This window comes from Candidatus Eisenbacteria bacterium (assembly GCA_005893275.1).
GTDB lineage: Bacteria > Eisenbacteria > RBG-16-71-46 > SZUA-252 > SZUA-252 > WS-7.
The window spans coordinates 1-57671 of the sequence record VBOW01000018.1 but is presented as its reverse complement, the minus strand read 5'-3'; the positions used below and the strand labels follow the sequence as shown (position 1 = coordinate 57671).

Below are 57671 nucleotides of genomic sequence, written 5' to 3'. Positions count from 1 at the left end.
CCGATGATCCGCGTGCACGGTGACCGTGAGTCGGTTGAGTGGCGCGACGATCGTATTGGCGGTCGTGAGGTACGACCGGCTCTGCACGACGTTCGAGTTCGGGGCACGATAGATCGACGGGTTGAACTTCTGTGTGAAGCCGGTCAGGTAGGCGAAACCGGGGCTCCCGACCACGCGCGAGACCGCGGCGGCGCGGTTGAAGGCGAACGTAGTCTGGATGTCCTGGAACCGGCTGAAGATGAAACGGAACGGCGCGGTCAGCGGGCTCGCTTCGCTCGTGTCGCGCCTCGAGCCTGCCGGCTTGAACTGGTTGGCGAACCGCGAGAAAGGAATCGTGGTCGTCGCCCGGAGCGAGCCGGTATTGCCGATGTTCTTGAGCCCCAGCGGATCGGACGAATTCACGCGAACCCCCGAGCCCGCGTCCTCTCGGTAGGTCCCCGTGAGGGAGATGTTCGGGTTCAAGAAAAGGACCCGCCGGGGCACCCAGGCCATGGTCATCGTCTGGTTGCGGCCCACCTCGGTTCCCACGTTTCCGATAAAGCCCTCGCGATGGATCAACATGTCGCGCCTCGACTCGAGGTGGTAGCTCGTCGTGAGGCTGTTCCCGATCGGGAGGTACGAGGCATCGGTCCGGAGCGTCAGGAGCCGGGTCAATGCATTCGAGCGAAGGGCGGAGGAGTCCTGGTTGCCCTGGAGGTAGCGGGTGTAGTACGCGTGCCGCGAGGAGTTCCAGTCCGCGCCGAAGGAGACGACGTCGGGGAGATATTTGAACCGCACGTTCTTCGAGAAGGGAATCCCCTTGCCGCCGCCGATCGGGATGCTGTAATTCCCCCCCGTCGTGAAGGTCCAGGTCGAATCGTTGAACTGGGGATCCACGTTCGCCTCTCGCTGGTAGCGCATCGAGCCGCTGACCGCATCGATGGTCCAGCGCGTCCAGCCTTTCCTGGGGCCGGTCCGCCTGTACCGGAAATCGACCGATTGCCGGTCGGTGCTCCTTGTTTCGATGTCGGAGCGTGCCCGGTCGAGCACCACGTCCGATCCGGTCCTGTACTTCGGCACATCGGTCGCGTGGGCGACGGTCACGGTCACGGGCAGCTCGAGCCCCGTCAGGGGAAGCATTCGGTCAAGCTGGAGGGTGCTCGAGAATCCGAGCGCCGTGTGGTTTAGGCCGCTCCCCCGATTCACGCCCGTGCCTACCCGGAAGAAGTCCTGATCCTGCTTTTGATAGTTTCCGCTCACCGAGAGCACATCGCCGAAATTTCCTTGGACGACGAAATTCCCGCTCTTGCCCACGTCCTTGCGCACGCCGTCGAGCCTCAGCTCGTCGATCCAAACTTCGCCCGGCGCTCCGATCGCCGTGGTATCGACCACCGTCACCCCGAACGTGATCCGGTTCACCCGGGTGAAGCTGGGGTTTCCGACCACGGTGTAGCGCGCGCCGATGTCGGCGCCGGTCAGGGAGTCGATCTTCACCCGCTCGTTGCTCGCTTCCTTGAGACGGGAGAGGATCTCCATGGGGATCCGGGCGTCCTGCCAGCCCGTGCGCACCGGGAGGCTGTATTCGTAGTAGTTGACCGTGTCGGGGCCGAAGCGCGCCACCACACTCAGTTTCTGGGCGTCGACCCCGGCGTCCCCGTGCACGTAGAAGCGGATGTCTCGGTACTGCGTGTACCCGGCGCCGTTTCCGGCATCCGAGAAGGTCTTGAACGCGAAGACGGAATCGCGCGGGCTGAGATTGGCGTAGGCCAGCGCGAGCGATTGCTCGCGGCGCGTGGCGTTCCCGCCCACGGCGTTGGGGACGTCGAAGGGCGCGTTGTAGAACACGGGCCCCCCCGCGTCGTCCTTGTTGTTCCGCACCTTGACGTCGAGGACCACCTGCCGGGTTCTTTGATCGTCGGAGAGAGGCCTCGGGAGCCACCGGCTTCCCACCAGCTCGATGCCGGCGATCTGGAGATTGGTCGGAGCCGTCATTCCGTCCAGCCAGAGCCTCGCGTGCTTGATGTTGTCCCAGCTCGGGCGGCCGACGGTATGGAATGCGGGGCCGTCGAGCGGGATCCGGAAGAGCCGCCAGCCGTTGTTGGGATTCTTGGTCACCACGGGATGCCCTGGGTAATCCCGCGCGACATCCACCGCCACGTAGGTGGTGTCCGACAGGTCGACCGTCGCCTCGAAGTAGTCATTGTCCTTGTCCAGGTGCCCATCGAGGTTCAGGTCTTCCGTGTCCGGTCGGCCGTTTGGATCGTCCTTGCTGTTGTTCTCCGTGCCATTGATCCCCGAGTAGTCTGGGGAGCCGGTGGTGTAGTGGTAGTCGTCGCCGTTCGGGTCGTTCGCTCCGGTGAACCCGGGCTCCTGCTCGTTGTGGAGCCCATCCAAGCCTGTGTCCTCGTCTTTGTCGAGCTTCGTATCGCCGTTCTTGTCTTCCGTATCGAGGCGGTCGTTGGGCAAGGCGTTCCGCTCCCAGAGGGCGTCCTCGCTCACGCGGCCAAAGTCGATATGGAGCTTCGCGTGGGTCTGCGCGTGGTCGAGTTGTCTCCTGTCGTTGACCCAGATCTCGACGAACCGCGTCCTCGAGAGGTCCTGCCCGGTCCTCGAGAGCGCCTGGGTCAGCCCGGTCCAGGTCACGGAGGTGAACGTGTTGGCGCTGTCGGTGGGGCTCAGCATGTTTATCTCGAGCACGCTCCGCTCGTTGTCCCCGCCCTCCTCCTTGGTGAGGACGGGCTTCAAGTCCTGCTCGTGGACGATCGATCCCGAGTTGTGCGGGTTGTACCACTGGATGGGGGCATGGTCGGACACGAGGAGCGAAATCGGCTGGCCCGTGGCGGTGTCCACGGGGATACTGCTCCACATCCAGGTCGTCCGGCCCAACGCCAGGGTGTTCGACTCGCGATTCCCTTCCATGTCGTCCACGTAGGCCTCCCCCTTGGTGTTGGGGTTGGGCATGCTCACCGCCAGGTTGCCCTGCAAGTTGAGCGTGGAGGGAGCGCTCGTGTGCACCCCCGGAAGGAGGTTCGCGAACTGGGTCATCCAGGAAGGGCGGAACGTCATGACCGAAGCCAGGTCCCCCACCATGGAGCGCGCCGGCTCCTCGCCCAGCTTCGGATTCAGCTCCTGGGCGCCCCGGCTCTCGTAGAGCATGCTCGAGGTCACGCTCAGGTCCGCGCTCGGGCTATATGATGTGGAGAATCCCAAGAGGGTCCGCTGGACCTGGCCGACCCCCGGAGCGAACGAGTAGTCGACCGAAATGACGTCGTCCGGCCCGGGCGGCGCGGTGAACGTGAGCTGTCCCGTGTCGTAGTCGATGGTGTACTGGGAACCCTTGGTTTGCGGGATGCCGTTCACCTTCACCTGCTCGGAATTTTCCAGGATGTTGAACCGACCCAGGAAGTAGCCCTGCTGGCTGCTCTTGAACTCGGCCTCGATGTAATAACGGGACTGGGTGGTGAAGTCGGTATTCTTCGTGTAGTAGACATTCGGGTTGGCGGAGTCGCCCCGGAGCGTGTTCCGGTTCATATTGTCGAAGCACACCGGGAATGTCGTGTCGCATCCAGGGGCAAAGGGATGAAGGTCGGGGAAAAAGAGCACCCCCTCCTCCGGGAACACGTACCGGTCGTCGAGTCTTCCGTCCGGGCGCGTGTCGACCGTGATTCCTTGCTGATCCAGACCCAGGACCTCCAGGAGCGGTCTGCCGCCGATCGCGTCCGGGTCCACCGAAAGGCCGTTGTCCCGGCGTCGCACCTTGAGCGTCAAGGTCTCCTTGGCGATGTTCCGCGCGGTCAGGTCGTAAAAGTTCTTCAGCTCATAGTGGATGGTCGGGTACCAGGAATCGCTGGGGTCGTATGCGCCCCCGGCAAGCGTTGCCGGCTCGTCAGAGGTCGGCTTGATCGCCTTGAGTAGGAACTTGTTGGGGTCTCCGACGGGTATGTCCTGTCCGGTCGGTGACTTGTCGACGTAGGTTACCGCAAGAACGTCGGTCACGTTCAGTGGGAACCGCATCTTGAGGATCGGGATCTCGGTCCCAGACGATCCCGTGTCATAGGGGAGAATGAGGTCGAAATCGGTACCCTGCGTCAGGACCTTGAAGAATCCGGGGATTTCCGGGTTCGACGAGTCGGCCGGCGCTCCCGGATTGAGACGCGCGACCCCCTCGGTCTTTCCCGTGTGGTCGGCGCTGCGATCGTCCCGGTACACCTGGAGGGTCTCCCGCTTCCACCCAGTAACCCCAGAAACCATCGGCGTGCTACTGATGAGGAAGTACTGCCTCTTGATGTAGTCGAGGTCGGCGATCCTGACCTGGCGCTTCTCGCCCGACGGCGTGAACCGCGCGGTCTCGGTCTTCCCTTCCTGTTTGCTCGCGATCGTGACCACGTCGACGTTGCCGAGCTTGGCCACGGTCTTCACACCGAAGAGCCCTTCCTGGCGGATCGAGGCGCCCTGGAGCGAAAGGTTCGTGTTCCCGAGGTCGATCGACTTGATCATGTCGTCCTCGTCCCCCTCGTAGCGAAGCTTGACCTTGTTGTCGAGCGAGGTCTGGACGTTGCTCGACTGGTCCACGTCGACCTTGATCTTGTCGCCGATCGATCCGGTGAGGTTTACTTGCAAGTCCTGTTTCATCTCGAGCGAGGGGAACGCGCTCTGGCGCCTGCGTTCCGACTGGGCCGCGTCCTGGCGTCGCACGGTCCAATCGCTCACGCCGCTCAGCGTGATCGTCTCGCTCCCGGAAACGTCGATGCTGGGGGCGCCGTTCCCCAGGATCCCTCGAAGCTGCTTCGGTATCGCGATGGGAAGCTCGGCGTGGAAAAGGCCCTTGGGCCTGGTGGTGCCGCGGGCCACCGAGCGGCTGGTCTTCGACTGATCGCGCCAAAGGCGGCGATAGGTTCGGGCGGTGAGAAGCCCCGAGTATTCGTCCAAGTCCGTGACCATGGGCGGGCGCGTCTCGATACCCCCTTCGCGATAGATCTCGCGGATGTGGCCGTTGGAGGGATCGATGCTGACGGATGGATCAGGGGAAGGCGGCTCCATCTGCCCCGCGGGGTCGAGGCGCCGCATCAGCCACCCGGGCGGCATCTCGCTGTGCCCGCCGCCGAGGGGGCCTTCGCCGAACGCGGGATCGGTGCGCGCATAGCCCCAGAGGCTGCCCTCCGCAAGACCGCAGAGCAGGGCCCCGCCCCCGAGGGTGAGGCAGATGCAGAGAATGGCGCCCAGCTTGGGGTTTTGTGTCATGAAGGCGACGGCCGCTCTGGGATCAAAGGGGTTAGACCGGGTCCGGGGCCCCGTCACGTAACAAAGTGAACACCTGGAACCCGCGGCGGTTCGGCCTGAAATGTGTTAAAAGGTAGGCCCATATGAGAATACTCGAACGGTACGTGCTTCGCGAGCACGTCTTCCCGTTTCTGATCGGCTTCAGCGTCGTCATCTTCCTGCTCACGCTGGATTTCATGTTCGACCTCGTGGACCTGGCGATCGGCAAGGGAATCCCCGCGGGGATCGTGCTCGAGCTGTTCGCCCTGTCGATGGGCTGGATGCTTGCCCTCGCGGTACCATGCGCGGTCTTGATCGCCACCCTCGCCACCTTCGGACGCCTCGCCCAGGATAACGAGATCGCCGCGATGCGGGCCAACGGCATCAACCTGGCGCGGATCGTGGGGGCGCCGCTCGCGGCCGCGGCCCTGCTCGCGGGGGGACTCGTGCTCTTCAACAACCACATCCTCCCAGAGACGAACCATGCCCTAGCAAACCTCATGGTGGACGTGAGCCGGAAGCGACCCACGACGCAGATCAGCGAAGGGGTATTTATCGACGGGTTCGAGGGATACAACATCTTCGTTGAGAAGGTGAACAACCGCACGAATGAGATCCGCGGGGTCAAGATCTACCAGCTCAACTCGAGCGCCCGCCCCACCACGATTCTCGCGGACTGGGGTGTCTTCCACAGCTCCCCGGACGGCCGCGTCGTCACCCTCGAGCTCCACGACGGCGAAATTCACGAAATGCCGCCCAACGACCAGGAACGGATCTACCGGCGGCTCATGTTCAAGACCCACATTATCAATATTCGGAACGCGGGGGCGGATCTGGAGAGGTCGGATTCGAACGCGCGGGGGGACCGAGAAATGAGCCTCGGGATGATGCGGGGCCAGATCATGAAACTTGGGAAGGAGTTAGCGGCTTCCACGGCCGCCCGCGACACCCTCATCCACCAGGCGGGTTTCAAGAATTACGACGCGTTCGTGAAGGCCGCCATTCCGCGGCAGCCTCCCCGCGGCGTCTTGGGGTTCCTTCGCAGCGTCCTCCGGACCGTTTCTCCGATCCGGCCGCCCGAAGCGCTGCCGCCCGGGAAACCTCCCAAGCTCTTCATCAACCCGCTCACGATGGACATGATCCAGATGCGCCAGATCGAAGTGGACGCCCTGGACCGGCGGATGAACAGCCTCGAGGTCGAGGTCCAGAAGAAGTTTTCGATCCCGGCCGCATGCATTGTCTTCGTTCTCGTCGGGGCGCCGCTGGGGATCAGGGCACGCAAGAGCGGAATCGGGGTGGCCTTTATCTCGATCCTCTTCTTCGTTTTCTATTACCTCTGCCTTGCCGGAGGGGAGGAGCTTGCGGACCGGCGCTTCTTGGACCCCGCGGTCGCGATGTGGACACCCAACATCGTCATCGGAGCGATCGGACTCTTCCTCACGCTCCAAGCCGCCGAGATCATCCGACGGCCCAGACGCCGCACGCGCCGAGTCCCCGCGGCGTGAAGCTCCTCGACCGCTACCTCGTCCGAGAGCAGCTCGCATCCCTCATCACGGGCCTTCTCTTCTTTGTCGCCATCTTCATCGTGGTCGACATATTCGAGAAGCTGGATTCCTTCCTCGACAACAAGGTCTCGCTCGCGGTCGTGGCGCATTTCTACCTCGTCTCGATTCCCGGGATCGTGACGATGGTGCTCCCGATGTCGATGCTCCTCTCCTGCCTCCTCGCCCTGGGGCAAGTCGGCCGACACAACGAGCTGACCGCGATGCAGGCTGCAGGGATCGGGCTCACCCGGATCGTTGCGCCGCTGTACCTATTCGCATTGCTGGTCTGCATCGCCGTGTTCACTGCGAACGAGACCGTGATGCCGCACCTGAACGCCGTGCGAAACAAGATCTATCGGGGCGACATCAAGAAGGAAAACCTCGAAGGCGCCGTCGTGCGCGCGAACCTAGCCTATCTCGGCAGCGACGGACGCACGTTCCTGATCCGCAGCTACAGCATCCCCGAGAGGACGATGCGCGAGGTCGTGATCCAGGAAATCAAGCAACACACGCTGAGCGGCCGCATCGACGCCGAGTCGGCGAAATGGGAGAACGGCCACTGGGTCTTCCGGCAGGGCTTCGTCAGGCGTTTCGACCGCGAAGGGGAGCACGCGGCCCACTTCAACGAGCTCGTGATCCCCGGCCTGAAGGAGCGGCCTGAGAGCTTCGAAAAAGCCGAGGAGGATCCCGCGGCGCTCTCCTACTGGGAGCTCGAGAAATACATCGGAAGGCTGAAGCAAAGCGGAAGCCGCGTGCAGAAGTATCTCGTCGAGCTCTACCTCAAGATCTCGTTTCCATTGACGAACCTCATCGTCGTCCTGATCGGGACCGCGCTCGCGATCCGGGTCCGTCGCGGCGGACTCGCCATCAGCTTCGGCCTCGCGGTCTTCATCAGCTTCGTCTATTACGCCATCATACGCACCGGCCAGGCGCTGGGCCACAGCGGCACGCTCCCGCCGATCGTCGGAGCCTGGCTCGGGAACATCGTCTTTGGCAGCCTGGGGCTGGAGCTCTTACGGCGGGCACGGCGGGGGCTGTAGGCGGCGCGGCGAGCATTCTCGGTTCATGGGATGGGTGGATCGTGATGGAACAGGCTATAGATGGCCAGCGCGAGGCCGGTGGCCCAGAAGGTTCCCACGATCACTTTTCCGGCCGTGGACCCACGCAGCGTTCGCACATCAAGCCTGCGAATCTCGGATAGAGGAATCCCGACATGCCGAGACGGATCGCCTTTCGCGAGCCCGAGGAGGGTATCACCCTGGAGGGCGGGGCCAATCAGGACCAGCATGGAGTCCGCGAATGAGACCCGCACGGCGCTGGGTTTCTCACGCGCGATGAACTCGGCAGGGCGGTCCTTGCCGATCGAGTGCCAGGTGGAGCAGCTCGAAGCGACGAGCGCGAAGGCGGCGAGCGTTGCCGCGAGCGGGGTGCGGCGTGGGTGGGAACGCATCGGCCGCTGCTCCCGTCCGGCGGTCAGGAAGAGCCCACGCCCGCCCGGGATCGGGCGGAGAGGAAAATCCTGAACACCCGGACCCGGGCTCCACGGCGTCATACGGACGCGGCGGTGCTACCGCTTCTCCGCCACCGCGGGCGCGGAAGCCGTGATACGCCCCTTTCTGAGCTGTGGCACGACCGGGACGCTGTCGACCGCCGCGCAGACCGGGATATCCTCCTCGAAACCAAGCTCGATGAGGTAGCGCCCGTGCTCGCTTCGACGCAGGATGGACTCCGGCGACCAGCCGTGTTCCCGGTCGAAATCGCACGCGACGGTGGCCGCGTCGTTCAGCTCGAGGTTCCCCCTCGCGTCCGCGAGCCGACGGATCAGGGCCCCGGCGCACGCCGCATCTTCCAGGGAGAACCGCCCGTTACGCCCCGCGCAGACGATGGTCACGTCGGCATCCACCCCGGAAACCGCCGTAAGGACGGCGCCCAGGTTCACGTAACCGAGGAGAACCTGGTCCCTCCCCCCCAGGGGGCCCGCCATCAACGGGCTCGCGTTGGTCGAGGCGAAGATGAGCGTCGCGCCGTTCACGTTCTCGCGCGTGAACTCGCGCGGTGAGTTTCCAAGCGCGAAGCCGCCGACCTTGCGCCCCTCCCGCTCGCCGCAAAGGAGGGTCGATTTGGGATCCAGCGTTTCGTGAAGCCGCGTCGCCTCCTCGACCGTCTTCACGGGGATGATCTTCGCCGCTCCGTTCATGAGCGCGGTCGCGATGCTGGTGCACGAGCGCAGAACGTCGACGAGCACGACCTGTGCGTCGAGCGAAGCGCGTTCCAGCTCGGAGGGCAAGAGACAGAGCTCGATGCGCTTCATTTCGCCGGCTGCTCCATACCCAGCATCTCCTCGAGGGTTCCGGTGTGGATGTCCCCGCTCAAGAAGCCTTGGCTCTTGAGAATGCGGAGATGAAGGGGAATCGTGGTATCGATTCCTTCGATCACCGTCTCCTCGAGAGCCCGGCGCATCCGAACGACGGATTCCATGCGGTCGCGCCCCCAGGTGATGATCTTCGCGACCATCGAATCGTAGTGGGGAGGCACGTAATATCCGGAATAGAGATGGCTGTCCACGCGCACGCCGTGCCCGCCGGGAGCGTGGAAATAGCTCACCTTTCCGGGCGAGGGCTGAAAATTCTTGTCCGGCTTCTCCGCGTTCACGCGGCATTCCAGAGCGTGTCCCCGAAGCCGGACTTCCTCTTGCCGCCACGGCAACGGCTCTCCGGCCGCCACCGCGATCTGCGCCTTGATGAGGTCGTATCCGGTTACCTCCTCGGTGACCGGATGCTCGACCTGGATCCGGGTATTCATCTCCATGAAGTAGAACTCCCGGTTCTCGCCGAGGAGGAACTCCATCGTGCCGCAGCCTTCGTACCCGATCGATCGCGCTCCCGCGACCGCCGCGGAGCCCATCTTCGTGCGCAGGTCGTCGTCGAGCGCTACGCTGGGCGACTCCTCGATCAGCTTCTGGTGCCGTCGCTGGATCGAGCACTCGCGCTCGCCCAGGTGCAGCAGATTCCCGTGCCGGTCCCCGATGATCTGAAACTCGATGTGGCGCGGCTTCTCGATGTACCGCTCGAGGTAGACCGCCCCGCTCCCGAAGCTGGCCTCCGCTTCCGCCTGCGCGGTCCGGATCCCGTGGCGCAACGACGACTCATCGGTGGCGATCCGCATCCCTTTGCCCCCTCCCCCCGCCGCCGCCTTGATGATCACGGGGTAGCCGAGGCGGGACGCGACCTTGGCCGCTTCGTCCGGGGACTCGAGCGTTCCCTCGCTTCCCGGCGTCACCGGCACGCCGGCTCGGAGCATGGTCCTCCGCGCGGCCGCCTTGTCTCCCATCAGCCGGATCATCTCCGAGGTCGGCCCGATGAAGCGGATGTGGCACGACTCGCACACCTCGGCGAAATGGGCGTTCTCGGAAAGGAAGCCGTAGCCCGGGTGGATCGCCTCGACAGCCGTGATCTCGGCGGCGCTGATGATCCGCGCGATGTGGAGATAGCTCGCGGACGAGGGGGGCGGCCCGATACAAACCGCTTCATCCGCCAGGCGGACGTGCAGCGAATCCCGGTCCGCCTCGGAATAGACAGCGACGGTCTCGACCCCGAGCTCCCGGGCCGCGCGGATGATCCGCAACGCGATCTCTCCGCGGTTGGCAACCAGGATTTTCTTGAACATTCCGCTAGACGAGATTCTCTTTGTGCTCGAACGGTTTCCAGGACTCGTCCGACGTCGCGTGGATGCCTTTCACGCGGAGCTCGAACTCGGTGGGATTGGAGCAGTATCGGAGGGCCGTCTCGAGACTGATTTTCCCCTCCGTGTGATGCTTCATGATGGCCTGGTCGAAGGTCTGCATCCCGTACTGGGAGACGCCCTCCTGGATCGCGCCCTTGATGAGCGAAGTCTTCTCCGGATCGAGGAGGTACTCGCGGATCGTGGCCGTGACCGTCATGACTTCCGCCGCGGGAATCCGTCCCGTCTGATCGGACCGAGGCATGAGCCTGAGCGCGATGACCGCCTGAAGCGTGGAGGAGAGCATGTACCGGGTCTCCTCGTGCTGGTGCGGCGGGAAGAACGAAAGAATCCGGTTGATCGTCTGCGACGCATCGGTGGTGTGGAGGGTGGAGAGCACGAGGTGGCCCGTGTCGGCGGCCATGAGCGCCGTCCCCATCGTCTCCGCGTCGCGGATCTCGCCGATCAGAATCACGTCGGGATCCTGCCGCAAGATGTGCTTCAGGCCCTCGGCGAAGGAGGCGGTATCGAGTCCGACTTCGCGCTGGGAGATGGTGCTCTTCTTGTCCCGGTAGAGGAACTCGACGGGGTCTTCGATCGTGATCACGTTTCGCGCCGAGGTCCGGTTCACCGAGTCGATCATCGCGGCGAGCGTGGTGGATTTACCGCTCCCGACCGTGCCACACACGAGCACGAGCCCGCGCGGACGGGTCGAGATCTCCTCGATCACGGTCGGAAGATTCAGCTCTTCGAAGGCTGGGATCGTGGCCGGCACCTGCCGGTAGACCATCGCGATGGTCCCACGCTGCTGGTAGAAGTTGGTCCGGAAACGCGAAAGGCCGGTCACCCCGAAAGCAAAGTCGACCTCTTTCGTCTCTTCGAATATCTTCTTCTGCTTCGGTGTCAGGATCTGATCGACGATCGCCTCGAGATCCGCTTGAGACGGAGCCGCCTCGTCGAGCGTGACCAGGCTGCCGTCCACCCGCACGGTGGGCTTCGCGCCGACCTTGACGTGAAGGTCGGACGCCTTGAGCTCCACCATCTTCTGCAACACTCGCTTGATGTTCATCCCCACTCCCCCCCGGGCAGGCTACGCCGCGGTGTCGGCCTCCACCAGGAACAGCGTCTGCCCGTACTCCACGGGCTGCGCGTTTTCAACGAGGATCCGAGCGATTCGTCCGCCAACTTCGGATTCGATCTCGTTCATGAGCTTCATCGCTTCGACAATGCACACCGTCTGCCCGACGGTGATCGAGCTGTTTTCCTCGACGTAGGGATCGGCATCGGGAGCGGGCGCGCGATAAAAGGTGCCCACCATCGGCGACTTGATCGGGACCAGATCCCTCAGCTGCTTCTCGTCCCCATCGCGGCGCTCGGCCGCTTCCGCCGGGGCCACCGCCTGGACCGGCATCGCGGTGTCGGCACCCGGCCGGCGCACGCGCACCGTCGTGAACCAGCGGCGCACCTCGATTTCGGCGAGTTCCTCCTCGCGCATGACCGCGACCAGCTCGCGGATCCGTTTGCGGAGATTCACCGGGATCTCCCGCGTGTTCCGGACGGCTTGAGCCGCGAGGCCAGCTCGCGAAGCCCCAGCTCGTAGCTCCGTGCCCCGAAACCCATGATCACGCCCGAGGCGTGCGCCCCGGTCAGGCTGGAGGCGCGCGCGGGTTCGCGCGCGTAAAGGTTCGTGAGATGCACCTCGACCACCGGAATCGTCATCGCACGTATCGTGTCCGCGAGGGCCACGCTTGTGTGCGAGAGGCCCCCGGGGTTGATGACGCAACCCTGGGCGGCGCTCATCGCCACGGTCAGGCGGTCGATGAGCGCCCCCTCGTGATTGGTCTGAAAACACTCCACGCCGAGCCCGAGGTCCTCTCCGAGCTTCCTCAGCCTCCGGTCGATCGATTGGAGCGTCTCGCGACCGTAGAGCTCGGGCTCGCGGGAGCCCAGGAGGTCCATGTTCGGACCGTGCAATACCCATACGGTCCGCGGCATCAGCCCGCTCCACCCTTGAGCCTTCTCACCCATGTTTCGAAGGCCGATTTGTTCTGCTGCGTCCTCGGGGGCTTGAAGGGCTCCGCGACGGGCATCGGGCTGCGAGGGAGCTCGGTCCAGTCGGACACAGGCGCGGGGTCTGAAGCGCGTTCGGCCTCCACCTGGGGAGCCGCGGCGCGGGCGGGCTCGGCCGGCGGAACCTCGGCGCGAGCGGGCTCGTCACGGGCGACCGCGGCATCAACGGGCTCGGGCGGGGCGACCGCTACGTCGCCTCGCGCCTCGGGTGCGGTTGAGCGGTCGACCCCGAAGCGTTCGAGCTCCATCTCCTGGAAATCCTGCACCTTGACCTCGTAGGGCCGCGGCGATTCGGAGTCGAAGGACTCGATCGTGTGGAGGCCCAGCGAGATCTCGCCCAGGTATTCCTCTTCGCGGGGCGGCTGCACCGGCTGCCACGTGAGCTCCCCTTGGGCAACAACCAGATCCGGAGGGCGCACCTCGGGAAACTCTCCCGACGTGATCTGATGAAGGGCCGTTTGAGATTCGAGATCGCCGGGATCGATTCGGCAGACCGCGCGATAGAAATCCGAAGCGGAGGCGTGATTTCCCTCGTGGGAGAGGATCCCCGCCAGCGCCTTGAGCGCGACGACGTTCTCCCGGTCCAGCCGGACCGCGCTCTCGAATTGGGCGCGTGCCTCGGGCAGACGGCCCCCCGCGAGGTAACAACGGCCCAAGACGATGCGGTCCCCGACGCCTTCACCGGGGCGGCCGCGGCGCTCCTCGCAGAGCCGGATCGCCTCCTCGACTCTGCCCTGCTCGCGCATGCGCTCGGCGAGCGGAAGATAAAGCGGCGATGACGGATCCTGGGTCGCGATGCGTTCGAGCAGCGCGATTGAATCGTAGCGTGCGTCCTCGGACATAAGCCTCTCAGGGTTTCTGGACGAGGCTCGAGATTACCTCGCGGAGCGGGGTAAGCGAGTGTAGTTCATAGGTCTTAGCTGCTCCAATCGCGGGCGACAATACCATTCGAAGAGACGTCCGTCCACGCTTCTTGTCCTTTCCCAGCGCGCTCCAAAAGGCCGCCCGCGGCGAACGGCTGAGCCTCACCGGAAGACCGAGCAATCGCAGCAGATCCTCGATCTCCACCGCCGAGCGCGGGTCGAGGCCCGCCACGCGGACGCTCAGCCTCGATGCCGCGACCATTCCGATCGAGACCGCCTCGCCGTGGGTGAATCGACGGTATCCGTACGAGGCTTCGAGCGCGTGCCCCACGGTGTGGCCGAAGTTCAAGTGCTGCCGAATCCCTCGATCTGCCGGATCACGAGAGACATACCACGCCTTCTCTCTCGCCGCGGCGCGGATCAGCCCCGTGACGCGCGCGCGATCCCCCCCGAGGCGGCGCAGGCTCGCTAGGATCGCGGGGCGTCGGATGACGCCGATTTTCACGATTTCGGCCAACCCTGATCGGAAGGCGCGAGGAGAGAGCGTCCGGAGCGCTTCGGGATCGCAGAAGACCCCTCGCGGATGATGGAAGGCGCCGAGGAGATTTTTTCCCTCGGGGAGATTGACCCCCACCTTTCCGCCGATCCCTGCGTCGGCCTGCGCGAGAAGCGTCGTCGGAAAGACGACCCAGTCGAGCCCCCGCGCGTAGGCCGCGGCCGCGAAGCCGGCCGTATCGGACACCACCCCTCCGCCGAGCGCCAAGACCGGGACCGACCGGTCCACGCGCCACCGCGCCCAGCGCTCGCAGAGGCGCCGAACGTTGGCGATCGTCTTCGTGTGTTCCCCCGGCGGCAGCGCGATCGCCCGCGGCGTAAATCCGGCGCGACGAAGGCTCGAAAGAAGCCGCGCGCCGTAAAGCCGCGCAACGGTCCGGTCGGTGACCACGAGCAGCTTTCCCGGGTCGCATACTCGGAGCATCGCCTCGCCGGCGCGACCGAGAAGGCCCGGTGCGACCTGGATCGAATAGCGGATTCTCCCGCGCGGGACCGATACCGAGATCATCGGGCGGTCAGCGTCTCCGCGATCGCCTGGAGCTCGCGGAGGTAAGGAAGCTTGGGCCTCCCCGGAGCGAAGACGGCGAGGTCCACGTAGAACCGTCTCCCCTGCCGTGCGACTTCGTAGAAGCGATACGGTCCGGCGGCGCTCACCTCCCCGTCTTCCCAGCGGCCGTGGATCTGCCGGACCGCGCCCGCGAGCTCGCCGGGCGTGAGGGTCGGGTCGATCAGGTCGAGCGTGCGCTCGTTGGGCCGGAACGCGCGGGCGAGCGCGGCGCGCATGCTCCGCAGATCCGGGCCGCGTGCCGCTCCCACCGGCATGATGCGCAAGAGCCGCGCGGGCGGGCCCTCATTCAGGAGAAGCGCGGCCTTCGTGCCGGGATGAATCCGAACCGCGTATCCGCGCGGGACGCGCAAGCCGAATCCCGCGAGCCTTCGGAGGCTCTTCTCGGCATCATGATCGCGGGGGAGAGCGAGGAGCCGGGCGCGCACCGTGGAGAACGTGGCGCGGTCGAGCTCCTCGAAGAGGCGGTTCTGATATCGCTGGAGCGCCGGCAGAAGATCGCCGCGCGTTTCCGTCCAGAAGATACCCGCCGCCTGCCCGCGGAGCCAGACGTCGGGAGAAAATACGAACGGCTCGCGAGCCGACGCGAGCGACCCCTTCAGGGGCTCGAGCTCCCGGGGAATCCTCTCCGCGGGTCCGAACCCGACGAAAAGCACCGTTCGTGCGCGGTACACGCCCGGATCGTCCGCGGTGGCCAGGTGCACGTCGTAAGCGGACTCGTCTTCGATCCTGATCGCGAGACGCTCCACGACGGCGCGCAGGAGCAGGATCTCGGGGGAGTCGGCGGGGAGCGCGGTCACGATCGTGAGCTCGCGGCTGCTTCCTTCCGCGAAGGGACGGCCGCCGCAACCCGCGGCGGCGACCGCGAACAGGAAAAGGACAGAAGCTCTTGTCATGCGCCCCATGGCGGTGCGCAGGCTACCACACGGTGGAGGGAGGGACTAGCGCCCGGGGTCCGTCCGGTTGGCGCCGGGCTAGCGCGCCGGGGAGGACTCGAGCGCCTTGATCTGCTCCTCGATCTTTTGAGTCTCCGCCTCGAGCTTTCGAAGCGAGCGCTTGAGACGTCCCAGCTCCGCGGCACGGCTCGGCGGAGGCGGCGCGGCGGGCGCGCCCACCGCGGCGTCGAGAGTCGCGTGCATCGGAAAGATATCCGCGCCGCGCGAGACGGTCATCTCGATTTCATCGCCGGGCCGGAGCGAGCGCACGAGCGAGGTGATTTCCTCCCCCGAGTGGATGACCGACCCTTCGAACGCCAGGATCCGGTCTCCCGCCTTGAGACCCGCCAGCTCGGCGGGGCTTCGCGGCACGACACCTTCCACAAGCACGCCGAGGGTGTCCGCGAGGAGTCCGCGCCGCATCTGGATTCCCAGGAACGCGCGCCGCACGCTCCCGTATTCTTCGAGATCATCTGCGATTCGCAGCAGCTGATCGACGGGGAGCGCGATCAGGAGATCGGTCGATTGCTTCCGGTCCGCGCCGTCGGGTTCCACCACGGAGGACGCCGAAGAGCGGACCGGAGCGGGTCCCGCGCGTCCGACGACGATCGCGACCCACTCTCCCGCTTCGTTCAGAACGGCGCCCCCGCTCGCTCCTGGGTATGTCGAGGCCTCGATCTCGGCGATATCGCCGGAATAGGGGAAATCGATGCGCTCGCCCCGGCCCACGACGTGCCCCAACGTGATCTGGGGCTGTGTGACGCTCACGTTGGAGATGACCGCCACCCAGGAGCCGATCGCGAGCGATTGGGGAGAAGCTTGCCGGAGCGGCTGAAGCGGCGGACCGTCCACCGCGAAAAGGGCGACGTTCGATTGTCGATCCACGCCTCGGATCTGCGCACCGCGCCGGTCGCCGTCGCCCAGGTGCACGGTGAAGGTCCCCCGGGAGATCGCCATGCTCGCCGTCGTGAGGAGCCGGTGCGGCCCCAGAACGACCCCCGTGCCGATGAGGCGCCGCACGGGGGCCGTTCTCGGCCTCGAATCAGGCGCGGGCATCGCGACCATGGTCACGACGCTGGTGCGTGCGGAATCGACGCCAACGAGCAGCGTCGCTTCGTCGCTCTTGAAAGGGAGAATGGTGGCGGTGCTCGCGCTCGCGTTCGAGCAGAAAAGCAGGAGAAGGGTGAAGACGGTGAGCCCTGAGGCGCGTGCCGATCGGATTCGGGTCACAGGCATCGCCGATGCACTCCGGCCCGAGACGCTTCGCTTAGAACGTGATGTACACGCCGTCGTCAGGCGTCTCGTTGACCGGGACGACGGTGGAGTTCTCCCCTTCGCCACCGCGCTCGAGGTAGAACTTATCGTTGATGATCTCATCCAGGTAGCGTTGACGCGGGACCGTGCCGTCCACGATTGAATCGCGCACCGCGAGGCGGCTCGGCACGCTCGCAACCACGGGAGCCTCGCCGGCATGCGCGGGGGCGGTGGCCCGCTCGGCCGGGGCAGCCGGAGCGCTCGGCCCCGGTTGGATCTGCGGACCGGCCTCCTGTCGAACGCTCACGCCGGGATGGGTGCGTTTCGGGTGGAGCCCCCCCTGGCCCACCGGAGACAGCATGACCGCGATGAACACGGCGCACACGGCGGTCCCGGTCATGAAGACGGGGCGCAGCCGGGCCGGGGAGAACAGCTCTCGGATCAGCTCCGTGGGGCTTAAACGAAGGCCCTCGCCGGACCGGATCCGCGCGAAGACGTCCTCCTCGAAATGGGGGCCGGGTGCCGCCTGAGGGAGGCCCTCCATGAGCGAAATCGCGGCCCGGACCTCACGGATTCCGAGCGAGCACCGACGACACCCCATGAGGTGCGCCTCCAGCTCCCGGCGCTCCTCCTGGCTTATCTCGTCCTCAATGTAGGGCGAGAACAATGACTCGGCTGACCGGCACTTCATGCGTCCTCCAGATTCAGGTGTGGCTTGAGTCTCTCCTTCAGCATCAGCCGGGCGCGATTGATGCGCGACCGCACCGTCCCGCCGGGGATTCGGAGGATCTCTCCCACTTCTTCGTAGCTCAGGCCCTCGATATCGCGCAGCACCACGGCCTCGCGATACCGCGCGGGGATTTTCTCGAGCGCTTCCGCCACGCGCCGGCGTATTTCGGTCGCATGCAGGTCCTCGTCGGGCAGAGGCTTCAGGTCGGGGAACGCGAGCCCCTGCCCTCCGGAATCCTCCTCCATCGCATCCAAGCTGAACGTCCCTTTGTGCCGGACGCGGCTACGGATTTCGTTCTTGGTCAGATTGACGGCGATCGTGAAAATCCAAGTCGAGAATTTTCCGCTCTTTCGGTAGCGCTCGCGGTTCCGGAATACCCGGAGGAACACTTCCTGGCTGATCTCCTCGGCGCGGTCCCGATCGTTGATGAACCGACACACGAGATTCATGATGCGCGAGCGATACCGCTGGACGAGCGCGCGGAACGCGGTCTCGGAGCCCAAGGCGCAACGCTCCATGACGTCTTCATCGGTCAGCTCGGCGAGGTCGAGCTTTTTCACAAGACGCAGCTCGTTGGCCACATCGGTCTCCGTGGCACTGGATACACCGTCGAACGGTGGCCGGTTCCGGAAGGGGCTGGTTCCTTTAGGGATTGGCGAAGAAGGTAAGCCCAGCGGGGCTCGGGGAGGCGCGCTTTCCGCGGACCCGTGACTCGGCCGCCCGGGCCTCGCTGTCCAGCCGGAGGGCCCGGCACACACGGCCGAGCATTCGCTCGGCGTCTGAGCCCGCGTCGCGGCATCGAACCGCGCGTCTCAAGAGATCTCTCGCTAACTCTAGCTGCCCCATATTGTAGCGGATGCTTCCCAGGAGCGACAGGGCCCGCCCGTTCCACGGATCGAGCTCCACCGCCCGATCGAGCCTTCGGACCGCCCGATCGACCTCCCCCTGGCTTAGATCCGTCGCAGCGAGGAAATAGAGGCACTCCGAATTTTCCTTCCCCAGCCCACTTAGCTTTTGGAAGGCCCACGCGGCCACCAGGCTATCCCCCGTCTCGGCAGCGGCTTGGCCCAGCTCCGCGTAGAGGATGGGGCTCTCGGGGCCCCTCAGGGCCCCCTCGCGCATGATCGCGACGGCCTCCTCGGGGTGGTGGAGAAGAATGTAGCATAGGGCCCCGGCCAGCACCCTTCGCGGGCTCCCCAGAAGGCCCTCTCGGATTTGCTCCAGCGTCAGGATCCCCGTTCGACGGTCGCCGACCTTGATCTCTAGATAGGCGACCACCAGCGACTCCTCCTGCGTCAGGGAGCGAAGCTTCATGAGCTTCCTGTAACACCCGAGCGCGGGCTTCTCGTTCGCGAGCGCCACGAGCGCGCGGGCCCTGACGGGCAACGTCGCCCGGTTTTCCCCAAGCGGCTTCACCGCCTCCAATGCCGCGCGATAGTCGCCGTCGCTCAGGAGACTGCGACCGGCTTCGACGCGGACGTCCGCCGGGTCGAAACCGCGCCGCGCCACCCGACCCAGGAAAGCCTTCGCGGCTTTCCGGTCCCCCTCGCGGAACAAATACGAGGCATACGCGGCGATCTGCTCGGGTATCGCGTCATTGGCCTCCGCGCGCCGGCGGAGGAGCTTTTCCTCGAGCGCGGTGTCGCCCATGCGCCGGGCCAGGGCGACACCCAGTCCCAAGGTCCGGGGGTCGTCCGGGGTGAGCTCGAGCGCCAGCTGGAGGGCCTGAGACGCTTCATCCAGCCGGCCATCCTCGAGCGCCATCCCCAAAACGCCGGTCGCCACCCATCCGAAATCCTGGAGCAGGATGTCGGTGCGCTTTAGATCGGCCAGAGCCCCCTCGTAGTTCTTGTCGAGCTCATGGGCGAGGGATCGCATGGCGTAAAGCTCGGGGCGCGCTCCCAGAAGCCGCAAAGGCGGGGTCAGGGCCTGCACGGCGACCGAGGCCTCCCCCGCGCGGAGGCGCATGCGTCCGACCAGCATGGCCGCGTCCGCGTTCAGGCTGTCCAGGTGGAGCGCCCGGTCGCCCCACGCGAGCGCGCGCTGGTCTTCGCCGGAGGATTCGAGGATTTCCGCGAATCGCGAGGCGACGTAGCTCGAGACCGGGTCCTCCGCGGCCAGAGCCTCCGCCCAGACCGCGGCTTCCTCGGCATTGCCGGCCTCCTGGGCCACGGCCGAGCGCACGAGGAATTCGAGGTTTGCAGGGATCACTGGGGCGGGGCCGGGCGGAAAAGCGGCCGACGAGGGCCCGGCCAATGCCGCGATTAGGATCAGCGCCAGCGTCCCCATGCCCGTCCCTGAGATGAGTGAGGTTGGCTCGCCTTTGTACACGTCGTCTCCAGGGTTGCTTATAGAAACGGAGGAAGGCCCAGACGGACCTTCCTCCCCTGTCTCGAGACGACGCCTTAATTATAACAAGCTACGATCCGGACTGCAAGCGCGAGGCGGCCCAAGGGGATTTGTCCCCGTCCGGGCCCCGCAGCTCGCCCTGCTCCTCCTGCGGGCCCCGGGATCCGGGCTGCCCCGTCCCCGTTCCGCGCCCTCCACCGCCCCGCGAACGACGCCCCCGGCCGCCACGACGCCTGCGGCGCCTGTGGTCCTGCCGGTCGCCGCCGCGCACCATCTTCTCGAAGTGGAGGAGCGCGTCCCGGGCCGCTTCCTGCTCCGCCTCCTTCTTGTTGCTCCCGTGGCCGCGGCCGAGCACCTTCTGGTTCACGACGACCTCGACCGTAAACACCTTCTCGTGGTCGGGGCCGATCTCGCTCGAGATACGGTATTGCGGGTGGGTCTTGAATTCACCCTGGACGTACTCCTGGAGCATGCTCTTGTAGTTCGCGAGATTCGCGTCGCTCAGGATCTCATGCACCTGGCGAAGGAGCAGCCGCTCCGTGAGGCGCCGCGCGGGCTCGAGCCCGCCGTCCAGGTACACGGCTCCGATCACGCCTTCCAGTGTGTCCGCGAGGATCGAGGCGCGATCGCGCCCGCCCGAGCCGGTCTCCGCCTCGCTCAGGAGAATGTAGTCCCCCAGACCCATCAGCTTCGCCGTTCGAGAGAGGATCACGCGGCTCACGAGGAGCGATTTCATCTTCGTCAGCTCCCCTTCGCGAAGCGAGGTGAACTTTCGGTAGAGGAATTCGTTCACGACGAGCCCCACGACGGAATCGCCGAGAAACTCCATCCGCTCGTTGGATTCTCCGGCGCCCTTTTCCGGTTGGGAGTGCAGGTAGGAGCGATGGGTCAGGGCCTGCCGCGCCAGCTCGGGGTCTCGGAACTTGTAATGAACGATTGCTTCGAACCCGCGAAGATCGAATTCACGGCCTCCGCGACGCTCGAATCGAGGCGCGGGAGCCTTTTCCAGTCCAAACAGCATTCTGAGTAATTTCACGTTTCGGGATCCTCTAGGGACCCTCCGGTGCCATGCTCCTCGATAACGCCAGGGTGACGTTGTGCCCGCCAAAGCCCAATGAATTCGAGAGGGCCGCCCGCACTTCGACCGATCGCGCGGTGTTGGGGACGTAATCGAGATCGCAGTCGGGGTCGGGGTGCTCGTAATTGATGGTCGGAGGAAGGACCTGTCGCTCGAGCGCAAGGACGCAGATGATCGTCTCCAGTCCGCCGGCGGCTCCGAGCAGGTGGCCGGTCATCGACTTCGTCGAGCTGACGGCCACGCGGTGTGCGTGCTCCCCGAATACCGACTTGATGGCTTGGGTTTCGAACTTGTCGTTGAGTGGTGTGGAGGTGCCGTGGGCGTTCACGTATCCGAACTCGCGCAGGGGCAGTCCGGAATCGTTGATGGCGGCCCGCATGGCCCGCGCTGCACCCTCACCCTCGGGGGCAGGAGCGGTCATATGATGGGCATCTCCAGTGGCGCCGTAACCGACGACCTCCGCCAGGATCGCAGCGCCGCGTTTTTTCGCGTGCTCGAGTTCCTCCAGGATCAGGATTCCCGCGCCTTCCCCCATCACGAATCCGTCGCGCTGGGAATCGAAGGGCCGGGAGGCCCGGGTCGGGCAGTCGTTACGCGTGGACATCGCCTTCATGGAGCAGAATCCCGCGAAGGAAATCGGAGTGACCGGAGCTTCGGCGCCCCCCGCGATCATGACGTCCGCTTCGGAGTTCTGGATGATCCGAAAAGCCTCGCCCACCGCGTGCGCTCCCGAGGAGCATGCCGACACGGTGCAGTAATTGGGGCCTTTGGCGCCGAAGAGGATCGACACCTGGCCCGAGGCCATGTCCGAAATCATCATGGGAATGAAGAAGGGGCTCACGCGGTTCGGGCCCTTCTCGAGAAGGACTCGGTGCTGATCCTCGAAGGTCGAAATGCCGCCGATGCCCGACCCCACGATGACGCCGAAACGGTCCGGGTCGACGGCGCCGTCGCGAACGGCGGCCTGGTTCAAGGCCTGCGCGGATGCGGCGACCGCATACTGGACGAACAGGTCCGTGCGTCGGATGTCCTTCCGGTCCATGAAGTCTTCCGGCTTGAATCCGCGCACCTCGCCCCCGATCCGCGTGTCGTATCCCGCCGCGTCGAATCGCGTGACCGGCCCGATCCCCGACTCGCCGGCGATCAACCGCTTCCAAAACTCCTCGACCGTGTTTCCCAGGGGGCATACGACGCCCTGCCCGGTCACCACCACCCTCCGAGGGCTCCCATTTCTCCGATAGGTCACGAACCTCTCTCGATTTCCTCGCCTGCGCTCACAACCCGCGCGGAACGCGACGCGTCCGGCGCGGCGCCGAATCAGGCGTTCTTCGGCACGTGCGATTCCAGGTACTTGATGGCGTCTGCCACCGTGGTCATCTTCTCCGCGTCCTCGTCCGGAATTTCGATGTCGAATTCCTCCTCGAGGGCCATCACGAGCTCCACGGTGTCGAGCGAGTCCGCTCCCAGATCGTCGATGAAGGATGCTTCCGGCGTCACCTGCTCCGGCGCGACGCCCAACTGATCGACGATGATCTGCTTGACCCGATCTTCGCTGAATGAGGCCATTCCCTGCATCACCTCCCTTTGGATTCCGGTTTCCGCAATCCGATCGTTCACATCCTCATACCGCCATCGACGGACAGTACCTGGCCGGTGACATAGCCGGCCTCCTCCGAGCATAGGAACGCCACCGCGTGGGCCACGTCATCGGCGGATCCCAGCCGTCCGAGGGGGATTTGCGCCTTCAAGCCCTCCCGCACCTTCTCGCTCAAATCGGCTGTCATCGCGGTTTCGATGAACCCTGGAGCTACCGCATTCACCGTAATATGGCGCGATGCCAGTTCCTTGGCAACGGCCTTCGTGAGCCCCACCACTCCCGCCTTGGACGCGACATAATTCGCTTGGCCGGGATTGCCGATGAGCCCGACCACGGAGCTCATGTTCACGATCCTGCCCCACCGCTGTTTCATCATGGGCCGGGTGAAGGAGCGGATGCAGAGAAAGCTCCCCTTCAGATTGGTGTCGATGACCTGATCCCAATCCTCCTCGCTCAGGCGCATGACCAGATTGTCGCGCGTGACACCCGCGTTGTTCACGAGGATGTCGGCCCTGCCGAACGCCTCGAGCGTTTTGGCGCAAAGCGCGTCCGCGTCCCCGGGCTTCGACACGTCCCCTTGGGCCCAGATCGCGTCGCCCCCCTCCGAGCGAAGCTCGGCGCACGCCCTCTCGAGCGCCGCTCCGTCCCGCCCCGAGACGACGATCCGGGCGCCGCCGCGCGCCAGCCGCGATGCGACCGCGCGGCCGATTCCTTTCGCCCCGCCGGTCACGACCGCGACCCTTTCCGCGAAACGCCGGTCGCTCACGCCGCGACTTCCTGGAGCGCCTGGACGGCGGCCTCCGCCGCCTCCGGGTCCTCGCTTCCGAAAAGCGACACATCGCGGTCGACGCTCTTCACGAGGCCGCGGAGGACGCGCCCTTGGCCCACTTCGACGAACCGCCGCACGCCGTCTTCCACCATCGCGCGAACCGTTTGCTCCCACAGCACCGGCTGGAGGAGCTGCTCCCGGAGCGCGGCGCGGATCTCCTCGGGGGCTTGCACCGGCCGCGCGGAAACGTTGGCGTAGACCGGAAACCGAGCGGGCCTGAGATCGATCGACTCCAGCGCCTCGCCGAGCCCGCGCGCCGCGGTCTCCATGAGCGGCGAATGGAACGCGGCGCTGACGTGCAAGGGGACGACTTTCTTGGCCCCCGCTTTCTTGGCCTCCTCCGAGGCGCGATCCAGCGCCTCGCGCGTTCCGGACAGCACGATTTGTCCGGGCGAGTTGTAGTTCGCGGCGGCGAGATCGCGCGGCCTCGCCACCGCGGCGAGGAGCTTCTCGATCTCAGGGATACCCAGGCCCAGCACCGCGAGCATCGTTCCCGGCCGCTCCTTCCCCGCGTTCGCCATCAGCTCGCCCCGCCTGCGGATGAGCCTCAGCCCGTCCTCGAAGGAGAGCGAGCCCGCCACCACGTGCGCCGCGAATTCCCCCGCGCTGTGCCCGGCCCCCGCCGAAGGCCGCACGCCGCGGCGCTCGAGCACGCGGGCCGCCGCGACGCTCGTGACCAAGAGCGCGGGCTGCGTGTTCTCCGTGCGGGTCAACGCATCGAGCGGTCCATCGAAGCAGAGGGAGGAGAGAGGCATGGCGAGGACCTGGTCGGCGCGGTCGAAAACCTCGCGCGCTTCCGGGAAACGATCCGCGAGGGCGCGACCCATGCCGACCGCCTGCGAGCCCTGGCCCGGAAAAAGGAACGCGATCCGGCTCACCAGCGCACCACGGAAGCGGCCCACGTGAAGCCTCCGCCGAACGTCACCATTTCCACGAGATCGCCGGGTTTGAGGCGCCCCAGGCGCTTCGCCTCGTCGAGCGCGAGCGGAATCGAGGCGGACGAGGTGTTTCCGTAGCGATCCAGGTTGACGAAGACCTTCTCCATCGGCAGGCCGAGCCGCCTCGCGGTGGCGTCGATGATGCGATAGTTCGCCTGGTGAGGAAACAGGAGATCCAGCTCCTCCGGTCTGTGCCCCGCGGCCTCGAGCGCCTCGCAGGCCACCGATTCCATGGCGCGGACGGCGTACTTGAACACGTCGTTTCCGCTCATGCGGATGTAGTGGAGCTTTCGGTCGACCGTTTCGTGCGACGCGGGATGGAGCGAGCCGCCCCCGGGCATTTCGAGCAGATTCGTCAGGGACCCGTCGCTGTGGAGCTTCGTGGACAGAATCCCGCCGGGTTGTCCCGTCGAGCGGAGCACGACGGCGCCGGCCGCGTCGCCGAAGAGCACACACGTGTTGCGATCGGTCCAGTCGACGATCTTCGAAAGGGTCTCGACCCCGATCACGAGCACGGTGTCCGCCGCTCCGGCCGCGATCTGCGTGCGCCCAAGCGAGAGCGCATAGAGAAACCCGGAGCAGGCGGCGGAGATATCGAACCCGTACGCCCCGGCGGCGCCGAGGCGGTCCTGCACGAGACACGCGGTCGAGGGAAACGGGCGGTCTCCCGTCACGGTCCCGACGATGATCTGATCGAGCTCTTCCGGCTTCACCCCGGCATCCCGGACGGCGCGACGCGCCGCTTCGGTGGCGAGCGCGGAGGCGGGTGTTTCGGGATCGGCGATGCGGCGCTCCTTGATCCCGGTCCGCGTCGTGATCCACTCGTCCGAGGTATCGACGATCTGTTCCAGGTCCTTGTTGGTCAGCACGCGGTCCGGCGTGCAGGATCCGACTCCGATGATATGGACGTCGCGCGCGGATGAGATCATGTCCGTTTCCTCGCGCGGCCACCCTGCCGATTCCCCGCCGCCGTCATGCGGCCTCCGGCGCCAGCCGTTGAAGGTCCTCGCGTATGAATCCCGCGACGCGCGCCTCGGCGACCCGCGCCGCCGCCCGGATCGCGTTCTTGATCGCGCGCGCGTTCGAGCGCCCGTGGGCGATGATGCAGGTACCGTCGACTCCCAAGAGCGGCGCCCCGCCGACCTCGGCATAGTCCAGGCGGCGCTTGAGCCTCCGGAAGGCCGGCTTCAGGAGGAGCCCCGCGAGCATGCTCAGAGGATCGCTCCGTATCTCGTCTCGGATCATATTGCCCACGCTCGGAATCACGCTCTCCGCGAACTTGAGAAGCACATTTCCGACGAAACCGTCGCACACGACGACGTCCGCCGTGCCGAGGATGATGTCCCGGCCCTCGACGTTTCCGACGAAATGGACGGGGCTCTGCTTCAACAGCTGATGCGCTTCGTAGTAGAGCTCGCTCCCCTTCTCCGCCTCCTCCCCGATGTTCAGCAGCCCGACGCGTGGTCGCTCCACGTGGAGCACCAGCCTGGCATAGATGCTGCCCATCATCGCGAATTGATGGAGGTGGTACGGCTTGCAGTCCGAAGTGGCGCCCACGTCCAGAATCACGACGTTGCCCTGCGGGGTGGGGAGCACCGTGGCGATCGCGGGACGCTGCACCGACTCGATCCGGCCCAGGCCGAAGAGGGCGGCGGCCACGACCGCGCCGGTATTTCCGGCGGATACCATCGCGCTGGTCCGGCGCTCCTTCTGAAGGCGCGCGGCGATATTGATCGAGGAGTCCTTCTTCTTTCGAACGGAGGTGGCCGCGGACTCACCCATTTCCACGCGCTCCGATGCGTGGATCACGGGGGGCAGGTCCGCGCTCAGATGCAGGCGGGCAGCTTCCTCGCGAACGAGCGCCTCATCGCCGATGAGCAGGACATCAAACGCGCCCGTCGACTCGCGGATCGCCTCCATGGCGCCCTGTATGACCACACCGGGGGCAAGGTCGCCGCCCATGGCGTCCACCCCGATGACCGGCCGTCCGGCTCGATCGCTCACCGTCGCCCCGTCCCCGCCCTTACGTACTCTTCAACTCCTCCTGCGAGATCACCTCTTCGCCCGCGTAGTAGCCGCAATGCCCGCACACGCGGTGCGGGAGCTTCGGCTGACTGCAATGGGGGCAGAGCGATCGGGATGGCAGCGCGAGTTTCCAGTGGGTGCGGCGCTTCTTGCCGCGGGTGCTCGAATGCCTTCTCTTGGGTACAGCCATCGTTCCACATTCCCTTCGTTGGATGTTCGTCGCCGGCCGCGCGGGGCGTAGGTCCGGTGCCTTTCCGGATCAGCCGGCGGCCGCGCCCACGCAACGGCACGGCCCGAGATTGCGATCTTCTCCGCACCGCGGGCAAAGGCCCGCGCATGTATCGCGGCAGAGCGGCCTCATGGGAAGACCGAGCAGCACCGCTTCCCGGATCTCGCTGTCGATGGAGAGCACGTGGCCGTCGTGGAAATGGACCCCCCCGTCCTCTTCATCCAGGGCCTTGGGGCTCATCATGCGGGCAGATGGCAACTTAGCACAGAAAACTTCGAAATCCAATTCGAGAATCTGGGAGAATTCGACGAGACACCGGCTACATTGTTGCAGGGCAATGGCATGCACGGTTCCGCGAATCCAGATCTCGTCTCCGCGGCGGTCCAGGCTGAGGCCAATCTTGAGCGGACCCTCCAGCGCGACATCCTGCCGGCTGATCCCGACGGAATCGGCCGCAAGCTCCATGTCGAGCCTGCTCTGCCCCTCCTCGACCTCGTGTAGTTTGAGCTCCATGGCTCTTTAGATTAGCGTCGCGCCGACCCGTCTCCGAAGAAGAATTCGATCTCGGCGCGCGCGGACTCCGGCGAGTCGGACGCATGCACCGCGTTCCGCCCCTTGCTCTCCGCGAATCGTGCCCGGATCGTGCCCGGCTTGGCTTCCTTGGGATCGGTGGCGCCGATCAGATCCCGAAGCGCCTGGACGGCGTTCTCGCGCCGAACCCGGCATGGGATCGCCGGGCCGGACGACATGAACTGGACCAGCTCCTCTAAGAAGGGCTTCCCCTCGTGCACCGCGTAGAAGAGCCGGGCGTCGCGCGGCGCGAGCCTCACGAGACGCAGGTCCAGAATCTCGAACCCGGCGCGCTCGGCCTCGGCCAGGATGACGCCGACCTTGTGCTTCTCCACGGCGTCCGGCTTGATCATGAAAAGTGTTTCCTCCAAGTCTCTTCCTCCTTGCGATGCGGGGCCGGGCTAAATGCGAAGCGGCGCGGATTCCCTTTGGGGAATAAGGCTTCCTTCTGGAGAAGGGGGATCACGGCGAACAGGGTCGGTGTGGCGCGGCAGCGGAACCGCCTGGGGCGTCGCTAGCGTCCGCGCCGCCGGGTGGCGGGAGCCGGTTTCTTCGCCTTGCCGCGCACCAGCTTGAGCTTGGACTTCCGCCTCGGTCGGAGCGCGGCCGCAATCAAGCCCGGGATCTCGGACGGCGTCTTCGCGACGGGGATGCCGGCCTCCTGAAGGCGGGCCATTTTCTCCTGGGCGGTGCCGGAGCCTCCAGACACGATCGCGCCCGCGTGGCCCATGCGCTTTCCGGGGGGAGCGGTCTGGCCCGCGATGAACGCGACGACCGGCTTTGAGATCGCGCGCCGGATCAGAAGCGCGGCGTCCTCTTCGTCGCTTCCGCCGATCTCGCCGATCAAGACGATCGCCTCGGTTCCGGGGTCCTGCTGGTAGAGGGCCAACATGTCGGCGAACCGGGTCCCCACGATCGGATCGCCGCCGATGCCGATGCACGTGGACTGGCCCAGGCCCGCGCGGGTGAGCTGCCAGACCACTTCGTAGGTGAGCGTGCCGCTGCGGCTCACCACGCCCACCTTCCCCGGTTTCACGATCGTTCCCGGCATGATGCCCACCTTGCACGACCCGGGCGAGATGAGCCCCGGACAATTCGGCCCGACGAGCCGGACCTGCCGGCCCCGCGTATAGGCAGAGACCTCCACCATGTCGCGCACGGGGATTCCTTCGCTGATGCAGACCACGAGGGGGATCCCGGAGTCGACGGCTTCGTAGATCGCGTCCTGGGCGAGCGCCGCGGGAACGTAGATGACCGAGCAGTTCGCGCCCGTCTTCGCCACCGCCTCCTCGACCGAATCGAAAACCGGAACCGAATGCACCTTGTCTCCCCCTTTTCCGGGGGTGACGCCGGCCACGACCTTGGTGCCGTAGTCGAGCATGCCGCGCGTGTGAAAGGAGCCGTCGCGTCCCGTGATCCCCTGCACCACGACCTTCGTCGCGCGCCCGACCAGAACGCTCACGCCGCCTCCGCCGCGCGCGCGATCACGGCCCGCACCGCTTCATCCATGTCGCTCAGGGCCATGAGCCCGCGCTCTCCCAGGATCTCGCGCGCTTCCTTCTCGTTGGTACCCGTGAGCCGGATCACGATCGGGATCCTCACGTTCAGGCGGTCGAGCGCGAGAAGGAGTCCCCGCGCGACGTCGTCGCAGCGGGTGATGCCGCCGAAAATATTGAAAAGCACGGCCCGCACGCGCGGGTCTCCGGTCAGGATATGCATCGCGGCTTCGACCTTGTCCGGGTTCGAAGAGCCCCCGATATCGAGGAAGTTCGCCGGCTTCCCTCCGTGGAACTGGATCAGGTCCATGGTCGCCATCGCGAGCCCCGCGCCGTTCACGACGCATCCGATCGTTCCGTCGAGCTTCACGTACGAGAGACCTCGCTCGCGCGCCTCGATCTCGCCCGGATCTTCGGCCGAGAGATCGCGCATGGCCGCGAGATCGGGATGCCGGTCGAGGGCATTGTCGTCGAGCACGATCTTCGCGTCGAGGGCCAGGACAAGGCCGTCCTTCGTGACGGCGAGCGGATTGATCTCGGCCAAGGAGGCGTCTTGATCGTGGTAGGCGCGTACGAGTCGGATCAGGATCGGGACGATCCGCTTCTGAACCGCCGGGTCCTTGTCCAGGAATCGCGCGGCGGCCCTCGCCCTGTAGCCCGGGAGCCCTCTCCCGTCGATCGGAATCCGGAGGATCTTCTCGGGGCCCGCGCGCGCCACCTCTTCGATGTCGATCCCGCCGGCCGGGCTCACCATGAGGAGCGGGCTCTCGTTCCTCCGATCCAGAACGATCCCCGCGTAATACTCGCGCGCGATCTCCGCCGATGGCGTGATCAGCACGCGGTTCACCTTGAGCCCGCGGAGCTCCATCCCGAGGATGCGCCCCGCTTCGCGCGAAAGCTCCTCCCCGCCGCGCACCACCTTGACGCCCCCCGCCTTGCCGCGGCCGCCGACCAGGACCTGGGCCTTGACCACGACCGGATAGCCGAAACGCTCCGCGGCGGCGAGCGCGTCTTCCACGTTCGAGACCACGTCCCCCGGCGGGACCGGGATCCCCGCGGCCCGAAAAATGCCCTTGGACTGATATTCGTGCAGGTTCAACGCTTGGTCTTCACCCGCGCCGCCTTGCGGGCCGCCTTTTTCATGCCGCCCGCGCCGAGCCCGGCGGCTCTTCCTTGCCTGTCCTTCGCCCCCGGCTTCTTGAAGCCGGAAGCCTCCACGCGACCCAGCATTTCTCGGATTACGTCCTCGAGCTTCGGCCGGCCGATCTCCTCCAGCTCGTAGCCCACGCGCACGGCCGGGTGTTTCATTTTCACGAGGCGTCTCAGATCGATGGGCGTCGCGACGATCACGACGTCGCAATCGCATCCGTTGATCGTGCGCTCGAGATCCCGTATCTGCTCCTTCGAGTACCCCATCGCCGGAAGGAGGGGACCGATATCCGGATATTGGCGGAACGTGTCCTTGATGCCTCCCACGAGCCAGGGCCTGGGGTCCACGATCTCGCTCGCCCCGTGGCGGCGCGCGGCGATGACTCCCGCGCCGTATTTCATCTCTCCATGGGTCAAGGTCGGCCCATCCTCGATCACGAGGGCGCGCTTCCCCCGGATCCGCTCCGGATGATCGACGGTGATCGGCGAGGCGGCGTCGATGATGACGGCCTCCGGGTTGAGCGTCTGAACCGAGCTGCGGACCGCTTCGATGTTCTCGTAGTCGGTCGTCGTCTCCTTGTTGATCACCACCACGTCCGCGAGGCGCACGTTCGTCTCGCCGGGATGATAGGAGCGCTCGTGACCGGGGCGGTGCGGATCCGCCACCACGACCTGGAGATTCGGCTTCACGAACGAGAAATCATTGTTCCCGCCGTCCCAGACGATGACGTCCGCCTCCCGTTCGGCCGCGCGGAGAATCTCCGCGTAGTCGATCCCGGCGTAGACGATCGTGCCGCGGTCGAGATGGGGCTCGTACTCCTCGCGCTCCTCGATCGTGCACTTGTGCTTGTCCAGGTCGGCGTAGGTTTCGAAGCGCTGCACGCCTTGGCGGGAGAGATCCCCGTACGGCATCGGATGGCGGATCGCGACGACCCGCTTCGCCATCGCCTTCAAGACCTCGCAGACCTTGCGCGTGGTCTGGCTCTTCCCCGAGCCGGTGCGCACCGCGTTCACCGCGATGACCGGGACGCGACTCGTGAGCTGCGTCGCTTTCGGACCCATGAGCGTGAAGTCGCAGCCCAAGCTCGCGATCCACGATGCCTTGTGCATCACGTATTCGTGGGAGACGTCGCTGTAGGCGAAAACGACCTCGTCGACGTCGTGCTCGCGGATCAAGTCGGGCAGCTCCTGCTCGGAGACGATGGGGATTCCCTTGGGGTACCGCCCGCCGGCCAGGGCAGAGGGATAGCGGCGGTCGTCGATTCCGGGAATTTGGGCGGATGCCGTGAACGCCACGACGAAGTACTCGGGGCGTTTCTTGAAGAAAACGTTGAAGTTGTGAAAATCTCGTCCGCCAGCGCCCATGATCACAACACGTCGTTGCTTACTCACTCGAGGCACACCTCCTTCAAGGGTTTCGTGCAGGAACCGGCGTATCCCGAGTAATGCGGTCGAAGCTTCGAGCCGCTCGCCGCGGAGCAGGACATCGCCGATCAGGGTCGCACTGGATCCACTACGTTGGGAAAACACAACACGTTACCCGCTACGGCGCGCCCCTGTCAAGCCCGCCGCTCCGGACGGTTCCGGGGCCGGGTGTGGGCTCGCTAGGGGTGGCCCGAGCGGATCCGGTCGGTAATCGAGGAGGACGAAAAGCCGGGAACGAGCGGGATCAAATGGACCTGGCCGCCGGCCCGCTCGACCGCCTCCCGCCCGACGACGTTGGCCGGGGTATAGTCCCCGCCTTTTACCAGAACGTCGGGAAGGATCTCCTCGATCAGGCGAAGCGGGGTCTCCTCGTCGAAGAGCACGACGTAGTCGACGCTCGCGAGCGCGGCCACGACCGTCGCGCGCGCCAACTCGCCCTGGATCGGATGTCCGGGGCCCTTGATCGCGCGGACCGATCGGTCGGAATTGAGCCCCACCAGGAGGTAGTGGCCCAGGCCCCGTGCGCGGCGGAGGAGCTCGGTGTGCCCGGGGTGGATCAGGTCGAAGCAGCCGTTGGTGAATACGAAACGCCTGCCCAGGATTCGAGCCGCCTTTCGCCTGCGCTTCGCGTCCTCCAGGGTGAGAATTTCACCCAACGGGCAGGTCTCCCAAGGATTCGATGAGCTTCGCCACGCTCGCCGCCGCGGTGCCCAGCTCCGCCACGACGAGCCCCGCCGCGTGATTGGCGAGCACGCACGCCTCCGGCAGCGGAGCGCGCGCCGCGAGCGCGGTCCCGATCGTCGCGACCACGGTGTCTCCCGCTCCCGTCACGTCGAAGACCCTCCGCGCCCGGGTCGGAAAGTGGGTGTGCCCCTCGGGGGTGAACAGCGACATCCCTTCTTCCCCGCGCGTGATGAGGACCGCTTCGGCGTCGAGCTTTTCCCGCAGCCCGAAGCCCGCCTCGGTCAGGTCCTCGTTGCTGCGGATCCTCCGCCCCCAGGCTTGGGAGGCCTCCGCGACGTTGGGCGTGATGATCGAAACGCCTCGGTAGCGGAGAAAATGCTCCTCTTTGGGATCGACCGCGCAGGGAATGCCGCGGCGCTTGAGCTCGGGCAGGAGCCGGTCCAGCAACGCGGGGGTGACGACCCCCTTGCCGTAGTCGGAGACCAGCACCGAGGAGGCGTCGGGAAGCGCGCGCTCGACGCGGCGCCAGAGCTCCTCGAGCACCGAGGATTCCGGAGCTTCACGGGATTCCTCGTCGGCGCGCAGGACCTGTTGGTGGTGCGCGATGATGCGCGTCTTGAGCGTTGTGCGTCGGGTGGGATCGGAGAGCACGCCGCCGTTTGAGTCGACCTCGCGCGCGTGAAGCTCGCGCCTGAGGCTCTCGGCCGCAGCATCCGCCCCCGCGACCCCGATCAAGACAGGCGTCGCCCCGAGCGCGCGGACGTTGTGCGCCACATTGGCCGCCCCGCCCAGTCGAAGCTCTTCGCGCTCCACGTCGACCACGAGCACGGGCGCTTCGGGGGAGACGCGGGTGGCGCTGCCCCACAGATAGCGGTCGAGGATGACGTCGCCGATCACGACCACCCGGCGGCCGCGGAAGCTCCGGACGCGGGCTTCGAGCGCCGCGCGGGTGAGGAGCGGCGCGGCTTGAGCCCCGATTTCTCCTCTGCCGACGGAGGTCAGGCGATCTCCTCTCCCGGGCCCTGCTCCGGGGTCGCCGCCAGGTACTCCTCGATGAGGGCGCGCGCGCGTTCGGCGTCCCTCCCCAGCACCTCGACCCGTCCCCAGAACCCGTGGTGAAGCGTTTCCAGCGTGCTGAACCATGCGATTTGGACCGGCTGCGGGGTGGCCTCGATCCCCTGGCTCTTCAAGAAATCGCAAAGCATGGTGGCGGTCTGCTCGTCCGGCACTTCCCGTACCGATACCAAAGGCTCGCGAGCGAGCTCGTCCGGGTCGCGCCCTTCGGTTTCGTCGTTTTTTTCGCTCATTCCTTGTAGCCCTCCGGGTGGCGCACCCGCCAGCCCCAGGCCGTCTCGAGGATCACGCCCAGATCCCCGAATTGGGGGCTCCAGCCTAGCACGCGGCGCGCGGCTTCCGAGGAGGCAATCAGCGCGGGCGGATCTCCGGGCCTCCGCGCCGCCGGGAGGGTTGGCACCGGCCGTCCGGTCACCGATTGAACCGCCGCGACCACCTCGCGCACCGAGACACCCCGCCCCGCGCCCAGGTTCAGCGCGCGGCTTTCGCCCCCCTCGGCGAGATAGCGGATCGCGCGGACGTGGGCTTCCGCGATGTCGACCACGTGAACATAGTCTCGGATGGCGGTGCCGTCGGGAGTCGGGTAGTCCGATCCGTAGATCGGCACCGGCTCCCGCGCCCCGCGGGCGGCATCGAGGAGAAGCGGAATCAGGTGTGTCTCGTCCCGGTGATCCTCGCCGCGGTCGATGCTCGCCCCCGCCACGTTGAAGTAGCGAAGCGCGACGTAGCGGATTTCACCACGCGCGGCGCGCTCCTCGAGGATGCGCTCGAATCGGAGCTTCGTCGCTCCATAGGGGTTCGTCGGGCGGAGCAGCGAGGTCTCGGTGAGGGGCATGGGGGCGGACGGGTCGTAGACGGCGGCCGAGGAAGAGAAGACGAGATCGGTCACGCCGTGGGCCCGCATGGCGTCGAGGAGGAGGATCCCTTGCGTGACGTTGGCTTCCTCGTAGAGGTCGGGCTTCGCCACCGACTCCGCGACCAGCGATTTGGCGGCCAGGTGGATGACACAATCGATCTTCTTCGCCTGAAAGGCCTCGTCGAGCTTCTCGGGGTCGCGGATTCCCCCTTCGACGAGAAGGGCCAGCGGGGCGACGGCGTCCCGGTGACCGGTGGAGAGATCATCCAGCGCGATCGCTGAATTCCGAGCCCGCACGAGCTCCTCGACGACGACGCTCCCGATGTATCCGGCGCCGCCGGTCACCAGCACGTTCACGCGGTTTCGACGCTTCGACGGAGCGCCTGAAGCGCCGCGACCGGATCGGGCGTGCGGAAGATCGAATGCCCCGCGATGAACGTGTCCGCGCCCGCGCGCGCGGCCCGCCGAGCCGTCGAGGGGTTGATGCCTCCGTCGACCCCCAGCAGGCAGTCGAGGCTCCCGTCCTCGATCGCGGCCCGCACCGCCGCGATACGCTCCTCCGACCCGTCGAGAAACGGCTGGCCGCCCTGGCCCGGCTCGACCGTCATGACGAGCGCGATGTCGCACCCGGAGAGGGCCCGGAGGAGCCACGGAAGCGGAGTTTCGGGCTTGATCGCGAGGCCCACCCGCAGCCCGCGGGCCCGAATGAGGCGGGCGGCCAGAGCGGGGTCCTCGACCGTTTCGACGTGGAGGATCAAATGGTCCGCACCCGCCGCGGCGAAATCATCGAGGAAGCGCAACGGGTCGACCACCATGAGGTGCACGTCGAGCGGGAGCGGGGTGAGCCGGCGCATCGCCTGGACCAGAATCGGCCCGAAGGTAAGATTGGGGACGAACTGGCCGTCCATCACGTCGACGTGGAGGAAGTCGGCGCCCGCCCGGGCGACGCGCTCGACCTCCTCTCCGAGCCGGGAGAAATCGGCGGACAAGATGGACGGGCAGATCCGGTTTCGCCGCGGGCGCGCCCAACCGCCGGCCGCGGCCTTCCCCGGTGCGCCGCCGCTCACGGGTGGTGGTAGAGCACAATCGAGTCCCGCGGGGACACTCGGTGCCCGGCGGACGGCTCCTGCGCGGATACGAGCCCGCTCTTTTGCTTCGCTCCTCCTTCCCGCAGCGTGACCGCGAAACCCTCTTCCCTGAGGCTCCGCATCGTCTCCCCGATGTCTCTCCCCGTGAGATCGGGAAGCAGGTAGCTCTGGGGTCTTGGACCCAGGCTCACCAGCAGATTCACGACCGTGCCCTGCTGCACGAGGGTTTCGCCCGGCGGGTCGGAGGCGACGACGAGATCCTTGCTCACTTCATCGGTGTAGACTTTCGCGATCCGACCCGCGCGGAGGCCCGCCCCCTCGAGGAGGAGCTGCGCCTGACGCGCGGTCACGCCGTCCAGGAGCGGCACGCTCGTTCCCTGCGCGCCGAGGCTCACGATTACCGAGATCCGCCTCCCACGCTTGACGACTCCCCCGGCGGCAGGATCTTGCGAGATGACGAAGCCGCGGGCCACGTCCGGGCTCCACTGCTCGGAGATCTTGGAAAGTTTGAGCCCCTCCGCGGCGAGGACCCGCTCCGCCTCGATCTCGCTCTGCCCGGTCACCTCCGGCACCTGCACCTCGGCACCCTGGCGGGTGAAGCTGGGCATGAGCACGAGGTTCATTACGAGAAACCCGCCGAAGAGCGCCACGCCCGCGAGCAGGAGGGTTCCGGACCAAAACGAGAAACGCGGGCCGCGGCGGCGTTCGCCCGGCGGCAGCGGCGGGACCGCGGGCGTCTCCTGCAGCGTTTCGCCCGGATCGACGTCCACGGAATCCTTCATCGGCGGCGAAAGCGCGCGGCGAAAACGCCGTCGGTCCCGTGCCGGTGCGGAGTCGCGCTCAAATGAGGCACACCCGAGCGGAATCCGGGCGGCACATAGGGCTCGACGCTTTCCTGCACGAAGTCGGGGTGCGCTCGCAGGAAGAACTCCACGACATCATGGGTCTCCTCAGGCTCCAAGGAGCAGACACTATACACCAAGACGCCTCGGGGGCGGACCAGCGGCCCGGCCGCGTCGAGGAGCGGCGGCTGGAGCGCCGCCATCGCGGCGATGCTCGATTCGTCCTTGCGCCAGCGCGCGTCCGCGCGCCGCCTCAGAACGCCGAGCCCGGAGCAGGGCGCATCGACGAGCACCCGGTCGAACGCGACGCGGAACGGCGGGCTCGTCCCGTCTCCGCAGACCACGCGTGTCCCGGCCATACGAAGCCGTTCGGACAGGTTGTTCCGGAGCGCCCGAGCGCGGCTGGGGCTCCTCTCGAGGGCGAACACGCGCCCTTCGCTCCCGACGGCCTCCGCGATCTGCGCGGACTTTCCTCCCGGCGCCGCGCAGAGATCGAGAATGCGCTCGCCGGGCGCGGGGTCGAGGATCGGAACGACCGCGGCCTCGGCTTCGTCCTGAAGCGAGATGAGCCCGTCGCGAAAGACCGGGGAGCGCGAGGGCACGAATCCGCCGCCGACGATCCAGACCGGGCCTCCGTTCGGGGCCGGTTGAGGCTCGAATCCCTCCGAGCGCAACCGGGTCAGGATCTCCTCCTTCGAGGCGCGGGCGAGGTTCGGCCTCACCGTGACCGACGGCTCCTCGTTGTCCGCCTCGAGCATCCGCTCCGCTTCCTCGCGGCCGAGACGTGTCACCCATCGCTCCACGATCCATCGAGGGTGGGAGCGGGAGGCCGAAAGATGCTCCACCGGGCTGGATCCGGGGTCCGGGAAAGGCGCCCGCTCGCCCCCCGCGAGCCGACGTAGGATTGCGTTCGCGAGACCGGCGGTTCCAGGGTGGCCGTACTTTTTCGCGAGCTCCACGCTCTCGTGGACGGCCGCGGACGCGGGAATCCTGTCCATGCAGAGGAGCTGGTAGGCGCCCAACCGGAGCGCCCCTTTGATCCAGGCGGGCAGCCCGCCCCAGTTCTCCCGCGCGAAAGCCGCGAGGTGGTGGTCGAGGGTCCCGCGGCGACGGAGCGTGCCCTGCACGAGGGCGGTTACCAGATGTGCGTCCGCGGGAGGAAGCGCGGCATCCCTCAATCTCGTCTCGAGGAGCCGGTCGGAGTAGGCGCTCCGGCTCTCGGTCGCGACCAGGATCTGAAGAGCAAGCTCGCGTGCGCCGAGAGGTTTCGATCGGGCCCGCGGCCTCCTGCGGCCGCGCTTCTGGGTGGTCATGCCGCGAGGTCCTTCACCGGGAGCATACCCCCCGGTTTGATCCGGGCCCCGTTCGCGTAGGCGAAGGCGTCCATCACCTTCCGCCCGCTCGGGCGCACGCTCTTGAGCCAGACCGAGCCGCTCGAGAGGCGGATCGCGAGCCCCCGCTCGCGATGGAGGGCAAGAACGGAGCCCGGCGGCTCGCCGGGACCCGCCTCGGCGCCGATCGAGCCGGGCGCGGCCGAGAGGATCTGGATCCTCTCCCGCTCGAGCTCGAGGTAGGCGCCGGGCTCGGGCGCGAAGGCGCGGACCTTGCGCGTGAACCGGACGGGATCGTCTGCGAGCAAGAGCCGGGAATCCTCCCGCGTGAGCTTCGGCGCGTAGGTCGCGCGCGAGGGGTCCTGGTCCCGCCGCACGATTTCGCCCCGTTCGATCCGGGTGAGGGTTTCCGAAAGGCAGCGGGCGCCCAGCTCGGCCAGGCGCCCACCCAAGCTCCCCGCGTCCTCCTCGGGTCCGATCGGTGTCGAGAGGGACGAGAAGACGGGCCCCTCGTCTAGTTTCTCCGTCATCCACATGGTGGTCACGCCGGCCTCGCGATCTCCGGCCAGGATCGCGGCCTGGATCGGAGAGGCGCCGCGATGCCTCGGAAGGAGCGAAAAATGCACGTTGATCGCGCCTATCTTGGGAAGGCGGAGGAGCCCGGGGCTCAGGATTTGACCGTACGCGACGAGCACGAGCACGTCGGGGGCGAGAGCGCGCAGCCTCTCGATCTCCTCCGGTGCGCCCGCGCGCTCGGGGGTCGCGACCGGGATGCCGCGCGCCTCGGCCGCCGCGCGAACAGGAGACGGCGCGAGGGCCAGCCCCCGGCCGCTCGGCCGGTCGCGCCGCGTCACGACGAGCGAGGGCGGTTTGCCGTCCTCGATGAGCCGCAGGAGGGGAGGAACCGCGAGGATGGGCGTGCCGTAGTAGACGAGGCGCACGCCGCCCGCTAGAAGGAAGGCGACGCGCTCGCGCTCGGAGCGGCCGTCCCGGCCTCGCCGAATTGCATCCGCGCGAGTTTCGGCTCGAGGAGCTTTCTCCGGATCGGGCTCAGCCGGTCGACGAAAAGGACGCCGTCCAGATGGTCGAGCTCGTGCTGGAGCGCCCGGGCCAGGAGCCCGTCGCCCCGGACCACAACGGGTGCGCCTCCCTCGTCGAGGCCCTCGAAGACCACCTCGGCGCGGCGCTTCACGTCGGCGTGGATCCCCGGGATGCTGAGACAGCCCTCCTCCCCCACGATGCTCCCGGACGATTCCTTGATGAGCGGGTTCACCAGCGCGAATTTCGAGCGCTCCCCGGACTCCCGCTCCACGTCCAGCACGAAGATCCGCTGGGAGATCCCGACCTGTGGCGCCGCGAGACCGATCCCGCGCTCGCGGTACATGCAGTCGAACATCGCGCGGATCACTTCGCGGATCTCCGGCGTGACGCGTTCGACCGGCGCCGCCTTCTGACGGAGGATGGGATCCCCATAGTAGCGAAGCGTGAGCGTCCCCTTATCCACTGCGCTCCTTGACCTGGACGATCGATTCCCTCGCGAACTCCATTTTCACGTCGTCGGCGACCTTGAGCACGACGATGCCCTCCTTCTCGCCGACGACCGTGCCAAAGAGTCCGCCGGTCGTGAGAACCCGGTCACCTTTGCGGATCGAAGAGCGCATCGCCTCGGTTTCCTTCTGTTTCCGCTGCTGGGGCCGGATGATCATGAAATAGACGATCCCCACCGTGATTCCCAGCAGCGTGAGCATGTGGATCATCTGGTCCATCGAAGAAGGCGCCTCGGGAGCGGCCTGGGTCGCCTGCGCGAACGCCACGTCGAGCATCGATTTGTTTCCTCCGGTCACGCGGGCGCGGGAGGGTTCCCGTCCCGTTCGCGGTAGCGCTCCGAAAACTCCCGCGCGTATTGGTGGTAGAGGCCGCGCTCGATCGCGCGGCGGGCGCCTTCCATCAGTGTCTGGTAAAACGTGACGTTGTGCAAGGTCAGCATTCGATGCGCCAGGATCTCACCCGCGAGGTGGAGGTGACGCAGGTAGGCGCGGCTCATGAGCGCGCACGCTTCGCACGCGCATCCGGCGTCGAGCGGACGCTCCGAGCCCGCGTGCTCGGCGTTTCGGATGTTGAGCGGTCCGGCGGCGGTGAAGGCCATCCCGTTCCGGGCGTTTCGGGTCGGCAGCACGCAATCGAAGAGGTCGATGCCGCAGGCGATCCCCTCGAGCAAATCCAGCGGCGTGCCCATCCCCATGAGATAGCGCGGCCGGTCCGCGGGAAGGGCTTCGGCGGCGGCCCGCGCCAGAGCCCATGTCTCGCGCTTTTCCTCCCCCACGGAGAGCCCGCCGATCGCGAACCCGTCGCATTCGAACGCCGAGGTCCGCGCCGCCATTTCCTTCCTCAACGCCGGATCCCCTCCCCCCTGGACGATCGCGAAGAGGAGCTGGCGCGCTCCGCCGGCGGGCTCGAGCTCCCGCGCGCGGTGGAGCGAGCGTTCCGTCCAGCGGATCGTGCGCTCCCCCGCCTCGCGCTGCGCGGCGGGATCCAGCGGAAGCGGGACCGCGTGATCGAGCGTGACGGCGATATCCGAGCCGAGATCCGCCTGCACCTCCATCGAACGCTCGGGGGTCAGGAACTCGAGCGCTCCGTCGAGATGCGAGCGGAATTCGACCCCTTCCTCGCGCACCTTCACGAGGCCTTTCAGGCTCAGCACCTGATAGCCGCCGCTGTCGGTCAGGATCGGCCGATCCCACGCCATGAACCGGTGGAGACCGCCCAGGCCACGGATCACGGCCGATCCAGGCCGAAGCATGAGGTGGTAGGTGTTCGCGAGCAGGATCTGGGTCCCGGAGGCTCGAAGATCGGCGGGCGAGAGCCCCTTGACGCTCCCCTGCGTTCCAACCGGCATGAACGCGGGAGTCCGGACCTCGCCGTGAGGCGTGACGAGCGTCCCCGCGCGCGGCGCGACGGGGTCGCGCGTGGATATGGACGCGAAAGGGTTCAGGGCAAGTGGCGGGGCAGCACGGCGTCGAGATCGCGGCCCGAGAGCGGAAGCTCGATGACTTGGGCTCCTTCGTTCGGAGGCGCGCCCTCCGATCCGGATCCGCCGCCCGGCGCGAGGAAGGCCAGGACCACCGGACGCGGGGCCCCGAGCCGCGCCAGCCGGTCGGCGACCCATGGCCCGCCCTGCGGTGGAAGGGTCCGCTCGAGCAAATAGACGCCGGGAGGTCTTCCGATCACCGCCCGCTCGAGCACCCGAATGCCGTCCGGGGCCTCGTCCACCGCGAAGCCGCGCTGCTCGAGCAGAATCCGGACCCAGGCGCGGACGAGCGAGGAGTGGTGCGCCACGAGCGCCATTCTCGGGTCCGGATCTTCCTCGGGGGCGGCGCCGCGTACCGCCCCCGCCTCCGCGTCCGGCTTCTCGTACGCGTATCGCTCCCCCCACCGGGTGGGCGTGAGGCCCAGATCCGATTCGCCGACGGAGTCCCCGGGACCGAGGACGAGAACGCCTCCGGGCTTCAGCGCCCGGGAGAGGTTCGTCAGGGCCGCCCGCCGCCCGTCCGCGGTCAGGGCGGGGAGAAAGTCCCGCGCCAGGATGAGATCGAACGATTCGAGTGGCGCGAGCGAATCGGGCTCGCAGAGATTGATCCGCGCGAAGCGGACGCGTGTCCGGAGGGGCTCCGCGACGATTTCGCCGTCTCGCTCCGTAAAGTAGCGTTGCAGGATCTCCGCTGGAAGGGAGGCGGCGCGCGCGCGCGGATACGAGGCCCGGCGCGCGCTCGCGATCGCCCGCGCGCTCAGGTCCACGCCGATCACCTCGAACTCGAGCGCCGGAGCGCGCGCCTCGGCGAGGGCGATCGCCAGCGAGTAGGCTTCCTCGCCCGTTCCGCACGCGGCGCTCAGGCACCGAAACGGGCCCGCCTCCGGGTTCGCGTATCGTGACCATTGGGGATCGGACGTGATCTCGAAGAGCGGCGCGAAATCGCTGGGCATGCCGAAAACGCGGGACTCGTTCGCGGTCAAGGTCTCCGCAAGGACTTCCCACGCGGCGGGATCTTCGGAGTAAAGGAGGTATTCCGCGTAGGCTTCGACGCCGTCCAGGGCGCGGTCCTGGATTCGGAAACGGAGCCGCTGGGCCAATCCCTCGGGGGTGCACTCCTTGAGGGAGAGGCCGAACAGGTCCCCGATGCGCCTCTCGAGCGCCACGATCGGACGTCGGGCGAGGTCGGCGCCGCCTCGTTCAGCCGCCATGTCCGGCGACGGACTCGATCCTGTACTCCTTGAGCTTGGTGCGCAGGGTCTGCCTCGAGATGCCGAGCCACTCCGCGGCTTTGGTCTTGTTGCCTCCCGCCTGCCCAAGCGCCATCTCGATCGCGATGCGCTCCGCCTGGGCGAGCGTGGTGATGCCCCCTTCCCCCTTGAGACGGGTCTCGAGCACCGCGGGCCCGCCCCCCGCCGCGCCCACGATCTCGACCGGCAGATGCTCCGGAAGAATCCACTCCTCGCTCTCGAGCAGGATCGCCCGCTCGATCACGTTCCTCAGCTCGCGAACGTTCCCCGGCCAGCGATACGCGAGCAGGAGCTCCAGGGCGCGGTCGGTCGGCCCCTTCACGTTCCGTCCCAGCTCCCGGTTCCAGTGCCCCACAAAATGGTCGATCAGAGGCGGGATGTCCTCCGGCCGCTCGCGGAGCGGCGGAACGACGATCCGGATCACGTCGAGCCGGAAGTACAGGTCCTCGCGGAATTTCTCCTGCGCCACGAGCGACTTCAAATCGCGGTTCGTGGCGGCCAACACACGGGTTTCGATCACGATGTCGCTCACGCCCATCACGCGGCGAAAGCGCTTCATCTCGAGCGCGCGCAAAAGCTTCGATTGGAGTCCGAGACTCATTTCGCCGATTTCATCCAGGAAGAGCGTGCCCCCGTTCGCGAGCTCCATGAGGCCCTTCTTGGTCCGTTTCGCGTCTGTGAAGGCCCCCTTCTCGTAGCCGAACAGCTCGCTCTCGAGGAGATTTTCCGGAAACGCGCTGCAGTTCACCTCGACGAAGGGGCCATCATGGGTCGGCCCCAAATCGTGGATTTCCCGGGCCAGGAGCTCCTTACCGACACCCGTCTCCCCCTGCAGGAGGACGGTCGACGTGCCGGTGCTCGCGACCTTTCGGATGGTTTCGAAGATCTTGGCGAGCTTCGAGCTTCCGCCCACGATGAGGGTCGATCCCGCGCGGCGCCGTTCGGCATGGCGCAGGCGGGTCACTTCCTCGGCAAGCCGTACTTGGGAGAGCGCGTTCTGGATCACGAGCTTCATGTGATCGAGCTCGAAGGGCTTCCCGATGTAATCGAAGCAGCCCGCCTTGGTCGCCTCCACGGCGGATTCGAACTTGCCGAACGCCGTCATGATGACGACCTGCATCGCGGGATACCGCGATTTGAGCTGCCTCAGGAGCTCGAGCCCGCTCCCGTCCGGAAGCTTCTGGTCGAGAAGAGCCAGGTGGAATTCCTCGCGATCCAGAAGCGCCAGCGCCTCGGCGACGTCCCCCGCCGTCTCCACCCGATACCCTTCCTCCGATAGCCCCTCCTTGAGCGCGTACCGGAGCGTCTTCTCGTCGTCCACGACCAGAATTCCGAAGGTCTGCTTAGCGAGGACTACCGCGCCTGTCTCCATGTCGTTTCTCCACGGGTAGGTCGATGAGCACCTGGGTCCCCTGCCCGACCACGCTTTCGATCGAGATGGAGCCTCCGTGCTCCCGGATGATGGTCTGGCAGATGCTGAGGCCGAGCCCGGTCCCTTGCGTGCGGGTCGTGTAGAACGGATCGAAGACGCGCGCCAGCACGGCGGCCGGAATTCCGGGGCCGTTGTCGCGCACCCGCACCTCGACCAGATCGAGCGGCCGGGCCGGGCGCCGGGCTCCGATCCGATCCGCGGCGCGACGGCCCAGCGACGAGCGTTCGGCGAGCCGCTTGCGAATCGGACCGATCCAAACCTCCAGCTCTCCGCCCTTGTCCAGAGCCTGGAGCGCGTTCATGAGCACGTTCAGGATCACTTGTAGGATCTGATCCAGGTCCACGTAGACGTCGGGAACGCTGTCCGCCCGGTCGACCCGGATGAGCACGTTCTGCCGTACCGCGACCTCGTGGACGAGCGTGAGCGCCTTTTCAACCGCGGGGAGCATCGACTGGCGCTGGAGCTTGGGGGTCGCCGGCCGCGCGAACTGGAGCAGCCCGGTGACGATGCGGTCGAGCCGGGAGACTTCCTCGAGGATCAGGTCCACGAACTGCGCTCTCGGATCCCCGACCTCCAGCCTCCGCTTCATCACCTGGGCGGAGGTGCCGATGCCCGCCAAAGGATTCCGGATCTCGTGGGCGACACCCGCCGCGAGGGCACCCAGCGAGGCGAGCCGGTCGCGGCGGCGCCACTGCTCCTCGAGCGCCTTCTGCTCTCTCAGATCTTGAAAGAGAGCAATCGTGCCTTGAAGCGACCCGTCCAACGCCTCGAGCGGGAGAAGCCTCAGCCCCACCGGGAGCACGTCTCCGGAGCGGGTGACGACTTCCACCTCGCGCGCCTCCTCGGGCGCCGCGCACGCGCCCGGCGGCACGTGCGACTCGCCGCGCGGCGCGCGCAGGATGCGCGCGACCGCTTCCCCTTCCACCTCCTCGGAGGAGTATCCGAGGAGCTTCGATGCGGCGGGGTTGATCGCGAGCACCGTGGCATCGCGGTCGATCGCGATCACCCCGAACGGCGCGTGGCGGAGAAAGCTCCACGCAGCCTCGAGCGCGTGCTGCCTCGGCGCGGACGCTTCACCGTCCGCCGGGAGCGCGCTCCGCGATCTCACGAGCGCGACTCCTCGATACGGCGGATCGCGTGGGCGGCGAGATCCCGCAGCGAGGGATCGCCTCCTCGCGCGACCGCCCGAAGCCTCGGCAGCGCCTCGGGGGCCCCGAGAGAGCCCAGCGATTCGATCGCCTGCGCCGCGACCGCCGGCTGCCCGGTCGAGACGGCGTCGAGCAGCGAGCCGATCGTCTGCGGATCGTGATGATGCGCCAGCGCACGGGCCGCCGCGCGCCCCACCGCGGCGCTGGGGTCGCCGAGGAGCCTCCTCAGCCAGACGCCGCGCTCGACTCCGGTCGCCCGCTCGAGGCCGATGGCGAACGTTTGCCGGACGCCCTCGTCTCGGTCGCGGAGGAATGCCGCGAGCGGCTCCAGACCGAGCGCAGGCGAGGCCTTGAGGCGCGCGTGCAACGCATGCGCGCGAACGCGCGGGTCCTCGTCCGCGAGGAGGGCCGCCGCCTCCTCGAGCCAGACGCCGTGCTCGTTCAAGCTCATCGCGGCCGCCAGCCTCACCTGGGAATCCGGGTCGGAGATCGCGCTCCGAAACTGGGCGCCCGCCCGGCGCGGGTCGCAGGCGCGAAGGGCCGCGGCGCGCGCCGGAGCGCCCCGCGCCCGCTCGAAGAGCCGCTCCGGGTCCACCTCGTGGTCCCGGAGGGTGCCGAGCGCCGAGAGCGCGGCCTGCCGGACGTCGGGGAAAGGGTCGGACAGGAGCGCTTCGAGCGCCGGCCCCGCCCCCTTCCAGCGCAGAATCCCGAGCGCCTCGGCCGCTTGCGCGCGGACGTGGCCCACCGGATCCCCGGCAAGCGCGAGAAGCGCCTCGGGCGTTCCCGCTCCGCCGGAGCGGCCCGCGAGGGCCACGGCGCGCTCGCGCACCTTGGCGTCGGGATGCTGCGTCAGACCGAGGCATAGCGACCGCGATTCCTCCTCGCGGGCCACCGCGACCCGGTCGAGCGCGGCGGCCGCCGCTGCGGGGTGCCGGTCCGCGAACTCCGCGACCGATTCGAGCGCGGCGCGTTCCGCACCGGCCGCGACCGCGCCGAAAGTCTCCCGCGCCCGCTCGCGCACCACCCGGTCGGGCGATTCGAGGAGCCCGAGGAGAAGGGCTGGGCCTTCGGGCGGCCGAAGCCACCCGATCAACGCGATCCCCGTCAGAAGCCGGTGGCGATCCTGGGACGTCATGAGCTCCGGAAGCCTCTCTGCCACCAGGTCGGAAGGCATCTCGTCCCTTCCCACCGCGCTCGGAGAGCGTTCGCGGACGCGGACGAGCGCGGCGAGGGCTTCTCCCTCCACCACCGGGTCTCCGCAACCGAGAAGCCCCATGAGCTGCGGCACCGAGCGCGCCGTCCCGCACGCGCCGAGCGCGCGCAGCACGGCGATCCGGATCGCGGGATCCCCCTGCCCCAGCCGGTCGACGAGAAGCTCTTCGGCGCCCGATTCCTCGAGCCGCGCCAGGGCGAGCGCCAAGGGCCCGGCGAGCTGGGGTCTCAGGGCGAGGCACTCGGACAGGATGTCGGAGGCGCGCGGGAAGCGCAGGATGGCGAACGCCTCGGCGGCCGAGATGGCCACATCGGGGCAAGAGTCGTGTAACGCCGAGGAGAGAAGCTCGGGGGACACGGGCTCCCTGAGATCCGGGATCAGGCCGACGGCGAGGGAGCGGATCTCGGGGTCCGGATCGAAGACGTTGTCCTGTAAGGCGCGGCTCAGCTCGGCGCCGAAATCCTCGTAGCGGAGCCTTTGCGCCGCGCGGGCCCTCGCGTTCGGATCTGCGCGCTGAAGGAGTTCCGCGGCTTCCCGGCCGGTTTCCGGCATGTTCTTCGCGCTTGGCTCCGCATCGAGGGGTTCGAGCATCTATAGTTGCTGGTCATCTACTTACCAGCGACCTTTCGACCCGGTCAAGCGGATTCAGGGCGCTCGCGTTTTCCTGCCGGGTGCGCCAGTTTACGCAGGACAATCTGGCTCAAAGCGCGGCGAACCTCCGGGCGGTTGTAGTACCGTTCGCGGATCCGGCGTTTGACCTCCGTCACCCGCGACGACGCCTCGGTCTCCGGAGCCTCAATTGAAGTTGGCAGCACGGTTGCGGTCCCTCCGAATCGATGCGATCGCTTCGGTCCAGCTCTCCTTCAAATCGGCGAGCGCCTCGGCGGCTTCGTCGAAGCGTCCCTGTTCCGATTCGGTGATGCAGAAATCCAGGATCCCCAGCACGCGGCCCGCGATATCTTCGCTCGCGAGCTCCAAGCACTGCATGGATTCGCGGAGCGATTCCTGGACGACCGGATGGCTTCGCGTGTGGCATCCGCGCAGGGCGCAATCCAACAGCGCGAGGACCTCATCACATCGGCGGAGCCAGCGGTCCAGCTCCGCTGGATTCTCTTCATAATAAGTTTGGCTCACTTCGGCTCAGACCCTGTGCCATCGGAACCCTCCGGCTTCAAGCGCTGCGCCCTGCGATTCTCCTCCTGAATCCTCTCGTAAATTTCCTCTCGATGGACCTTCACGCTCGGCGGGGCGTCGATCCCGAGTTTCACGTGATTTCCCTTCACCTCTACAATCGTGATCTTCACGTCGTCTCCGATTCGGATGTTCTCGCCAAGCTTTCGGGTCAGGAGGAGCATCGTGCCCTCGTCGATCTCCGGCGTCCTGCCGGGGAGGCGTCTCGGCCGGAGCCGTTCGGGAAATCGCGCCTCGTGCGCGTCCCGCTCGGCTCGTCCAGAATTTTCTTCGGCAGGAGCGGTCTCCTTCTGAACCGGGAATGCCCGCACGGGGACCTCCCGCGCGTGGTGACCATGGGCGAGGCCGGATCGAGCCAAGCGCGTTCGTTGCCGGTTGTTTGGCGCCCTGTTACGATCCATGGCGTGAGTCGGATCACGCACCGCCGCGCCGGCGGCGCGGCGCTCCTCGTGTTGGCGATGGCGCTGCTTCACGCATGCGACCACCGTGGGAGCCGGGTGGTTTCCCCCGCGGGCGTGGTATGGGATCGCATCACGCCACCGGAGGCGACGGAGGCGGACCGGCCCGATTGGCGCGGGGATTCGATTACGTTCCAAGTGAGCGCCCAGGGGTTGGACCGCGTCGCGGTCGCGCGCGAGGACGGGAGCGGACTTGAGATCGAGCCGGAACTCTCGGCGGCGGGAGCCCGGAGCCCGCGATGGGTGCGCGGCGGGCTCCTCGCTTATTCATCCGATCTCGCCGGCTCGGAAGACCTCTGGTACCGCGAGGTCGCGACGGGAAGAACGCGGAGACTCACCGCGTTTCCCGGCATGGAATGGACGCCGGCGCCCAGGCCGGGGAGCCCCGGGCTTGTCTACGTGGAAGGGGTGGATCCCGACTCTGGAAGGCTCGTCTTGGTTCCGGACACCTCGGCCGCGCCGCTCGGCAAGATCTACCTGACCCCTGCCTCGCTCCACGCCGGGGAGCCCGACTGGAGCCCTGCCGGCGACCAGATCTGCTTCAGCACGCGGGAACCGAACGGCACGAGCCAGATCTGGCGGCTTTCTCTCACCGACACGGTCGCGATTCAGCTCACGGTCGCCCCTTCGAGCAGCCCGCCGGGCGTGCCACAGCTCGACCGAGGCCCGAAGTGGAGCCCCGATGGATCCAGGATCCTCATGGCATCAAACCGCGGGGGGCTATGGGGCGTGTGGGCTCTGAGCCCGTCGGGGGAAGCGCAGGGGCTCGCGGTGATCGCCCAGGATCTGCCGGGCTCGGAGCTCCGCCATCCCACATGGTCCGCTGACGGAAAAGCGATCCTCGTGTCGACGAACCGGAGCGGGGATCGCGCCCTCTGGAAGCTGTCCCATCTGGAGTATTGAGCCTCACCCGGGATGAAGACCCGGGAGCTTGGCGCGGAAGGCGCGCGTGAAACTCCGGAGGCGCTCCTCCCGGGAACGCGGATCGTGGCCGGCAAGAACCGCGTCCAAGAGAGAGCTCCCCACGACGACCCCTTCGGCCTTCCCGCGATAGCGCTCGAGCGGCGTCTCAAGATCGATCCCGAAGCCGAGGCACCGCGGAAGCATCGAGAGCGCGCGGCACCGCTCGAGCACTGAGTCGACCCCGGCATCGCCGGCGCCGCGCCCGGTGACGCCGAGACGTGCCACGACGTAGAGAAACCCGCTCGCGCGCCCGACGACCCCGGCGAGCCTTTCACCCTCGGTCGTGGGCGCCAGGAGCGTGATCGTGTCGAGACCGGCGCCTCGCGCTCGCTCCCAGAGCGCGGGCTCCTCCTCCGGGGGAAGATCGACGAAGATGAGCCCGTCCACCCCGGCGGCGGCCGCGTCCGCCGCGAAGCGGTCCGTGCCGTACCGGAGAATCGGATTCAGGTAGGACATGAGCACGAGCGGGGTCTGATTCCGCGCCCGCAGCCTCCTCGCCTGTCCGAGAACGTGGGCGAGCGTGGCGCCCGCGCGGAGCGCCGATTCGGTCGTACGCTGGATCGTCGGCCCGTCGGCGATCGGATCGGAGAAAGGAACCCCCAGCTCGAGCACGTCGGCGCCTTCCTCGCACGCCACCTGGACGAGGCGGTCCGACTCCACGAGGTCCGGGAACCCAGAAGTGAGGAAGGGAATGAACGCGCCGCGACGTTCCCGCTGCGCCGTCTCGAACGCGCGGCCGATGCGGCCGGAAAAGACCCGATCCACGGGCGCAGCCTAGGAAGCGCCCGAAGAGGGTGTCAATGACAAAAGGCTTAGGGGATGGGTTCCAGGTCCCGTGTGAAGGATTCGTCGAACCCGCCAGACTTCCGTCCGCCGGCCGCGCTCTTGCGCGGCTCGTCCGAGTCGATCCGGATCGAGATCTCGACCGAGAGCGTGATGCGTCCCGAGTGCGGCAGCGCGCCCAGATCGATCGGGACCACGATCCGCCGCGCATCTCCCGAGGCAGCCTCGGCCGAGTGGGAACGGGCGGACGACGAGATCCCGCTCGGCTCCCGTTCGAAATCGCCGGCGACACCGTCATCGGCCTTCGCGGCGCCGGGCCCCGGGGCGGAACGCACAGGCCTTGTTTCCCGCACCGCCGGTTGTTCCACGAGGTCGGTCTCGGAGAGCACCAGCTCCTCCTCGGCGTTGAGCGGGCGCGCAACGTCGGGCGCGTGGGAATCGTCCATCAGGGACTCGTCCTCCAAGAGGGGCGACGGCTCCATCGGCACGCCCTGGGAGACCCGGACGCCGGCCCCGATCCCCTCCTCCATGCCCGGACGATCGGGCCCTTGCGTCTCGGCTTCCTGCTCCTCGCCTCGCACGCCCTTCCCGCGTTTCAGGTACTTGAGCAGCTTTCCCCCCGAAGCCGCGCGCTCCGACTTCTTGGGTGAAGCTGTTTCCGCGCCGGCTTGGCTCGCCGCGGCCGCGGACGACTTGGCCCGGGCAAGACCGGCCACCGCGCCCTTGTCCTTCTCCAAGACATCCTTCGATATCTTGGCGAGCAGAAGCTTCGACACCCCGCGCAGGGTTTCGAACACGCCGACGCCGTTCGCCGCCTGCGCTTCGAACCAGGGGAGATTGAGTCGGTTGAGCTCGCGGTTCAGGTCCTCGACCGGCAGGGCGGTCGGGAGGTCGCGCTTGTTGAACTGGATGACGAGGGGAATCGTCCGGATATCGATTCCATACGCTTTGAGGTTCATTTCGAGGTTGGAAAAGCTCTCGCGATTCTCCGCCATCTTGTCGGCGGCGGAATCCGCGACGAATACGACCGCATCGACCCCCTTGAGCACCAGCTTTCTGGTCGCGTTGTAGTACACCTGACCGGGGACCGTATAAAGGAGGAGACGGGTCTTCATCCCCTGGAGATCCCCCAAGTCCAGCGGCAGGAGATCGAAGAAGAGCGTGCGGTCGGTCTGGGTCTTCATCGAGACCATCCGGCCCCGATTCGTCTCCGGGACGCTGTCGTAGATCTTCTCGAGGTTCGTGGTCTTTCCGCTCAGACCGGGCCCGTAGTACACGATCTTCGCGTTGATCTCGCGTCCCGAATAGCTGACCACCACCATGGCGTCGCCCCTCGATTCTCTTTGGTTTTCCTGTCCGCACGACGGAAAGCGCAGCCACGGCCCGTCGCCGGCTCCGTTGGTGAGAGCACGATATGTGCCACCGCGCCTCGGGACAGAGAACGGTGGATCGGGGCCTAATCTTTAGGACAAATGCTGTTTGGGGTCGGGGATGGGCCCGCGCCGGAGGGGGATGTTCCAGGCGGGGGGCTGGGGTGGGATGAGATCGTCTACTCCGCACTGCCGCCGGCAGATAGCGGGCCGCCGGCGCGGCGACACCCCCTGCTCAGGAGCGGGGATCGCGGCGGATCCAGATTCCTTGGCGCTCCTTGATCTGGAGCTGCGGCGCCGAGGGATCCGAGACGCTCTCGTAGTGGTGGAGCAGGAGCTCCTTGAGCTTCGGATATTCGGCGGTCGGAAAATATCGGCTCACCCTGCTGAACATGCCGTCCCGATCCGAGTAGCGGAGCAGCTCCACCTCCGTCACGCGCTCGTATTGGTTCTCCCCGTACGCCGCTTCCGGGGATTCGTTCACGTCGATCCAGAGCGACGCTACGCTTTGCCTTACCTCGAAACGGTGCTTGGTTCGCATCAGAAATTCCCAAAGCCCGAATATCTCCAGCGGAACATAGCGTACGGTCGCGTCTCCCGCGGCATCGGATCTGCGGATCTCGCATCGCACCAGCTTCTGGCTCGCCATCGACACCCCCTATTGGAGAACGGCCCACCCGTGGCATGCGCGTTGCATTTCCAATCGGCCGAGAGCTGATCGTGAACGCCGTGAGAGGGCGCGGATTCGTGCTCGCTCAGGACTCGAGGGCCGGAGGAAGACACCATGAAACGGAATCCGCTTTCCCCCGCCACGGGGACAGTCGCCAGGCGCGTGACGGAAGTCTATTGCAGGCGCGATAATCGCGTCTACGCGGTTTGCCCGCACGTAGCCGCCGGCTCGCGCTGCCGCTGCCTCTCCGAAGTGGAAACAGCCGACGCGCTCTTCGAATCGGAAGCGACGGACGACCCGTTCACCCACTGAGACGAATGGCTGAATCCGATCCTCGGTGGGGAAAATGACACCATCGCGGCCCGCACTCTAGGCAGCGCGCCGCACCAAGTCAAACAAAAGCCCTATGTCCCATTCTTGACGGTCCCCGGGGGCTCGTGTAGCGTCTGCGCGTGTCGGCTTTCCCGTTGCCGTTCCGCCAGCCCCTCCCGTGATTTCAACCCTCCTCCTTGAGGCGGCCTTCGCGTTCGCCCCCAGGCTCCCTGACCCGGTGCTTTCGTCGCTGGCGCGCGCGACGTCGCGGATCGAGTTTGCCTTCGCGTCGACGCGCCGCCGCGCCGTCGAGTCGAACCTGGCCCAGATTGCGGGGTCGGGTCGGCTCGCCGCTTTCGGCCCGCGCTCCCTGGGCGGCACGGCGCGCGCGATGTTCGAAAGTTATCACCGGTTCGTTCTGGAGTACCTCGCGCAGGGCTCGATGGATTCGCGGGCCCTCGATGCCCGCTTCCGCTTCCTCGGCATGGAGCTTCTCTATCGGGCCCTCGGCCCGGGGAAGGGAGCGGTCGTTTCGGCGCCGCACGTGGGCAACTGGGAGCTGGCGGGGCTTGCGCTCGCGCGGCTCGGATTCCGCGTTCACGTGGTGACGGGCGTCCAGTTTCATGCGCGGGTTACCGGGCTCGCGCGGATGCTTAAGGAGCGCGAGCGGATCCTCGTGAGCACGCCCGACGACGGCTTCCGGCCGCTGTTTCAAACCCTGGGACGGGGCGGAGTCGTCGTGCTGCTCACCGATGGGGACGTGTTCGCCCGCTCCATCGGCACCGAATTTTTCGGCCGTCGCGTCCCCTTCCCCGCAGGCCCCGCGATCCTGGCTCGGCGCGCGCGCGTCCGCCTGCTCCATGCGCACGCGGAGCGCCGGGCTCCGGACCGCCACATCGTCTCCTTCGATGGGGTGGATTCGCCTGAGCCCACGCTTTCGGTGGAGGAGGACATCCGCCGCCTGACCCGGCGTGTCGCGGAATTCCAGGAGCGCGCGATCGCCGCCCACCTGGACCAGTGGTGCATCTTCCGCCCCCTGTTTCCCGAACGCGATGCCGCTTAAGATCGCCATCGTCAGCCAGGCCTACCACCCCGCCGTCGGAGGCGTGACGGAGCATGTGGACGCCACGGCGCACGCGCTCCGGGATCGCGGGCATGACGTGACGATCGTCACGGCCCGATTCTCGCACCGCGCGCGTCACGGGACCTCCGCGACGCGACGCGACGCCACGGAACGTGGAAACGCGGGGGGAGGCCACCGCGTGCTGCGGATCGGATGGAATGTCGCCATCCCTTTCAACGGCGCCGAAAACAACGTCACGGTCGGATTCGGGCTCCGCGAGAAGCTCGCGGATATCTTCCGTCGCGAAGCCTTCGATCTGGTCCACGTGCACTGCCCGATCTCCCCCACGCTGCCGCTCCTCGCCCTCCAGGCGGCGAAGCAGCCGGTCGTGGGCACGTTTCATTCCACGGTCATCTCGGACCTCACCTTGCGTCTCTTCCGCCGCGCGCTGCGCCCCTCGTACCGCCGCATCGATCGGGCCCTTGCGGTTTCGGAAGCGGCGCGCGCGTGCGTGCTGCGCCATTTTCCCGGCCCGGTCGACGTTCTTCCGAACGGGGTGAATCTCGATCGCTTTCGTCCGGGGCTGAAACCGCTCGAGCGGTTCGACGACGGCACTCCGAACATACTTTTCGTGGGTCGCCACGACCCGAGGAAAGGTCTGCCGGAGCTGATGGCCGCGTGCGCCTCTCTCGCGCGCGATTCCGTTCCCTTCCGGCTGATCATCGTCGGGGACGGCGGCTTGAGGCGGCGGATCGAGCGCATGGCCGGGGGGGTGCTCGCGGGACGCGTCCATTTCGAGGGACGTGTGAGCAACGAGCATCTCCCGAGGTATTACGCCTCAGCCGATCTCTTCTGCTCCCCCGCGCGCGGAGGCGAAAGCTTCGGAATCGTGCTTCTCGAGGCGATGGCCGCCGGGGTCGCGATCGTGGCGACGGACCTGCCGGGGTACCGGACCGTGCTCACGCCGGGCGCGCAGGGCCTCACGGTGCCGCCGCGACATCCGGGCGAGCTCCGGCGTGCCCTCGAGACGCTGCTCGGGCGCCCGGACCTGAGACGTGAGATGGGCGCGCGCGGCATCGAGACCTCGCAGCGGTACGGATGGCCTTCCATCGTGGAGAAGCTCGAGGAGATCTACCGAGCGCTCCTGGGCGGGCGGAGGGCGAGGTGCCTCAACGAAGCGCGCCGGCGGTCCGGGTCCCTCGAGCCGGCCCGGGCTTGAGGCTCGGCGCGTCGGCTCGATGAAGGGCGCGGGCTCGCGCCTCTTCCGCAACAAGAGCTTTCGCGCGCTCTGGCTCGGGCAGTTCGTCTCGATTTTCGGCGACCGCCTCCATTATCTGGCCCTCCTCGCGCTGATCGTCGAGCGCGCCCACGATCCCCTCAATCCGACCCCCGAGCTGGCCCTCGTTCCGGCGGTCAGCTTTCTTCCCACGATCCTGATCGGTCCCCTCGCGGGGGCCCTCGTGGATTCCTGGGAGATGCGGCGCATCCTCGTGATCTCCGATGTCCTCCGGGGATGCCTCGTGCTCCTTCTGATTCCCGCCGCTGCGCGCGGCGGCCTCCCGGCGGCGTTTTTCGTTGTCTTTCTGCTCTATGTCGTGAACTCGTTCTTCCTCCCCGCGCGCTCGGCAATCGTGCCGGACCTCGTGCAAGGGAACGAGCTCACGGAGGCGAGCTCCCTGGCCACGCTGGCGGGAGTCGCGGCCACGATCACCGGCGCCCTCCTGGGAGGGATCCTCGTCGAGCGGGCGGGCTGGCGATGGGGATTCGGGATCGACGCGGCCACGTACTTCGTCTCGGCCGGCTTTCTCGCCACCACGAAGCCGAGAGCCCACCAACGAAGACCCAGAGCGGGGACCTGGGGCGTCGCCTACCGCACGCTCGGTCGCGAGGTCCGAGAAGGCGCCTTGATCACCGTGTCGAATCGAACGGTCTTGGGATCGCTCCTGGCGCTCGTCTCCCTCTGGATCGCGGGGGGCGCGCTCCACGTCGCCGGGACGGTGCTTCTCCGCGAGCGGATGACCGGGTTCGTCTCCGGGACCGGCGGAGTTCTCTCCGCGCTCGGGTTCGGCATGGTCGCGGGCACGCTCCTCCTCGCGTGGCGGGGCGGGCGATGGCCCAGGGGCCCGTTGGCCGCGCTCGGGCTCGCGGGAACCGGAATCGCGCTCATGCTCTTCACGCGGGCCGTGTCCTTCCCTGCGCTCGCGACCGTCGCGTTCCTCGCCGGAATATTCGTGGCGCTCCTCCTCGTGACGACGGAGGCCGCGGTGCAATCGGCCGTCGCTCCGGAAGCGCGGGGACGCGTGTTCGCGCTGCGCGATTTCTCCACGCGCGTGGCCGTGCTCGGGGCCGCGGGGCTCCTGGGCCTCGCGTTGGGACGCGGCTGGGTCACGCCGGCCGGGACCGTGGCCGGGGCGGGGGCGACGCTCATCGCGGGGGGAGGTGTGGGCTTGCTCCTCAGGAGGCGGACGGTAACGCGCTCGGCGGGCTAGAAGATCTTCTTCCCTTCCGCGAGCATCTCGTTCAGCGCGTCGCGGAAGTACGGAGTCGAGTTCGCCAGCTCCGCGGTGACCCGCTCCTTGTACACCTCCCACGATTTCTTGATTTCGTATCCAAGCACCGCGACGAGATTGCCGTCCTTGATCCCTCGGTCTCGCTTCTCTTTGTTGTAGATCGCGATGTCCGAAGCGAGCACCCGCGCGAGCCGGCGGGCGCGCTCGTGCTTCAAGCGCTCCGCCTCGGGAAGCCCTTCCGGGATTCCGGTGGAAGCGGGGGAACGCTCCGCGCTCGGTTTCGGTCCCGGGGCGTTCGGTTCCGATGCGTCCAGCTTCGGTTCCGACGCGAACGGGTTCGGCTCCGCTGCGGGCCCTGTGGAATGCGGCCGCGCAGGCGCGCTCGGAGCGGGGGCGCTGAGCTCGCGCACCGGCGGGGCGCCCGGAGCGGGAGCCGGACTCGACACACCGGATTCGTATCCGCGGGTGAACTCAGGCTGAGAGGAGATCTCGACGCCCGCAGCCGGAGGATGCTCGGCGAAGGAGGGGGCAAACCGCTCGATATCGGTGCCCCGCTCGGGGGCCGCGGCAGGGGCTCCCCCTTCGCGGGGAGCTTCCAGGGGGCTCGGGGGGATCAGCGGAAGCTCCGCCGGCGCCACAGGCTCCGGCTTCGCAACCGAGAAGACCGCCTGGCACTTACGGCACCGAACCCGTACCCCTTGGGCGGGGATTTTTTCATCCGCGATGACATAGCGAGCGCCGCAGGCGCCGCATTCGACATGCATCCATGCGCTCCTTCGGAAGCCGAAACAGGACAGGCGGTCGATGACTCTATCGGCTTCGTACGCGCCATCTTTCGGGGAATTCTCTACCCGCTCTCCAGGAAGCGGTCCGCTCCCGCGAAGTGGGCCTCGATCCATGTCTTGAGCCGGGCGTCCCCGCCTGGGCCCCCCTCCCTCGAGAGCAGGTCCTTCGCGAGCCCCCGCGCTGCCTCGATGAGATCGAGGTCCAAGGTTGGATTCACCGCGCGGAATTCGGGGAATCCATGCTGCGAGGTCCCGAGCAGCTCGCCGGGGCCGCGCAGCTTCAGGTCCTCTTCCGCCAGCTCCTGGCCGTTCCCCACGCGCCGGAAGGTTTCCAGGCGCTTTCGCGCCACGTCCCCGATCCCTCTCCCGACCAAGAGGACGCAGCGACCGGGCCGGTCGGCGCGGCCGACGCGGCCCCGGAGCTGATGGAGCTGCGCCAGGCCGAACCGTTCCGGGTGCTCGATCACGATGAGCGTGGCATCGGGAATATCGAGCCCCACTTCCACGACGGTCGTCGCGACGAGAATTCGCGCTTCTCCCGAACGGAAGCGCTCGATCGCGAGGCGTCGCTCGGCGGGCTTCAGGCGGCCGTGCACGAGCACCACCCCCGCCTCCGCGAGCGATCCCACGCGGGCGAGCTTCTGGGCCATCGCGGCGGCCGATTTGAGATCGAGCGTCTCGCTCTCCTCGACGACCGGGTAAACGACGAAGGCACTGCCCCCCTGCTTCGCTTCTTCGCCGAGGATGCGCGCGAGCGTTTCGATCCCGTCCGCGCGGAGGAAGGAGGTCCGGACGGGGGAGCGCCCCGGCGGCCTTTCCACGAGGAGGGAGAGGTCGAGATCGCCGTAGAGCGTCATCGCGAGGCTGCGGGGAATCGGGGTGGCGGTGAGCACGAGTAGATGCGCGTCCTGGATTCCCCTGCTCTTCGCCGCGAGCGAAACGCGCTGGCGGACGCCGAAGCGGTGCTGCTCGTCGACCACGACAAGCCCGAGCGAGCCGAAGCCGAGATCGCGTTCCAGGAGCGCGTGCGTTCCGATCACGAGCGAGACATCCCCCGAGGAGACCTGCTCTAGGATCCGGTCCCTTTCCTTCATCGGCGTGGCGGCGGTCAGGAGCGCAAATCGTGTGCCGGACGGGCCCAGAAGCCTCGTGGCCGTCTCGGCGTGCTGCTCCGCGAGGAGCGTGGTCGGGGCCAGGATCGCGGTCTGCATTCCGGCGCCGGCGGCGCGAACCGCCGCGGCGAGCGCGAGAACGGTTTTCCCCGAGCCCACATCCCCCAGCAGGAGCCGCCTCATGGGAACTTCGCGATCCAAATCGCGCTCGATCGCGGCGAGCGCTTCCGCCTGCGAGCGGGTCAGCGTGAACGGGAGGGATGCGAGGAAACGTTCGGCGAGCGGGGCGCCGCGGTCGAGCGAACGGGCGGCGCGCCGCCCGCGGTGCCGCATTCTCGCGTACTGCAGCGAAACTTGCAGCGCGAGAAGCTCCTCCAGGGCGAGCCGGCGCCTGGCAGGCTCCGCGTCCTCCGGTCGCTCGGGGAAATGAACCTGCGCGAACGCCTCCGCGAGCTCGGGGAGCGATTGCTCCCGGCGCCACTCGAGAGGAACCTGATCCGGGGTCGGGGGCAGGGAGCGGAGCGCATCCGCCACGCGGGCGCGCAGCCAGCGCTGGGTGATTCCCTGCGTGAGCCCGTAGACCGGCGCGACCCGCGCGAGATTCCGATGCTCGGCCCCCTCTTCGTCCGGCTCGAACTCAGGATTATGCATCTCGAGGCCGCGGAACGGCTGCACCGGCCCGGAAAAGAAGTAGCGCTCCCCCGCCCGGAGCAGGCGCTCCACAAAGGGCTGGTTGAACCACACGACGCGCAAGGCGCCGGTCCCGTCCTGAACGGCACCGGTCACGTCGCGTCTCCCCCGCATGCGCCGCTCGAGGCGGATGCTGGCGAGAGTGCCCAAAATGGAGGCTTCCTGGTTCGGACGAAGGAAGGCGATCGGCGTGACCGTGCGGCGGTCGAGGTAGCCTCTGGGCACATGGAAGAGGAGATCTCGAATCGTGCGGATTTCGAGCTTGGCCAGGCGCCGGGCCATTTCGGGGCCGACACCGGTCAGGTAGCGGACTGGATCGCGGAGCGAGGCCATCGGCACGATGCTAGGGGGCATTCCGTCGCGGTGTCAAACGGGTTGCCCGCGGGAGCCGAACCGGCTAGACTCGGACGCTCTCGCGATCCAGAGGAGGTTTCATGGCCAGGACATGCGACATCTGCGGCAAGGGCGTCCAGCACGGACAGAACGTGAGCCACGCCCATAACGTGACCAAGCGCCGCTGGGAAGTGAATCTGCAGACCGTGCGCGCGGTGATCGAGGGGAAGCCGCGCAAGCTCCGGGTCTGTACACGCTGCATCCGCTCCGGCGCCGTCCAGAAGGGAATGCGCGCCAAGGAGGCTCAGCGCGTCCGAACGGCCTGA

General features: G+C 67.2%; 53 protein-coding genes and 3 pseudogenes (1 of these 56 running past the window's edge). 8 read left to right on the top strand and 48 right to left on the bottom strand.

Going from position 1 to position 57671, the window contains the following annotated elements; all coding sequences use genetic code 11:
- Positions 1–5220, bottom strand: the 5' portion of a protein-coding gene (gene sprA, locus E6K76_03340) for a cell surface protein SprA (GenBank protein ID TMQ59963.1). 666 nt of this gene lie to the left of the window's left edge; only the first 5220 of its 5886 coding nucleotides appear in the window; it begins with the start codon at positions 5218–5220; the stop codon falls past the left edge of the window.
- A 122-nt stretch (positions 5221–5342) separates the two neighbouring features.
- Between sprA and E6K76_03335 the strand changes: the two genes are divergently transcribed.
- Both E6K76_03335 and lptG read left to right on the top strand, forming a co-directional pair.
- Positions 5343–6743 carry a YjgP/YjgQ family permease gene (locus E6K76_03335; protein ID TMQ59962.1) on the top strand — a complete coding sequence of 467 codons (1401 nt, stop codon included), beginning with the start codon at positions 5343–5345 and terminating at the stop codon, positions 6741–6743.
- Complete coding sequence (lptG, locus tag E6K76_03330) at positions 6470–7822, top strand: LPS export ABC transporter permease LptG (protein TMQ59961.1); 1353 nt, start codon at positions 6470–6472, stop codon at positions 7820–7822. The genes E6K76_03335 and lptG overlap by 274 nt, the downstream gene beginning before the upstream one ends.
- Before the next feature lie 23 nt (positions 7823–7845).
- Here lptG and E6K76_03325 read toward each other — a convergent pair whose 3' ends face one another.
- The 42 genes and pseudogenes from E6K76_03325 to csrA form a co-directional block, all read right to left on the bottom strand.
- On the bottom strand, positions 7846–8232 hold the full coding sequence (locus tag E6K76_03325; GenBank protein TMQ59960.1) for a hypothetical protein: 387 nt from the start codon (positions 8230–8232) through the stop codon (positions 7846–7848).
- A 117-nt stretch (positions 8233–8349) separates the two neighbouring features.
- Positions 8350–9093, bottom strand: coding sequence for a 2-phosphosulfolactate phosphatase (locus tag E6K76_03320; GenBank protein ID TMQ59959.1), 744 nt, complete (start codon positions 9091–9093; stop codon positions 8350–8352).
- The gene (gene accC, locus E6K76_03315; GenBank protein ID TMQ59958.1) at positions 9090–10448 is read right to left on the bottom strand and encodes an acetyl-CoA carboxylase biotin carboxylase subunit; all 1359 of its coding nucleotides are present in this window, start codon (positions 10446–10448) and stop codon (positions 9090–9092) included. Before accC ends, E6K76_03320 begins: the two co-directional genes overlap by 4 nt.
- A gap of 4 nt (positions 10449–10452) precedes the next feature.
- On the bottom strand, positions 10453–11571 hold the full coding sequence (locus E6K76_03310) for a type IV pilus twitching motility protein PilT (GenBank protein ID TMQ59957.1): 1119 nt from the start codon (positions 11569–11571) through the stop codon (positions 10453–10455).
- Between the two features lie 21 nt (positions 11572–11592).
- The gene (accB, locus tag E6K76_03305) at positions 11593–12036 is read right to left on the bottom strand and encodes an acetyl-CoA carboxylase biotin carboxyl carrier protein (GenBank protein TMQ59956.1); all 444 of its coding nucleotides are present in this window, start codon (positions 12034–12036) and stop codon (positions 11593–11595) included.
- Positions 12033–12497, bottom strand: a complete 465-nt coding sequence (locus tag E6K76_03300) for a 3-dehydroquinate dehydratase (protein TMQ59955.1) — start codon at positions 12495–12497, stop codon at positions 12033–12035. Before E6K76_03300 ends, accB begins: the two co-directional genes overlap by 4 nt.
- A complete protein-coding gene (locus E6K76_03295) occupies positions 12497–13414 on the bottom strand; it encodes a hypothetical protein (protein TMQ59954.1) in 918 nt (305 codons plus the stop codon). Before E6K76_03295 ends, E6K76_03300 begins: the two co-directional genes overlap by 1 nt.
- A gap of 7 nt (positions 13415–13421) precedes the next feature.
- Positions 13422–14498, bottom strand: coding sequence for a 3-dehydroquinate synthase (locus tag E6K76_03290; protein TMQ59953.1), 1077 nt, complete (start codon positions 14496–14498; stop codon positions 13422–13424).
- Entirely contained in the window at positions 14495–15451 is a 957-nt protein-coding gene (locus E6K76_03285) for a hypothetical protein (protein TMQ59952.1), read from the bottom strand. Before E6K76_03285 ends, E6K76_03290 begins: the two co-directional genes overlap by 4 nt.
- A gap of 78 nt (positions 15452–15529) precedes the next feature.
- Positions 15530–16963 (bottom strand): serine protease, encoded by a 1434-nt coding sequence (locus E6K76_03280; GenBank protein TMQ59951.1) that lies wholly within the window; start codon positions 16961–16963, stop codon positions 15530–15532.
- The gene (locus E6K76_03275; GenBank protein ID TMQ59950.1) at positions 16758–17435 is read right to left on the bottom strand and encodes a hypothetical protein; all 678 of its coding nucleotides are present in this window, start codon (positions 17433–17435) and stop codon (positions 16758–16760) included. Before E6K76_03275 ends, E6K76_03280 begins: the two co-directional genes overlap by 206 nt.
- A complete protein-coding gene (locus tag E6K76_03270) occupies positions 17432–18055 on the bottom strand; it encodes a sigma-70 family RNA polymerase sigma factor (GenBank protein ID TMQ59949.1) in 624 nt (207 codons plus the stop codon). Before E6K76_03270 ends, E6K76_03275 begins: the two co-directional genes overlap by 4 nt.
- Before the next feature lie 64 nt (positions 18056–18119).
- Complete coding sequence (locus E6K76_03265) at positions 18120–19805, bottom strand: tetratricopeptide repeat protein (protein ID TMQ59948.1); 1686 nt, start codon at positions 19803–19805, stop codon at positions 18120–18122.
- Positions 19806–19893: 88 nt separating this feature from the next.
- Positions 19894–20859, bottom strand: a complete 966-nt coding sequence (gene rnc, locus E6K76_03260; protein TMQ59947.1) for a ribonuclease III — start codon at positions 20857–20859, stop codon at positions 19894–19896.
- A gap of 13 nt (positions 20860–20872) precedes the next feature.
- Complete coding sequence (gene fabF, locus E6K76_03255; protein ID TMQ59990.1) at positions 20873–22114, bottom strand: beta-ketoacyl-ACP synthase II; 1242 nt, start codon at positions 22112–22114, stop codon at positions 20873–20875.
- A gap of 104 nt (positions 22115–22218) precedes the next feature.
- Positions 22219–22467 (bottom strand): acyl carrier protein, encoded by a 249-nt coding sequence (acpP, locus tag E6K76_03250; protein TMQ59989.1) that lies wholly within the window; start codon positions 22465–22467, stop codon positions 22219–22221.
- 47 nt (positions 22468–22514) lie between these two features.
- Positions 22515–23264: a 3-oxoacyl-[acyl-carrier-protein] reductase gene (gene fabG, locus E6K76_03245; protein TMQ59946.1), complete on the bottom strand. Its 750-nt coding sequence runs from the start codon at positions 23262–23264 to the stop codon at positions 22515–22517.
- Positions 23261–24205, bottom strand: coding sequence for an ACP S-malonyltransferase (gene fabD, locus E6K76_03240; GenBank protein ID TMQ59988.1), 945 nt, complete (start codon positions 24203–24205; stop codon positions 23261–23263). The genes fabG and fabD overlap by 4 nt, the downstream gene beginning before the upstream one ends.
- Entirely contained in the window at positions 24202–25194 is a 993-nt protein-coding gene (locus E6K76_03235; GenBank protein TMQ59945.1) for a ketoacyl-ACP synthase III, read from the bottom strand. The genes fabD and E6K76_03235 overlap by 4 nt, the downstream gene beginning before the upstream one ends.
- A gap of 43 nt (positions 25195–25237) precedes the next feature.
- A complete protein-coding gene (plsX, locus tag E6K76_03230) occupies positions 25238–26227 on the bottom strand; it encodes a phosphate acyltransferase PlsX (GenBank protein ID TMQ59987.1) in 990 nt (329 codons plus the stop codon).
- Positions 26228–26288: 61 nt separating this feature from the next.
- Positions 26289–26480: a 50S ribosomal protein L32 gene (locus E6K76_03225; protein ID TMQ59944.1), complete on the bottom strand. Its 192-nt coding sequence runs from the start codon at positions 26478–26480 to the stop codon at positions 26289–26291.
- A gap of 69 nt (positions 26481–26549) precedes the next feature.
- The gene (locus E6K76_03220) at positions 26550–27032 is read right to left on the bottom strand and encodes a DUF177 domain-containing protein (protein TMQ59943.1); all 483 of its coding nucleotides are present in this window, start codon (positions 27030–27032) and stop codon (positions 26550–26552) included.
- 11 nt (positions 27033–27043) lie between these two features.
- Complete coding sequence (locus E6K76_03215) at positions 27044–27460, bottom strand: nucleoside-diphosphate kinase (protein ID TMQ59942.1); 417 nt, start codon at positions 27458–27460, stop codon at positions 27044–27046.
- A gap of 143 nt (positions 27461–27603) precedes the next feature.
- Positions 27604–28551 (bottom strand): succinate--CoA ligase subunit alpha, encoded by a 948-nt coding sequence (gene sucD / locus E6K76_03210; protein TMQ59941.1) that lies wholly within the window; start codon positions 28549–28551, stop codon positions 27604–27606.
- Positions 28548–29684, bottom strand: coding sequence for an ADP-forming succinate--CoA ligase subunit beta (gene sucC, locus E6K76_03205; protein TMQ59940.1), 1137 nt, complete (start codon positions 29682–29684; stop codon positions 28548–28550). The genes sucD and sucC overlap by 4 nt, the downstream gene beginning before the upstream one ends.
- A gap of 137 nt (positions 29685–29821) precedes the next feature.
- Positions 29822–31099 (bottom strand): annotated as a pseudogene (locus E6K76_03200) (GTPase).
- Between the two features lie 239 nt (positions 31100–31338).
- A pseudogene (gene rfaE1, locus E6K76_03195) lies at positions 31339–32986 on the bottom strand (D-glycero-beta-D-manno-heptose-7-phosphate kinase).
- 160 nt (positions 32987–33146) lie between these two features.
- A complete protein-coding gene (galE, locus tag E6K76_03190; GenBank protein TMQ59939.1) occupies positions 33147–34130 on the bottom strand; it encodes a UDP-glucose 4-epimerase GalE in 984 nt (327 codons plus the stop codon).
- Positions 34127–34777, bottom strand: coding sequence for a ribulose-phosphate 3-epimerase (gene rpe / locus E6K76_03185; protein TMQ59986.1), 651 nt, complete (start codon positions 34775–34777; stop codon positions 34127–34129). The genes galE and rpe overlap by 4 nt, the downstream gene beginning before the upstream one ends.
- Before the next feature lie 59 nt (positions 34778–34836).
- Entirely contained in the window at positions 34837–35643 is an 807-nt protein-coding gene (locus E6K76_03180) for a PASTA domain-containing protein (GenBank protein ID TMQ59938.1), read from the bottom strand.
- Positions 35640–37016: a 16S rRNA (cytosine(967)-C(5))-methyltransferase RsmB gene (rsmB, locus tag E6K76_03175; protein ID TMQ59937.1), complete on the bottom strand. Its 1377-nt coding sequence runs from the start codon at positions 37014–37016 to the stop codon at positions 35640–35642. The genes E6K76_03180 and rsmB overlap by 4 nt, the downstream gene beginning before the upstream one ends.
- Entirely contained in the window at positions 37013–38038 is a 1026-nt protein-coding gene (locus E6K76_03170) for a methionyl-tRNA formyltransferase (GenBank protein TMQ59936.1), read from the bottom strand. Before E6K76_03170 ends, rsmB begins: the two co-directional genes overlap by 4 nt.
- Complete coding sequence (gene def / locus E6K76_03165) at positions 37984–38538, bottom strand: peptide deformylase (protein TMQ59935.1); 555 nt, start codon at positions 38536–38538, stop codon at positions 37984–37986. The genes E6K76_03170 and def overlap by 55 nt, the downstream gene beginning before the upstream one ends.
- Complete coding sequence (gene yajC / locus E6K76_03160; GenBank protein TMQ59934.1) at positions 38531–38878, bottom strand: preprotein translocase subunit YajC; 348 nt, start codon at positions 38876–38878, stop codon at positions 38531–38533. Before yajC ends, def begins: the two co-directional genes overlap by 8 nt.
- Positions 38875–40200, bottom strand: a complete 1326-nt coding sequence (tgt, locus tag E6K76_03155; protein ID TMQ59933.1) for a tRNA guanosine(34) transglycosylase Tgt — start codon at positions 40198–40200, stop codon at positions 38875–38877. The genes yajC and tgt overlap by 4 nt, the downstream gene beginning before the upstream one ends.
- Positions 40023–41273 carry a methyltransferase domain-containing protein gene (locus E6K76_03150; protein TMQ59932.1) on the bottom strand — a complete coding sequence of 417 codons (1251 nt, stop codon included), beginning with the start codon at positions 41271–41273 and terminating at the stop codon, positions 40023–40025. Before E6K76_03150 ends, tgt begins: the two co-directional genes overlap by 178 nt.
- The gene (locus E6K76_03145; protein ID TMQ59931.1) at positions 41263–42684 is read right to left on the bottom strand and encodes a sigma-54-dependent Fis family transcriptional regulator; all 1422 of its coding nucleotides are present in this window, start codon (positions 42682–42684) and stop codon (positions 41263–41265) included. Before E6K76_03145 ends, E6K76_03150 begins: the two co-directional genes overlap by 11 nt.
- Positions 42656–43333 carry a hypothetical protein gene (locus tag E6K76_03140; protein TMQ59985.1) on the bottom strand — a complete coding sequence of 226 codons (678 nt, stop codon included), beginning with the start codon at positions 43331–43333 and terminating at the stop codon, positions 42656–42658. The genes E6K76_03145 and E6K76_03140 overlap by 29 nt, the downstream gene beginning before the upstream one ends.
- A gap of 102 nt (positions 43334–43435) precedes the next feature.
- Positions 43436–43975: pseudogene (locus E6K76_03135) on the bottom strand (PAS domain S-box protein).
- Positions 43849–45696 (bottom strand): hypothetical protein, encoded by a 1848-nt coding sequence (locus tag E6K76_03130; GenBank protein ID TMQ59930.1) that lies wholly within the window; start codon positions 45694–45696, stop codon positions 43849–43851. The pseudogene E6K76_03135 and the gene E6K76_03130 overlap by 127 nt, the downstream one beginning before the upstream one ends.
- Positions 45697–45900: 204 nt before the next feature.
- Entirely contained in the window at positions 45901–46239 is a 339-nt protein-coding gene (locus E6K76_03125) for a hypothetical protein (GenBank protein TMQ59929.1), read from the bottom strand.
- Positions 46236–46460 carry a carbon storage regulator CsrA gene (gene csrA / locus E6K76_03120; protein TMQ59984.1) on the bottom strand — a complete coding sequence of 75 codons (225 nt, stop codon included), beginning with the start codon at positions 46458–46460 and terminating at the stop codon, positions 46236–46238. Before csrA ends, E6K76_03125 begins: the two co-directional genes overlap by 4 nt.
- 162 nt (positions 46461–46622) lie before the next feature.
- Between csrA and E6K76_03115 the strand changes: the two genes are divergently transcribed.
- A complete protein-coding gene (locus tag E6K76_03115) occupies positions 46623–47657 on the top strand; it encodes a hypothetical protein (protein TMQ59928.1) in 1035 nt (344 codons plus the stop codon).
- 3 nt (positions 47658–47660) lie between these two features.
- Here E6K76_03115 and E6K76_03110 read toward each other — a convergent pair whose 3' ends face one another.
- The 3 genes from E6K76_03110 to E6K76_03100 form a co-directional block, all read right to left on the bottom strand.
- Positions 47661–48482, bottom strand: a complete 822-nt coding sequence (locus E6K76_03110; GenBank protein ID TMQ59927.1) for a tryptophan synthase subunit alpha — start codon at positions 48480–48482, stop codon at positions 47661–47663.
- A gap of 47 nt (positions 48483–48529) precedes the next feature.
- Positions 48530–49822 carry a hypothetical protein gene (locus E6K76_03105; protein ID TMQ59926.1) on the bottom strand — a complete coding sequence of 431 codons (1293 nt, stop codon included), beginning with the start codon at positions 49820–49822 and terminating at the stop codon, positions 48530–48532.
- A gap of 283 nt (positions 49823–50105) precedes the next feature.
- Entirely contained in the window at positions 50106–50519 is a 414-nt protein-coding gene (locus tag E6K76_03100) for a hypothetical protein (protein TMQ59925.1), read from the bottom strand.
- A 135-nt stretch (positions 50520–50654) separates the two neighbouring features.
- Between E6K76_03100 and E6K76_03095 the strand changes: the two genes are divergently transcribed.
- The 4 genes from E6K76_03095 (at position 50655) to E6K76_03080 (ending at position 54404) form a co-directional block, all read left to right on the top strand.
- The gene (locus E6K76_03095; GenBank protein TMQ59924.1) at positions 50655–50852 is read left to right on the top strand and encodes a hypothetical protein; all 198 of its coding nucleotides are present in this window, start codon (positions 50655–50657) and stop codon (positions 50850–50852) included.
- A gap of 178 nt (positions 50853–51030) precedes the next feature.
- The gene (locus tag E6K76_03090; GenBank protein TMQ59923.1) at positions 51031–51915 is read left to right on the top strand and encodes a lysophospholipid acyltransferase family protein; all 885 of its coding nucleotides are present in this window, start codon (positions 51031–51033) and stop codon (positions 51913–51915) included.
- On the top strand, positions 51905–53134 hold the full coding sequence (locus tag E6K76_03085; protein ID TMQ59922.1) for a glycosyltransferase family 4 protein: 1230 nt from the start codon (positions 51905–51907) through the stop codon (positions 53132–53134). The genes E6K76_03090 and E6K76_03085 overlap by 11 nt, the downstream gene beginning before the upstream one ends.
- Positions 53135–53153: 19 nt before the next feature.
- Positions 53154–54404, top strand: coding sequence for an MFS transporter (locus tag E6K76_03080; GenBank protein TMQ59921.1), 1251 nt, complete (start codon positions 53154–53156; stop codon positions 54402–54404).
- Here E6K76_03080 and E6K76_03075 read toward each other — a convergent pair.
- Together E6K76_03075 and recG are read right to left on the bottom strand one after the other, a co-directional pair.
- Positions 54401–55324: a hypothetical protein gene (locus tag E6K76_03075; protein ID TMQ59920.1), complete on the bottom strand. Its 924-nt coding sequence runs from the start codon at positions 55322–55324 to the stop codon at positions 54401–54403. The genes E6K76_03080 and E6K76_03075 overlap by 4 nt on opposite strands.
- On the bottom strand, positions 55273–57366 hold the full coding sequence (gene recG / locus E6K76_03070) for an ATP-dependent DNA helicase RecG (GenBank protein ID TMQ59919.1): 2094 nt from the start codon (positions 57364–57366) through the stop codon (positions 55273–55275). The genes E6K76_03075 and recG overlap by 52 nt, the downstream gene beginning before the upstream one ends.
- An 80-nt stretch (positions 57367–57446) precedes the next feature.
- Between recG and rpmB the strand changes: the two genes are divergently transcribed.
- Positions 57447–57671 carry a 50S ribosomal protein L28 gene (rpmB, locus tag E6K76_03065; protein ID TMQ59918.1) on the top strand — a complete coding sequence of 75 codons (225 nt, stop codon included), beginning with the start codon at positions 57447–57449 and terminating at the stop codon, positions 57669–57671.

What these genes read in the sequence shown, in the direction of transcription:
- E6K76_03335 (TMQ59962.1), top strand. Translation starts at nt 5,343, where the DNA reads ATGAGAATACTCGAACGGTACGTGCTTCGCGAGCACGTCTTCCCGTTT.
- lptG (TMQ59961.1), top strand. Translation starts at nt 6,470, where the DNA reads ATGCATTGTCTTCGTTCTCGTCGGGGCGCCGCTGGGGATCAGGGCACG.
- E6K76_03325 (TMQ59960.1), bottom strand. Translation starts at nt 8,232, where the DNA reads ATGCGTTCCCACCCACGCCGCACCCCGCTCGCGGCAACGCTCGCCGCC.
- E6K76_03320 (TMQ59959.1), bottom strand. Translation starts at nt 9,093, where the DNA reads ATGAAGCGCATCGAGCTCTGTCTCTTGCCCTCCGAGCTGGAACGCGCT.
- accC (TMQ59958.1), bottom strand. Translation starts at nt 10,448, where the DNA reads ATGTTCAAGAAAATCCTGGTTGCCAACCGCGGAGAGATCGCGTTGCGG.
- E6K76_03310 (TMQ59957.1), bottom strand. Translation starts at nt 11,571, where the DNA reads ATGAACATCAAGCGAGTGTTGCAGAAGATGGTGGAGCTCAAGGCGTCC.
- E6K76_03300 (TMQ59955.1), bottom strand. Translation starts at nt 12,497, where the DNA reads ATGCCGCGGACCGTATGGGTATTGCACGGTCCGAACATGGACCTCCTG.
- E6K76_03295 (TMQ59954.1), bottom strand. Translation starts at nt 13,414, where the DNA reads ATGTCCGAGGACGCACGCTACGATTCAATCGCGCTGCTCGAACGCATC.
- E6K76_03290 (TMQ59953.1), bottom strand. Translation starts at nt 14,498, where the DNA reads ATGATCTCGGTATCGGTCCCGCGCGGGAGAATCCGCTATTCGATCCAG.
- E6K76_03285 (TMQ59952.1), bottom strand. Translation starts at nt 15,451, where the DNA reads ATGACAAGAGCTTCTGTCCTTTTCCTGTTCGCGGTCGCCGCCGCGGGT.
- E6K76_03280 (TMQ59951.1), bottom strand. Translation starts at nt 16,963, where the DNA reads ATGCCGGCGAGGCTCCCGTGGTTGCGAGCGTGCCGAGCCGCCTCGCGG.
- E6K76_03275 (TMQ59950.1), bottom strand. Translation starts at nt 17,435, where the DNA reads ATGAAGTGCCGGTCAGCCGAGTCATTGTTCTCGCCCTACATTGAGGAC.
- acpP (TMQ59989.1), bottom strand. Translation starts at nt 22,467, where the DNA reads ATGGCCTCATTCAGCGAAGATCGGGTCAAGCAGATCATCGTCGATCAG.
- E6K76_03235 (TMQ59945.1), bottom strand. Translation starts at nt 25,194, where the DNA reads ATGATCTCATCCGCGCGCGACGTCCATATCATCGGAGTCGGATCCTGC.
- plsX (TMQ59987.1), bottom strand. Translation starts at nt 26,227, where the DNA reads ATGGGCGGCGACCTTGCCCCCGGTGTGGTCATACAGGGCGCCATGGAG.
- E6K76_03225 (TMQ59944.1), bottom strand. Translation starts at nt 26,480, where the DNA reads ATGGCTGTACCCAAGAGAAGGCATTCGAGCACCCGCGGCAAGAAGCGC.
- E6K76_03220 (TMQ59943.1), bottom strand. Translation starts at nt 27,032, where the DNA reads ATGGAGCTCAAACTACACGAGGTCGAGGAGGGGCAGAGCAGGCTCGAC.
- E6K76_03180 (TMQ59938.1), bottom strand. Translation starts at nt 35,643, where the DNA reads ATGAAGGATTCCGTGGACGTCGATCCGGGCGAAACGCTGCAGGAGACG.
- rsmB (TMQ59937.1), bottom strand. Translation starts at nt 37,016, where the DNA reads ATGACCACCCAGAAGCGCGGCCGCAGGAGGCCGCGGGCCCGATCGAAA.
- tgt (TMQ59933.1), bottom strand. Translation starts at nt 40,200, where the DNA reads ATGGGTCGCCGACCGGCTGGCGCGGCTCGGGGCCCCGCGTCCGGTGGT.
- E6K76_03150 (TMQ59932.1), bottom strand. Translation starts at nt 41,273, where the DNA reads ATGGCGGCTGAACGAGGCGGCGCCGACCTCGCCCGACGTCCGATCGTG.
- E6K76_03145 (TMQ59931.1), bottom strand. Translation starts at nt 42,684, where the DNA reads ATGGAGACAGGCGCGGTAGTCCTCGCTAAGCAGACCTTCGGAATTCTG.
- E6K76_03140 (TMQ59985.1), bottom strand. Translation starts at nt 43,333, where the DNA reads ATGAAGCGGAGGCTGGAGGTCGGGGATCCGAGAGCGCAGTTCGTGGAC.
- E6K76_03130 (TMQ59930.1), bottom strand. Translation starts at nt 45,696, where the DNA reads ATGCTCGAACCCCTCGATGCGGAGCCAAGCGCGAAGAACATGCCGGAA.
- csrA (TMQ59984.1), bottom strand. Translation starts at nt 46,460, where the DNA reads ATGCTCCTCCTGACCCGAAAGCTTGGCGAGAACATCCGAATCGGAGAC.
- E6K76_03105 (TMQ59926.1), bottom strand. Translation starts at nt 49,822, where the DNA reads ATGGTGGTGGTCAGCTATTCGGGACGCGAGATCAACGCGAAGATCGTG.
- E6K76_03100 (TMQ59925.1), bottom strand. Translation starts at nt 50,519, where the DNA reads ATGGCGAGCCAGAAGCTGGTGCGATGCGAGATCCGCAGATCCGATGCC.
- E6K76_03095 (TMQ59924.1), top strand. Translation starts at nt 50,655, where the DNA reads ATGAAACGGAATCCGCTTTCCCCCGCCACGGGGACAGTCGCCAGGCGC.
- E6K76_03085 (TMQ59922.1), top strand. Translation starts at nt 51,905, where the DNA reads ATGCCGCTTAAGATCGCCATCGTCAGCCAGGCCTACCACCCCGCCGTC.
- E6K76_03080 (TMQ59921.1), top strand. Translation starts at nt 53,154, where the DNA reads ATGAAGGGCGCGGGCTCGCGCCTCTTCCGCAACAAGAGCTTTCGCGCG.
- E6K76_03075 (TMQ59920.1), bottom strand. Translation starts at nt 55,324, where the DNA reads ATGGATCGAGGCCCACTTCGCGGGAGCGGACCGCTTCCTGGAGAGCGG.
- recG (TMQ59919.1), bottom strand. Translation starts at nt 57,366, where the DNA reads ATGCCCCCTAGCATCGTGCCGATGGCCTCGCTCCGCGATCCAGTCCGC.
- rpmB (TMQ59918.1), top strand. Translation starts at nt 57,447, where the DNA reads ATGGCCAGGACATGCGACATCTGCGGCAAGGGCGTCCAGCACGGACAG.